The organism is Streptacidiphilus jeojiense (assembly GCF_000719095.1).
Lineage (GTDB): Bacteria > Actinomycetota > Actinomycetes > Streptomycetales > Streptomycetaceae > Streptacidiphilus > Streptacidiphilus jeojiensis.
Genome location: NZ_JOEH01000012.1, coordinates 112,181 through 166,587 on the forward strand (window position 1 = coordinate 112,181; position 54,407 = coordinate 166,587).

Annotated in this window: 60 protein-coding genes (2 of these 60 running past the window's edge); 32 read left to right on the forward strand and 28 right to left on the reverse strand. The window is 71.7% G+C overall.

The window, feature by feature from the left end; all coding sequences use genetic code 11:
• Positions 1-721, forward strand: the 3' portion of a protein-coding gene (locus IF29_RS0117965; RefSeq protein ID WP_051725456.1) for a GNAT family N-acetyltransferase. 566 nt of this gene lie to the left of the window's left edge; only the last 721 of its 1,287 coding nucleotides appear in the window; its start codon lies off the left edge, out of view; it ends in the stop codon at positions 719-721.
• Here the strand turns inward: IF29_RS0117965 and IF29_RS42110 are convergent.
• Genes IF29_RS42110 through IF29_RS0117980 form a run of 3 tightly spaced genes read right to left on the reverse strand, consistent with a single transcriptional unit; the run spans position 693 to position 2,536 of the window.
• A complete protein-coding gene (locus IF29_RS42110) occupies positions 693-1,535 on the reverse strand; it encodes a TetR/AcrR family transcriptional regulator (RefSeq protein WP_051725457.1) in 843 nt (280 codons plus the stop codon). The genes IF29_RS0117965 and IF29_RS42110 overlap by 29 nt on opposite strands.
• 10 nt (positions 1,536-1,545) lie before the next feature.
• Complete coding sequence (locus IF29_RS0117975; RefSeq protein WP_030255734.1) at positions 1,546-2,106, reverse strand: thiol-disulfide oxidoreductase DCC family protein; 561 nt, start codon at positions 2,104-2,106, stop codon at positions 1,546-1,548.
• A 13-nt stretch (positions 2,107-2,119) separates the two neighbouring features.
• Positions 2,120-2,536 (reverse strand): hypothetical protein, encoded by a 417-nt coding sequence (locus tag IF29_RS0117980; RefSeq protein ID WP_030255737.1) that lies wholly within the window; start codon positions 2,534-2,536, stop codon positions 2,120-2,122.
• A gap of 182 nt (positions 2,537-2,718) precedes the next feature.
• On the opposite strand from IF29_RS0117980, the gene IF29_RS0117985 reads away from it, so the two are divergent.
• Complete coding sequence (locus IF29_RS0117985; protein ID WP_051725458.1) at positions 2,719-4,089, forward strand: MFS transporter; 1,371 nt, start codon at positions 2,719-2,721, stop codon at positions 4,087-4,089.
• Between the two features lie 49 nt (positions 4,090-4,138).
• On the opposite strand, the gene IF29_RS0117990 is transcribed toward IF29_RS0117985, so the two are convergent.
• The 3 genes from IF29_RS0117990 to IF29_RS0118000 form a co-directional block, all read right to left on the reverse strand.
• Entirely contained in the window at positions 4,139-5,104 is a 966-nt protein-coding gene (locus tag IF29_RS0117990) for a sigma-70 family RNA polymerase sigma factor (protein WP_030255743.1), read from the reverse strand.
• Between the two features lie 204 nt (positions 5,105-5,308).
• Entirely contained in the window at positions 5,309-6,223 is a 915-nt protein-coding gene (locus IF29_RS0117995) for an SAM-dependent methyltransferase (protein ID WP_084714465.1), read from the reverse strand.
• A 142-nt stretch (positions 6,224-6,365) separates the two neighbouring features.
• The gene (locus IF29_RS0118000; RefSeq protein ID WP_030255748.1) at positions 6,366-6,812 is read right to left on the reverse strand and encodes a MarR family winged helix-turn-helix transcriptional regulator; all 447 of its coding nucleotides are present in this window, start codon (positions 6,810-6,812) and stop codon (positions 6,366-6,368) included.
• Between the two features lie 148 nt (positions 6,813-6,960).
• On the opposite strand from IF29_RS0118000, the gene IF29_RS0118005 reads away from it, so the two are divergent.
• The 3 genes from IF29_RS0118005 to IF29_RS0118015 all read left to right on the forward strand — a co-directional run bounded on the left by IF29_RS0118005 (position 6,961) and on the right by IF29_RS0118015 (position 8,892).
• A complete protein-coding gene (locus IF29_RS0118005) occupies positions 6,961-7,824 on the forward strand; it encodes an NAD(P)H-binding protein (protein WP_030255751.1) in 864 nt (287 codons plus the stop codon).
• A 74-nt stretch (positions 7,825-7,898) separates the two neighbouring features.
• Complete coding sequence (locus IF29_RS0118010) at positions 7,899-8,294, forward strand: hypothetical protein (RefSeq protein ID WP_157623803.1); 396 nt, start codon at positions 7,899-7,901, stop codon at positions 8,292-8,294.
• Between the two features lie 10 nt (positions 8,295-8,304).
• On the forward strand, positions 8,305-8,892 hold the full coding sequence (locus tag IF29_RS0118015; protein WP_030255756.1) for a YdeI/OmpD-associated family protein: 588 nt from the start codon (positions 8,305-8,307) through the stop codon (positions 8,890-8,892).
• On the opposite strand, the gene IF29_RS0118020 is transcribed toward IF29_RS0118015, so the two are convergent.
• Complete coding sequence (locus tag IF29_RS0118020; protein ID WP_051725460.1) at positions 8,836-9,447, reverse strand: PadR family transcriptional regulator; 612 nt, start codon at positions 9,445-9,447, stop codon at positions 8,836-8,838. The two genes, IF29_RS0118015 and IF29_RS0118020, sit on opposite strands and share 57 nt — an antisense overlap.
• A gap of 96 nt (positions 9,448-9,543) precedes the next feature.
• Here IF29_RS0118020 and IF29_RS0118025 point away from each other — a divergent pair, with 96 nt between their 5' ends.
• Positions 9,544-9,987, forward strand: coding sequence for a nuclear transport factor 2 family protein (locus tag IF29_RS0118025; protein ID WP_030255760.1), 444 nt, complete (start codon positions 9,544-9,546; stop codon positions 9,985-9,987).
• A 62-nt stretch (positions 9,988-10,049) separates the two neighbouring features.
• Here IF29_RS0118025 and IF29_RS0118030 read toward each other — a convergent pair whose 3' ends face one another.
• Complete coding sequence (locus tag IF29_RS0118030) at positions 10,050-10,388, reverse strand: hypothetical protein (RefSeq protein ID WP_332262547.1); 339 nt, start codon at positions 10,386-10,388, stop codon at positions 10,050-10,052.
• 183 nt (positions 10,389-10,571) lie between these two features.
• Entirely contained in the window at positions 10,572-11,684 is a 1,113-nt protein-coding gene (locus IF29_RS0118035) for an ROK family transcriptional regulator (RefSeq protein WP_084714468.1), read from the reverse strand.
• A 71-nt stretch (positions 11,685-11,755) separates the two neighbouring features.
• Here IF29_RS0118035 and IF29_RS0118040 point away from each other — a divergent pair, with 71 nt between their 5' ends.
• Entirely contained in the window at positions 11,756-12,979 is a 1,224-nt protein-coding gene (locus IF29_RS0118040) for an MFS transporter (protein WP_030255768.1), read from the forward strand.
• Between the two features lie 45 nt (positions 12,980-13,024).
• On the opposite strand, the gene IF29_RS43675 is transcribed toward IF29_RS0118040, so the two are convergent.
• Positions 13,025-14,917, reverse strand: a complete 1,893-nt coding sequence (locus IF29_RS43675; RefSeq protein ID WP_084714471.1) for an FG-GAP-like repeat-containing protein — start codon at positions 14,915-14,917, stop codon at positions 13,025-13,027.
• Positions 14,918-15,090: 173 nt separating this feature from the next.
• Here IF29_RS43675 and IF29_RS0118050 point away from each other — a divergent pair, with 173 nt between their 5' ends.
• The 3 genes from IF29_RS0118050 to IF29_RS0118060 all read left to right on the forward strand — a co-directional run bounded on the left by IF29_RS0118050 (position 15,091) and on the right by IF29_RS0118060 (position 16,637).
• The gene (locus IF29_RS0118050; protein ID WP_051725462.1) at positions 15,091-15,528 is read left to right on the forward strand and encodes a helix-turn-helix domain-containing protein; all 438 of its coding nucleotides are present in this window, start codon (positions 15,091-15,093) and stop codon (positions 15,526-15,528) included.
• Positions 15,515-16,090 (forward strand): hypothetical protein, encoded by a 576-nt coding sequence (locus IF29_RS0118055; protein WP_030255778.1) that lies wholly within the window; start codon positions 15,515-15,517, stop codon positions 16,088-16,090. Before IF29_RS0118050 ends, IF29_RS0118055 begins: the two co-directional genes overlap by 14 nt.
• A 193-nt stretch (positions 16,091-16,283) precedes the next feature.
• Positions 16,284-16,637, forward strand: coding sequence for a DUF2516 family protein (locus IF29_RS0118060; protein ID WP_030255780.1), 354 nt, complete (start codon positions 16,284-16,286; stop codon positions 16,635-16,637).
• Between the two features lie 42 nt (positions 16,638-16,679).
• On the opposite strand, the gene IF29_RS0118065 is transcribed toward IF29_RS0118060, so the two are convergent.
• Positions 16,680-17,993 carry a PP2C family protein-serine/threonine phosphatase gene (locus IF29_RS0118065; RefSeq protein WP_084714475.1) on the reverse strand — a complete coding sequence of 438 codons (1,314 nt, stop codon included), beginning with the start codon at positions 17,991-17,993 and terminating at the stop codon, positions 16,680-16,682.
• Between the two features lie 248 nt (positions 17,994-18,241).
• Here IF29_RS0118065 and IF29_RS0118070 point away from each other — a divergent pair, with 248 nt between their 5' ends.
• Positions 18,242-18,778 carry an O-acetyl-ADP-ribose deacetylase gene (locus IF29_RS0118070; protein ID WP_030255785.1) on the forward strand — a complete coding sequence of 179 codons (537 nt, stop codon included), beginning with the start codon at positions 18,242-18,244 and terminating at the stop codon, positions 18,776-18,778.
• 162 nt (positions 18,779-18,940) lie between these two features.
• Here IF29_RS0118070 and IF29_RS0118075 read toward each other — a convergent pair whose 3' ends face one another.
• On the reverse strand, positions 18,941-19,807 hold the full coding sequence (locus IF29_RS0118075; RefSeq protein WP_030255902.1) for a hypothetical protein: 867 nt from the start codon (positions 19,805-19,807) through the stop codon (positions 18,941-18,943).
• Positions 19,808-19,984: 177 nt separating this feature from the next.
• On the opposite strand from IF29_RS0118075, the gene IF29_RS0118080 reads away from it, so the two are divergent.
• Both IF29_RS0118080 and IF29_RS0118085 read left to right on the forward strand, forming a co-directional pair.
• Entirely contained in the window at positions 19,985-21,274 is a 1,290-nt protein-coding gene (locus IF29_RS0118080; RefSeq protein WP_084714478.1) for a glycosyltransferase, read from the forward strand.
• Positions 21,275-21,283: 9 nt separating this feature from the next.
• Complete coding sequence (locus IF29_RS0118085) at positions 21,284-21,808, forward strand: type III secretion system chaperone family protein (RefSeq protein ID WP_051725463.1); 525 nt, start codon at positions 21,284-21,286, stop codon at positions 21,806-21,808.
• Positions 21,809-21,948: 140 nt separating this feature from the next.
• Here IF29_RS0118085 and IF29_RS0118090 read toward each other — a convergent pair whose 3' ends face one another.
• On the reverse strand, positions 21,949-22,938 hold the full coding sequence (locus tag IF29_RS0118090) for an asparaginase (protein ID WP_030255793.1): 990 nt from the start codon (positions 22,936-22,938) through the stop codon (positions 21,949-21,951).
• A gap of 6 nt (positions 22,939-22,944) precedes the next feature.
• The gene (locus IF29_RS0118095) at positions 22,945-23,538 is read right to left on the reverse strand and encodes an RsiG family protein (protein WP_232242193.1); all 594 of its coding nucleotides are present in this window, start codon (positions 23,536-23,538) and stop codon (positions 22,945-22,947) included.
• Positions 23,539-23,819: 281 nt separating this feature from the next.
• Here IF29_RS0118095 and dtd point away from each other — a divergent pair, with 281 nt between their 5' ends.
• Positions 23,820-24,245 carry a D-aminoacyl-tRNA deacylase gene (gene dtd, locus IF29_RS0118100; RefSeq protein WP_030255799.1) on the forward strand — a complete coding sequence of 142 codons (426 nt, stop codon included), beginning with the start codon at positions 23,820-23,822 and terminating at the stop codon, positions 24,243-24,245.
• Between the two features lie 19 nt (positions 24,246-24,264).
• On the opposite strand, the gene ygfZ is transcribed toward dtd, so the two are convergent.
• The 3 genes from ygfZ to IF29_RS0118115 all read right to left on the reverse strand — a co-directional run bounded on the left by ygfZ (position 24,265) and on the right by IF29_RS0118115 (position 26,384).
• Positions 24,265-25,254 carry a CAF17-like 4Fe-4S cluster assembly/insertion protein YgfZ gene (gene ygfZ / locus IF29_RS0118105; RefSeq protein WP_037595655.1) on the reverse strand — a complete coding sequence of 330 codons (990 nt, stop codon included), beginning with the start codon at positions 25,252-25,254 and terminating at the stop codon, positions 24,265-24,267.
• Positions 25,251-25,697, reverse strand: coding sequence for a Fur family transcriptional regulator (locus IF29_RS0118110; RefSeq protein ID WP_030255803.1), 447 nt, complete (start codon positions 25,695-25,697; stop codon positions 25,251-25,253). Before IF29_RS0118110 ends, ygfZ begins: the two co-directional genes overlap by 4 nt.
• Before the next feature lie 93 nt (positions 25,698-25,790).
• A complete protein-coding gene (locus tag IF29_RS0118115) occupies positions 25,791-26,384 on the reverse strand; it encodes a heme-binding beta-barrel domain-containing protein (RefSeq protein ID WP_030255805.1) in 594 nt (197 codons plus the stop codon).
• 213 nt (positions 26,385-26,597) lie between these two features.
• Here IF29_RS0118115 and IF29_RS0118125 point away from each other — a divergent pair, with 213 nt between their 5' ends.
• A complete protein-coding gene (locus tag IF29_RS0118125; RefSeq protein ID WP_030255807.1) occupies positions 26,598-26,960 on the forward strand; it encodes a DsrE family protein in 363 nt (120 codons plus the stop codon).
• A gap of 120 nt (positions 26,961-27,080) precedes the next feature.
• Here IF29_RS0118125 and IF29_RS0118130 read toward each other — a convergent pair whose 3' ends face one another.
• The 7 genes from IF29_RS0118130 to IF29_RS0118155 form a co-directional block, all read right to left on the reverse strand.
• Entirely contained in the window at positions 27,081-27,371 is a 291-nt protein-coding gene (locus tag IF29_RS0118130) for a DUF1416 domain-containing protein (protein ID WP_030255809.1), read from the reverse strand.
• A gap of 19 nt (positions 27,372-27,390) precedes the next feature.
• The gene (locus IF29_RS0118135; protein ID WP_030255812.1) at positions 27,391-28,233 is read right to left on the reverse strand and encodes a sulfurtransferase; all 843 of its coding nucleotides are present in this window, start codon (positions 28,231-28,233) and stop codon (positions 27,391-27,393) included.
• 180 nt (positions 28,234-28,413) lie between these two features.
• Positions 28,414-28,530: an Ms5788A family Cys-rich leader peptide gene (locus IF29_RS49010; RefSeq protein WP_380566943.1), complete on the reverse strand. Its 117-nt coding sequence runs from the start codon at positions 28,528-28,530 to the stop codon at positions 28,414-28,416.
• Positions 28,531-28,693: 163 nt separating this feature from the next.
• Complete coding sequence (locus IF29_RS0118140; RefSeq protein ID WP_030255814.1) at positions 28,694-29,395, reverse strand: LmeA family phospholipid-binding protein; 702 nt, start codon at positions 29,393-29,395, stop codon at positions 28,694-28,696.
• An 87-nt stretch (positions 29,396-29,482) separates the two neighbouring features.
• Positions 29,483-31,375, reverse strand: a complete 1,893-nt coding sequence (locus IF29_RS43680; RefSeq protein ID WP_051725464.1) for a hypothetical protein — start codon at positions 31,373-31,375, stop codon at positions 29,483-29,485.
• Positions 31,376-31,383: 8 nt separating this feature from the next.
• The gene (locus IF29_RS0118150; protein ID WP_030255818.1) at positions 31,384-31,629 is read right to left on the reverse strand and encodes a MoaD/ThiS family protein; all 246 of its coding nucleotides are present in this window, start codon (positions 31,627-31,629) and stop codon (positions 31,384-31,386) included.
• A 152-nt stretch (positions 31,630-31,781) separates the two neighbouring features.
• A complete protein-coding gene (locus tag IF29_RS0118155) occupies positions 31,782-32,606 on the reverse strand; it encodes an alpha/beta hydrolase (RefSeq protein WP_084714481.1) in 825 nt (274 codons plus the stop codon).
• A gap of 185 nt (positions 32,607-32,791) precedes the next feature.
• Between IF29_RS0118155 and IF29_RS0118160 the strand changes: the two genes are divergently transcribed.
• The 14 genes from IF29_RS0118160 (at position 32,792) to pstB (ending at position 49,327) form a co-directional block, all read left to right on the forward strand.
• Positions 32,792-33,559 (forward strand): response regulator transcription factor, encoded by a 768-nt coding sequence (locus IF29_RS0118160; RefSeq protein ID WP_030255823.1) that lies wholly within the window; start codon positions 32,792-32,794, stop codon positions 33,557-33,559.
• A 140-nt stretch (positions 33,560-33,699) separates the two neighbouring features.
• Entirely contained in the window at positions 33,700-34,725 is a 1,026-nt protein-coding gene (locus IF29_RS0118165) for a LacI family DNA-binding transcriptional regulator (RefSeq protein ID WP_030255825.1), read from the forward strand.
• A 152-nt stretch (positions 34,726-34,877) separates the two neighbouring features.
• Positions 34,878-36,089, forward strand: a complete 1,212-nt coding sequence (locus IF29_RS0118170) for a S1C family serine protease (protein WP_030255827.1) — start codon at positions 34,878-34,880, stop codon at positions 36,087-36,089.
• 124 nt (positions 36,090-36,213) lie between these two features.
• Positions 36,214-36,981, forward strand: a complete 768-nt coding sequence (locus IF29_RS0118175; protein ID WP_030255828.1) for a response regulator transcription factor — start codon at positions 36,214-36,216, stop codon at positions 36,979-36,981.
• A 98-nt stretch (positions 36,982-37,079) separates the two neighbouring features.
• Entirely contained in the window at positions 37,080-38,555 is a 1,476-nt protein-coding gene (locus IF29_RS0118180; protein ID WP_051725478.1) for a sensor histidine kinase, read from the forward strand.
• Between the two features lie 75 nt (positions 38,556-38,630).
• Positions 38,631-39,857, forward strand: a complete 1,227-nt coding sequence (locus IF29_RS0118185) for an MFS transporter (RefSeq protein ID WP_030255832.1) — start codon at positions 38,631-38,633, stop codon at positions 39,855-39,857.
• 9 nt (positions 39,858-39,866) lie between these two features.
• Positions 39,867-40,736 (forward strand): mycothiol synthase, encoded by an 870-nt coding sequence (gene mshD, locus IF29_RS0118190; RefSeq protein WP_030255835.1) that lies wholly within the window; start codon positions 39,867-39,869, stop codon positions 40,734-40,736.
• A 145-nt stretch (positions 40,737-40,881) separates the two neighbouring features.
• Positions 40,882-43,098, forward strand: coding sequence for an RNA degradosome polyphosphate kinase (locus IF29_RS0118195; protein WP_380525310.1), 2,217 nt, complete (start codon positions 40,882-40,884; stop codon positions 43,096-43,098).
• 64 nt (positions 43,099-43,162) lie between these two features.
• Positions 43,163-44,290 carry a CHAD domain-containing protein gene (locus IF29_RS0118200; protein ID WP_051725467.1) on the forward strand — a complete coding sequence of 376 codons (1,128 nt, stop codon included), beginning with the start codon at positions 43,163-43,165 and terminating at the stop codon, positions 44,288-44,290.
• Positions 44,272-44,745 (forward strand): NUDIX hydrolase, encoded by a 474-nt coding sequence (locus IF29_RS0118205; RefSeq protein WP_051725468.1) that lies wholly within the window; start codon positions 44,272-44,274, stop codon positions 44,743-44,745. The genes IF29_RS0118200 and IF29_RS0118205 overlap by 19 nt, the downstream gene beginning before the upstream one ends.
• 252 nt (positions 44,746-44,997) lie before the next feature.
• Positions 44,998-46,146 carry a phosphate ABC transporter substrate-binding protein PstS gene (pstS, locus tag IF29_RS0118210; RefSeq protein ID WP_030255845.1) on the forward strand — a complete coding sequence of 383 codons (1,149 nt, stop codon included), beginning with the start codon at positions 44,998-45,000 and terminating at the stop codon, positions 46,144-46,146.
• A gap of 202 nt (positions 46,147-46,348) precedes the next feature.
• Positions 46,349-47,425 (forward strand): phosphate ABC transporter permease subunit PstC, encoded by a 1,077-nt coding sequence (gene pstC / locus IF29_RS0118215; RefSeq protein ID WP_084714484.1) that lies wholly within the window; start codon positions 46,349-46,351, stop codon positions 47,423-47,425.
• Positions 47,425-48,495, forward strand: a complete 1,071-nt coding sequence (gene pstA / locus IF29_RS0118220) for a phosphate ABC transporter permease PstA (RefSeq protein WP_030255851.1) — start codon at positions 47,425-47,427, stop codon at positions 48,493-48,495. Before pstC ends, pstA begins: the two co-directional genes overlap by 1 nt.
• Before the next feature lie 55 nt (positions 48,496-48,550).
• Positions 48,551-49,327 (forward strand): phosphate ABC transporter ATP-binding protein PstB, encoded by a 777-nt coding sequence (gene pstB / locus IF29_RS0118225; RefSeq protein ID WP_030255854.1) that lies wholly within the window; start codon positions 48,551-48,553, stop codon positions 49,325-49,327.
• A gap of 205 nt (positions 49,328-49,532) precedes the next feature.
• Here the strand turns inward: pstB and IF29_RS0118230 are convergent, their stop codons facing one another.
• Positions 49,533-50,522 carry an inorganic phosphate transporter gene (locus IF29_RS0118230; RefSeq protein WP_380525323.1) on the reverse strand — a complete coding sequence of 330 codons (990 nt, stop codon included), beginning with the start codon at positions 50,520-50,522 and terminating at the stop codon, positions 49,533-49,535.
• Positions 50,523-50,533: 11 nt separating this feature from the next.
• A complete protein-coding gene (locus IF29_RS0118235; protein ID WP_030255858.1) occupies positions 50,534-51,154 on the reverse strand; it encodes a DUF47 domain-containing protein in 621 nt (206 codons plus the stop codon).
• 262 nt (positions 51,155-51,416) lie between these two features.
• Between IF29_RS0118235 and IF29_RS0118240 the strand changes: the two genes are divergently transcribed.
• On the forward strand, positions 51,417-51,773 hold the full coding sequence (locus IF29_RS0118240) for a metal-sensitive transcriptional regulator (RefSeq protein ID WP_030255860.1): 357 nt from the start codon (positions 51,417-51,419) through the stop codon (positions 51,771-51,773).
• Here IF29_RS0118240 and IF29_RS42115 read toward each other — a convergent pair whose 3' ends face one another.
• Positions 51,774-51,992, reverse strand: a complete 219-nt coding sequence (locus IF29_RS42115; RefSeq protein ID WP_037595657.1) for a hypothetical protein — start codon at positions 51,990-51,992, stop codon at positions 51,774-51,776.
• 161 nt (positions 51,993-52,153) lie between these two features.
• Positions 52,154-53,035, reverse strand: a complete 882-nt coding sequence (locus IF29_RS0118250; protein WP_030255862.1) for an SCO4651 family lipoprotein — start codon at positions 53,033-53,035, stop codon at positions 52,154-52,156.
• Between the two features lie 227 nt (positions 53,036-53,262).
• Between IF29_RS0118250 and IF29_RS48525 the strand changes: the two genes are divergently transcribed.
• Entirely contained in the window at positions 53,263-53,397 is a 135-nt protein-coding gene (locus tag IF29_RS48525) for a hypothetical protein (protein ID WP_269665010.1), read from the forward strand.
• An 89-nt stretch (positions 53,398-53,486) separates the two neighbouring features.
• On the forward strand, positions 53,487-54,407 hold the 5' portion of the coding sequence (locus IF29_RS0118260; RefSeq protein ID WP_030255865.1) for an FAD-binding oxidoreductase. 717 nt of this gene lie beyond the right edge of the window; only the first 921 of its 1,638 coding nucleotides appear in the window; its start codon is at positions 53,487-53,489; its stop codon lies off the right edge, out of view.

Sequence of the window (54,407 nt, forward strand, 5' to 3'; positions counted from 1 at the left end):
CCGGCGCACCCAGCCCGGGGCGATCGACCGCAAGGCGATCAACTGGCGGCTGCGCAGCGGGGATCTGCAGAACCCGGACAAGTCCTGGAAGGAACCGTTGGTGGTGATCTACCGCGATCCGTCCGGCCGTCCGGCCGGGCTGCTCGCGTACACGGTCACCGACGAGTGGCCCAACATGATCACCCGCTCGGCGCTCAAGGTCCGTGACCACTTCGCGGTGGACCGGGCCGCCGCTGCCGCGCTGTGGCGCTACGCGCTGCAGGTCGACTGGATCGAGCGGGTCGAGATCCCCAACATCGCCCCGGACGACCCGCTGCCGCTGCTCCTCGACGACCCCCGCGCGTGTGTGGACGGCGGCGACAGCAGCTCCGACTTCGTCTGGCTGCGGATCCTCGACGCCCCCACCGCCTTCGCCGCCCGCAGCTACGCCGCAGCCGGCCGCGTCGTCCTCCAGGTCACCGACCGTCTCGGCTACGTCGACGGCCGCTGGGCCCTGGAGGCGGCAGCGGACGGCACCGGGCGGTGCACCCGCGCCGACGACGGCGAGCAGGCCGATCTCGCCCTGGACGTCCGCGAGTTGGGCACCCTGTACACCGGCAACGACTCCACCGCCCGGCTGCACGCGGCCGGCCTGGTCGACGAGCTCCGCCCCGGCGGCGCAGCCCGGGCCGACGCACTGCTCCGAGTGGACTTCAGGCCGTGGTGCCCGGACGGGTTCTGACCCCTCGCCGCCCCTGGGCCGGGGCGGCTTTGCCGATGGTGGGGAGGACGAAGTCCTGGATCATGTCGACCGCGTCGCGGACCAGGGGGCGGAATACCCGGTAGCGGGACAGGGCGACCACCTTGGCGACGAAGGGGGCGCAGCGGGCCACGAAGGCTCGGGTGCGTTCGGTGTCCTCGGTGCGGTCGAAGACCCAGTAGAGGACGATGACCATGAGGTGCAGCCAGAGCAGGTCGGGGAGGAGTTCCTCCAGCTCGGGGTCGAGCTTGGGGCCGAGCTGGGAGCCGTCGATCACCTCGCGGAAGATGGCGACGGCGGTGGTGCGGGCCGGGTGGGACTCGTTGGAGAACGGGCTGAGAGCGCTGTTGGGGTCGGCCGCCGTACGGAAGAACTGGGCGGCGAACTCGTGGTACGGGGCGGCGCAGTCGACCCAGGACTCCAGGGCGATCTGCAGCCGCTCCGCGAAGTCCGTGGTGCCCGCGAGACGGGCCCGGGCGTCGACGGCGTGCTCGTGGGTCATCCGGTCGTAGAAGCCCTGGATCAGGAACTCCTTGCCGGCGTAGTAGTAGTACGCGTTGCCGACCGAGACTCCCGCTTCGGCGGCGATGGCCCGCATCGTCGTCTTGTCGTAGCCGCGCTCCTGGAAGAGCCGCATCGCGGTCTCCAGGATCAGGGCCCGGGTCTGCTCGCCCTTCGCCGAGACCGGGGCCGAGACCGGGGCCGGGGTCGAGCCCGGGGCTGGGGCCGGGGCCTGGCCCGGGGTGGCCGGAGCAGGATCGGGGGCGGGGGGCTCGGTCGGCACGGCGTCGTTCACGTTCCTGAGGCTAGCCGCCCGGCGGGGTACAGGTGTCGCCGCAGTCGGACGCGGCGGCAGCTGCCTCCCAGTGGCGACCGTTCCAGACCCATTCCCCTATCCGGACCGGCGCTGTTCCCGGCCGACCGGCTGTCCCCTGTGCAGTCGGTCGGCCGGAAGGCCTGCGCCGGGGCCGCTTGGACCGCGCGCGCCACTTGGCGGCGGCGAGGACCATGCCCTTGGCGAGCGGTGCCCCGGCCGGGGTGCTGAAGCGGTGTGACATGTCCCGGTAGCCGTGCAGCGCCCAGAGGCAGACCACCCAGGCCGCCGACCCCTCGTACACCTGTCCGGAGTCGCCGATCACGGTGATCTCGCGGAGGGTGCGGGCGTGGTCCAGGGCCGGGAAGCGCCCCCTCGCCTGCCGGGATCCGGCCGGGACGAAGTCCATCGGGACGAGCTTGCGCTGCCGCTCCAGCCAGCCCTTGACATGTCGGCAGAGCAGGCAGCCGGGGTCGTAGAGGACCGTCAACCGCAGGACCGGGGCGTCGCCGGAGCCCCGGTCCTGGTCCCGGTCCTGGTCGGCGGAGGTCATCAGCGGCACCGGCTCAGGCCTGCGGGAGCGGCGCGGCCGGGGTCCAGCCCTGCGGCGGGACCGGCGGGCGCTGCTCGCTGTCGATCATGCCGCGGCGGCGGATCCGATTGAGGACGTAGACGTTCAGCAGATGCAGCACGCCGAGGACCAGCAGCACCGTGCCGACCTTGTAGGACAGGGCGGTGAAGATGCCCCTGACGTTCTGCACGTCGGTGTCGCCGCCGCGCAGCCAGAGGGCCACGAACCCCAGGTTGACCAGGTAGAAGCCGACCACCAGGAGGTGGTTCACGGCGTCCGCGAGCTTCTCGCTCCCGTGGAAGACGTCGGCGAGGAAGACCCTGCCGCTGTGACTGAGAGTGCGGGCCACCCAGATGGTGAGCCCGATGCTGAGCGCCAGGTAGAGGACATAGGTGATGACTGTGCGGTCCATGGTGCACCTCGTGTGAGAGACGTGCCAGAGTTTTGAACGCGTTCAGTTTCTGCGTCGGTCAGGACTCTAGACGGATTTTTGAACATGTTCAAGCACGGAAAACCCCTTCGGTGTTGTCGGGCCCCGTTGGTAGGTTCGTGCTCATGGCAAGGGATCAGCAGGCATGCGACCGGTCGCCCGAAATGCCTGAACCGCCCCGAACGCCGGAGCCCGCTCCGCCCTCTCCCCCGGCTCCACTGGGCCCGCGCTTCGCCAGGCTGTGGGCGGCGGGTACGACATCCGCCCTGGGCAGCGGGCTCTCCACGATCGCGGCACCGCTGCTGGTGGCGTCCCGTACCAGCAACCCGGTGGTGGTGTCGGCCGCGGCGGGGGTCGCCTGGCTGCCGTGGCTGCTGTTCGCGCTGCCCGGCGGGGTGCTGGTGGACCGGGTGGACCGGCGGCGGCTGATGATCGTGGTGGACTGGGTCCGGGTGGCGGCGATGGCCGCGCTGGCGGCGGCGATCGCGACCGGCCACCCCAGCATCGCGCTGCTCTACGCGGTGCTGTTCGTCGTCAACACCGGTGAGGTGGTGTTCCGTTCGGCGAGCCAGGCGATGATCCCGGCGGTGGTGCCGCGGGAGCGGCTGGAGCGGGCGAACGGCTGGCTGGTCGGCGGGGTGACGCTGATGCAGCAGATGGTCGCGGGGCCCCTCGGCGGGTTCCTGTTCCTGCTGGCGGCGAGCATCCCCTTCTTCGTCAACGCCGGGACCTACGCGGCCAGCGCCGTCCTGATCGGGACCGTCGCCGGAAGGTACCGGGCCGAGCCACGGAAGGCCGCGGCCGGGGACGGGGCGGGAACCGGGGCCAGTGACGGGGCCGGGGCCGGGCCGGGGACCGGGCGCGCGCCGCGTTCTTCGGTCCTGGCCGACATCGGCGAGGGCTTCCGCTGGCTGATGCGGCAGCGGCTGCTGCGCACCATGGCGGTGCTGATCGGACTGCTGAACGTGACCCTCACCGCCGCCACCGCCGTACTGGTGCTGCTGGCCAGGGAGCGGCTCCACCTCGGCTCCGTCGGCTACGGCGCGCTCTTCACCTGCATGGCGGTCGGCGGCATCCTCGGGTCGGTCGTCGGCGACCGGCTCATCGGCCGGGTCGGCGCGACCTGGACGATCAGGGTCGGCCTGCTCGTCGAGGCCGGGCTGCACCTGGCGCTGGCCACCTCGCACAGCGCCTGGTTCATCGGCTTCGCGCTCTTCGCCTTCGGCCTGCACGGCTCGCTCTGGACCATCGTGGCCAGCTCGCTGCGGCAGCGGCTGACGCCCCCTCATATGCAGGGACGGGTCGGCAGCACCAACCTGTTCGTCGCGGCCGGCGGCAACTGCGTCGGCGCGGTACTCGGCGGCGTGGTCGCGGCACGCTTCGGGATCACCGCGCCCTACTGGGCCGGGTTCGTGGTCGCGGCCCTGGTCTCGGCCGCGACCTGGCGGGTGTTCGACCGTACGACGGTCTCCGCCGCGTACCGGACCCCGGCCTTCGCCGAGGCCACCGACGGGGCGGCGGCCACGGCCGGCTGACGGAGGGTCGGGTCAGGGTCAGCTGACGGAGGGTCGGGTCAGGGCCAGGTCACTTCTCCTCCGCCGCCGGGAAGGCTCCGAGGACGGTGAGGTCCAGACGGCCGAGCCGCTCGGGGTCGGCGAGCAGGTTCATCTCCAGGATCCTGCCGTTGACGACGGTGAACCCGGCCACCGAGACCGGCACCCCGCCGGGCGCGGTGACCAGCCCGTACGCCCCGTTGACCAGCGCCGGACGGGAGAACTCGGCGAGCTGGCGGAAGCCCATCACCTGCTCGGCCACCGCATGCGCACCGCGCACCAGACGGGAGGCGGCGGCGCCGGGCAGCACGCCGGCGTCGGCGCGCAGCACCGCGTTCGGGTCCAGGACGGTGAGCAGCGCCTCGAAGTCCCCGCCCCGGGCCGCGGCGAGGAAGGCGTCGACGACCCTGCGCTGCTGGGCGATGTCGGGGTCGGGGACCGGGGCCGTGCCCTGCACCCGGCGGCGGGCCCGGCTGGCCAGCTGCCGGGCGGCGGCCGGGGTGCGCTCCACGATCGGGGCGATCTCCTCGAACGGCACCGCGAACATGTCGTGCAGCACGAAGGCGAGCCGTTCGGCCGGGGTCAGCGTCTGCAGCACGACCAGCAGGGCCAGCCCGACCGAGTCGGCGAGCAGCGCCTGCTGCTCGGGATCGTCGGAGGCGCTGCCGCCCGTACCCGTACCACCCTCGATACGTTCGATGATCGGATCGGGGACGAAGAACTCCGCGTCCAGCGACTCCTCCCTGCGGATCCGGCGCGAGCGCAGCATGGAGAGCGACACCCGGGCGACGACCGTGGTCAGCCAGCCGCCCAGGTTCTCGATCTCCTCGGCCTCCGCCCGCTCCTCGGTGCGGCTGAGCCGCAGCCAGGCCTCCTGGACGGCGTCGTCGGCCTCGGTGAGCGAGCCGAGCATGCGGTAGGCCACCGAGCGCAGATGGCCGCGGTACTCCTCGAAGCGCCGGGCCAGGAACTCCTTGTCGTTCGTCTCGTCGTCCATCGATCCCATTCCTTCGTCGCGTCGGTCACTGCTCTGACCGACGGAACGCAGCCGTTGTGACGGCGCGGACGTCCTGGGAGCGGAACCTGGGGGCGGAACGTAGCGGGCGCGTGGGGGTTGACCCTGCTCACCTGCCATGATCGTCCGCTCCGTGGCGGAGGCCCGGCAGCCACCACGGCCGCGACGGTCAGGGCTTGACGACGGTCAGGGCTTGACGCCGACGCCGCCGAAGAAGCCTCGGGCGCCCAGCCACTCCTCGTGGGTCGCCCGGGCCCGCCAGTTGGAGACCGGCACCACGCCGGGCTCGATCACGTCCACCCCGGTGAAGAACCGGTCGATCTCGGCGCGGGAGCGCAGGTGCAGCTGCGCGCTGGCGCGGCTGTAGGGGGTCTTGATCTGCTCGGCGCGGTCGGAGAAGTCCTCGCCCTCGGCCTCCCAGGAGCCATGGCTGAGGATCAGCATGCTGCCGGCCGGCAGCGGCTTCAGCAGTTGCTCGACGATGTCGTGCGGACCGTCCTCGTCCGGGACGAAGTGCACGATCGCGGCCAGGACCAGGGCGACGGGTTCGCCGAAGTCGATGATCCGCCGTACCGTCGGATCGCCCAGGATCCGTGCGGGTTCCCGCAGATCGGCCTGGACCACGTGGGTCTCCCCGTGGCCCGGCCCCGCCATCAGCGCGCGGGCGTGGGTGAGCACGATCGGGTCGTTGTCGACATAGGCGACCCTGGCCCGCGGGTTGACCTGCTGGGCGACCTCATGGGTGTTGCCTGCCGTCGGAATGCCCGTCCCGACGTCCAGGAACTGGACGATGCCGGCGGCCGCCGCGTGGCGGACGGCGCGGCCCAGGAAGGCCCGGTTCATCCTGGCGGCCATCCGCATCTCCGGCACGATGCTCAGCACCTGCTCGGCGGCCTCGCGGTCGGCGGGGAAGTTGTCCTTGCCGCCGAGGTAGTAGTCGTACATCCGCGACGGATGCGGTATGTCCATGTTCAGGTCGGCGGACGGCGCGTGGTCCGTCCCGTACGTGCTGTCCGTCCTGTCCGTCCGGTACGTGCTGTCCGTTCCGCCCGCTCTGTCGGTCCTGCCCGTCCGATCCGGCTGCTCCGCCTCCTGTGCCACGGTGCCCCCGCCTCCCCCGTACCGCTCGGCTCCCCGGTGCTGTCAGCCGCCAGGGTAGGTCGATGGCATGCGATCCGTACTGACATTCACTCAGAAACCGTGGCGGAAACTGCGCCGGCGGGAAGAGCTGCGGGCGAGCGGCTCAGTGGCCCGTCGGCTCGACGGGACCGCCGAGCAGGTCGGTCGCGGTGCGGTGGACCTTCGCCAGCGCCTGCATCAGCTGCTCGCGCTCGGCCCCGCTGAGGTCCGCGGTGAGCTGCTGCTCCAGGCTCCGCCGCTCGGCCTCGACCGGGCCCTGCAGCGCGCGCCCCGCGTCGGTGAGCCAGAGTCGGACCAGGCGGTTGTCCCGCTCGTCACGACGCCGGGTGAGCAGACCGGCGGCGGTCATCCGGGTGGCCATCTTCACGACGGTGGGCGTGGTGACGTTGACCGCGGCGGCGATCTCGCCGGGGGTGCGGCCGTCCTGCCTCCAGAGCTCCGCGAGCAGCAGGTTCTGTCCCAGGTGCAGTCCATGACGCCGCATCCCGGCCTCGGCCAGGGCCCGGACCACCTTGTTGGTGCTGCCGTGCAGGTCCAGGAAGTCCGGCATCACAGCCTCCGGCAGGTCGGGAGAGAGCCGACCGCTCGGGTCGACAGGGGACGTCAGGTGTCGTCAGGGGTCGATTGACGGCTCATCGTATACCGGCTAACGTTCCCCTGAAATCGATAGTCGGCTAATGACTTGTCGGAGGGACACCATGCTGCTGATCACCGGAGCCACCGGAAACATCGGTCGCGAGCTGGTCCGTGAACTCGACTCGACCAGTGCCGCGTTCCGCGTCCTGGTGCGCGATCCGGCCCGGGCCTCGGGACTGCCCGCGCGGGCCGAACGGGCCGTCGGCGACCTGGACGACCCGGCCACTATCAAGGCCGCCTTCACCGGCACCGACGCGCTGTTCCTGCTCACCCAGGGCATCGACACCGCCGGCACCGACCATGCGGTGGCCGCCGCCCGGGCCGCCGGGGTGCGCCGCATCGTCCACCTGTCCTCCGCCAATGTGCTCGGCGATCCCATGCCCGCCATGGGCCGCTGGCACCACGAGCGCGAGGAGATCATCCGCTCATCCGGCATACCGGCCACCTTCCTGCGACCCGGCGGCTTCATGACCAACGCCCTGGACTGGACCGGCACCATCCGCGAGGGCGGCTACGTGTTGGACCCGGTCGGCCCCGGGCGCTACGCCCCGATCGATCCCGCGGACATCGCCGCGGTCGCCGCCGTCGCCCTCACCCAGGAGGGCCACGAGGGCGCCGAGTACGTCCTCACCGGGGACGAGACCTTCACCGTCGCCGAGCAGGTCCGGGTGATCGCCGAGACCGTCGGCCGCGCCATCGAGGTCCGCACGGCCGCGACCCCGGCCGAAGCGATACGGTTCCGCTTCCCCGCAGGGGCGCCGCCGGCCCTCGCCGAGGCGATCACCGAGGGATTCGCACTGATGCGCGCCGACACCGTGGGCCTGCGCACCGACACCGTCCAGCAACTCCTCGGCCGCCGACCACGCACCTTCGCCGAATGGTGCACCCGCAACGCCGACGCGTTCCGCCCACCCGCCGGCGCCTGACCCGCTCCGCGGGATCCGACCCGGTCGGGCTCCGCCCATGGCCATGACCGGGGCCGGCATGAGATCGTCCCCTGGTGACTGACGCCGCTGCAGCAGACGCGTCCTCCGGGCCGCCGGACGACCGGGTCGCCTCCGTCTTGCGCTTCGCGACGGAGCTTGTCGCGTGGGTGGCCACGCCCTGGGCGCTGTCCGGTCGTTCGTGGCTGCTGGCCGCGTTGTCCGTGCTGGTGCTGATCGGCCTGCCGACGGTGTTCTCCACGCCCGGGGACAAGGCCAGGGTGATCGTCGCGGTCCCGGGCTGGGCCACCGTCCTGCTGGTGCTGCTGCAGCTGGCGGCGGCCGTGGTCTCCTCCTGGGTGGCCTGGCCGGCCTGGGCGGCGGTCGTGGTGAGCCTGCTGGCCGCAGCCACTCTGGTCACCGAGAGACGGCGCTGGCGCTGGCTGCTCGCTGCGGACCACCCCGCCGCATAGGGCCTGGCCCATGGATGAACTCGACGGGGTGGAGATCATCGCTTTTCCGGACGCCGGGGCGTTCGAGAGCTGGCTGACCGATCATCACCTGCGCCACGAGGGCGTATGGATCAAGGTGGCCAAGAAGAGTTCCGGCATCCCGACGGTCACCGACGACGAGCTGGTCGACGTCGGGCTCTGCTACGGCTGGGTCTCCGGGCAACGGCGGTCGTTCGACGGGCAGTACTACCTCCAGAAGTACGTGCCGCGTCGAGCGAAGAGCCTGTGGTCGCAGGTGAATGTCGACAAGGTGGCAGAGCTGGTGGCCGCAGGACGGATGCGGGAACCCGGGCTGGCCGAGGTCCGCAGGGCGCAGCAGGACGGGCGGTGGGCGGCGGCCTACGCATCGCAGAAGGCGGCGACGACACCGCCCGACCTGACGGCGGCGCTCGATGCGGATCCTGAGGCCAGGAGGGCATTCGAGGCGCTCGACAGGACCGGTCGCTACCAGCTGATCCTGCCGTTGCTCCAGGCGCTCACGCCGGAGACCAGGCAGGCGCGGCTACTCAGGGCCGTCCGGCTGCTGAGTGGCGACGGTGGTGCGGACGGCCGGGCGTGAGCCGGATCGCCGTTCCCGCAGGACCGTCACGGCACGCTCGCACCAGTCCCGGTTGCCCTGCTCGAAGGCCAGGCCGCGCAGGCAGGTGAGGTAGGGGCCGATCCGTTCGCCGTGGCGCAGGTACTCCTGCTCGCTGCGGTCACCGCGCATCTTCCGCAGCAGTTCGTCGAAGAGCCCGATCTTGGCCTCGGCGAACGCCGCCCGCTCGGTGAGCTGGGCGATCAGCGCCCCGGTGTCGACATGGTCGGCGCTCTGCACCTTCACCAGCAGGTCGTCGCGGATGAAGGAGGGCTTGGTGGCGGTCGCGGCGAACCGCTCCAGCTCGGCCAGTCCGGCCGCGGTCACCTGGAAGAGACGCTTGTTGGGCCGCGCCTCCTGGACCACCTCCCGGCCCGCGATCAGCCCGTCCTGCTCCAGCTTGGCCAACTCGGCGTAGAGCTGCTGCGGCAGCGCGTGCCAGAAGTTGGCCACGCCCATGTCGAACGCCTTGGTCAGCTGGTAACCGCTCAACTCCTCGTCCAGCAGTGCCGCCAGCACGGCGTGACGCAGCGCCATGGAACCACCTCTCCTGCATCGCCCCTGTTCACCGGTCCGTTCCCCATGGTAGTCATGAACAGGAATAGTCATATCCATGAGTATCTAGGAGGGCCCATGGCCACCACCGCCGCCACCGCGGACCGCTTCCGCAGCGCCGTCGACAGCCACGACCTGACCGCTCTCGAGGACCTGTTCACCGAGGACGTCCGGCTCTACAGCCCGGTCAAGTTCACGCCGTTCGAGGGCAGGCCGATGGTGCTGGGCCTGTTCCGGGTCCTGCTGCGCACCTTCGAGGACTTCCACTACGTCGGACGGTTCGACGGCGTCTCGGAGACCAGCAGCGACGGCGCCGAGGCCGCGTCGGCGATCCTGCTGTTCCGCGCCACCGTGAACGGCAAGCAGATCCACGGCATCGACCTGCTGCACTTCGACGAGCAGAACAGGATCAAGGAGATCACCGTGATGGTCCGCCCGCAGTCCGCCGTCCAGACCCTGGGCGAAGCAGTCCTCACCGGCCTGATCGCCGACGGCCTGGCACCCGCCCCGTCAGCCCGCTGACCGGCTGGTTCCTCCCCCCTGTCCGGGCACGCCCGGCTCGCAGAGCTCGACCCGGTTGGCGCTCAGGCCGAAGGGCTGGCCGCTTCCCACGGCACGACAACGATCTGGTCGTCATCCTCGTAGATGACTCTTCCGGGGGCCGAGGATTCGAGCCGCTCACAGGAGACTCCGTGCGCGGCCAGGAGTTCGAGATAACCGTTCACCCGGTCGATGACCTCCCCGGCCATCGCCTTGAACCAGGCTTCGGCCCCGGGGTTCAGGACGCGGTCATAGACCGTCGGGTCGACGGTGGAGGGGTTGGTGAAGTTGGCCTCGTACCAGTCGTTGCCCGACCGCCAGAACCGGTGTTCCTCCTCGCTCAACGCACCGGCTCGGCCAAGGCCGTTGGCCAGGGCGAACACACCGGGGAAGCGCCCCTTCGCATTGGGCTTCGTCCCCTGGAACCTCACGAAAAGCGTCTCTCCCACAGGACCCCCACTCGTCGCTTTGCCGCAGCGACGAAGGTTGGCAGACCCGAAGCGGCCGATGCAATGCGACGGGACGTCGGAAGAAGGACGACAGGAAGGGGGCTCGACGCGGCAGGGTCAGGTGGCCGGGCTGAAGACGCGGTCGCGGGTGAGGTCGAGGGCTGTCAGTACGGCGCCCTGGAGGACGGCGTTGTCCTCGACGGCGGTCGCGCGGACCTCGGTGGGTACGGGGGTGAGCCTGGAGAGGTGGTCCGCGACCCGGGCGGCCAGGGCTTCGCCGCCTGCACGGCCGACGTGGCCGCCGAGTACCACCAGGCCCGGATCCAGGACCCGGACCACGTCGGCCGCCCCGGCGGCGATCCGCTCGGCCAGCACCGCGTCCCCCAGGTCGGCCGCGGTCCGCGGGTTCACCGCGTAGCAGAAGTCGCCGCCGACGACCTGCAGCGTTCCGAACTCCCCGGCGCCGCCGGAGACCCCGCGCCGGACCCGCCCGCCGAGGACGACCGCTCCGCCGACCCCCTCGTCCAGCCAGAAGAGGACGAAGTCCTCCCGTCCCACGGCCGATCCGGTCCGAAGCTCGGCGACGGCGGCGAGATTGGTCTCGTTCTCCAGCAGCACCTCGGGGCGGACGCCGTCGACCGCGAGCCGCTCCGGGAGCCGGGGCAGCAGGTCGTCGCTCCATCCCGCGATCCCCGCGCAACTGCGCAGGTCGCTGGTGTGCGGGTGCACCAGCCCGGGAGCCCCCAGCACCACCGCGTGCAGCGGGCGGCCCCCGGCCGCCTCCGTCACCGTCCGGGCGATGTCCGCCGTCAGGTCGGGTCCTGACGGTCCCTCCGCCCGGCCGACCGTACGTCCGGTCAGGTCGGCGACGGTGACCTCGACCCCGCGGCGCCGGACGTCCACCCCGGCGACATGGGCCCGCCCGGCGACCAGCGCGTACAGCCGGGCGTTGGGACCGCGCCGCTCCTCGCCGGACTCACCGCCTGCTTCGACCAGGCCGGCCTCGCGCAGCCGTTCCACCAGGTCGGCGACGGTGGGGCGGGACAGTCCGGTGAGGTCGCGCAGTTGGGGGGCGGAGAGCGGTCCGTGCTCCAGCAGCAGGTCCAGGGCCAACCGGTCGTTGATCGCGCGGGCCATGGCCGGAGTCGCGGTCTTCGCCCCAGTCACAGTCTTCGCCGCGGTCACGGTCTTCGCGGAGGCAGGGGTGCGGCTGCTGGTGGGAACGCTCATGCGGCCATATTAGTCAGGGAACCTGCCTGTTGGCTCTTTTCATCAGGAAGCCTGCCTGATAATTTATCCCCGTGACCCGACACCTGACGCACCACCGCGCCATCGCCCTGGTCTTCGCCGTGCACGGGGCCGTGGCCGGAACCCTGACCACCTGCATCCCCTGGCTCAGCTCCCACTACCACCTCAGCCCCGGACTCCTGGGCATGGTGCTCTTCTGCCCGCCCGTCGGCGCCTTCGTGGCGATGCCGATGGCCAGCCGGCTCGCGCACCGCCTGGGCGGGCGGCGCACCGTCCGGCTGCTGATCGCCCTGTGGTGCGTGCTGCTGCCGCTGCCGGTACTGGCCCCCTCGCCGCCCTTCCTGTTCGGGGCGTTCCTGCTGTTCGGCGCCGGGGCCGGGATCAGCGACGTGGTGATGAACGCCCACGCCGTCTCAGTGGAACACCGGTTGGGACGCTCGATCATCAGCGGGCTGCACGGGCTCTGGTGCGTCGGCAGCCTGCTGGCGGGCGGCCTGGGCATCCTGGCGGCGCACTACCGCATCGGGGCACGGCCCCACCTGCTCGCCACCGCGGCCCTGCTGCTGGCCGTCGCGCTGGTCGCCGGACGGGGCCTGGCACCCGACGGCACGTCAGCGGCCGGCGCCCCGGCCCCGCGCCGCTTCTCACTGCCGACCAGGGCGATCCTGGGCATCGGCGTGGTGGGCTTCTTCGGCACCTTCACCGAGGGGGCCAGCACCAACTGGGCCGGGGTCTACGTCACCAAGGTGGCCGGCGCCGGCCCGGGGGGTGCCGCGCTGGCCTTCACCCTGTTCGCCTCCTGCATGGCCGCCACCCGTCTGCTCGGCGACCGCTTCGTCCGCCGGTTCGGCGCGGTGGCGGTGGTCCGCGCCGGCGGCGGCCTCGCCGCGGCCGGCGGCGCGGTGATGGTGTCGGCCCGCACCCCCTGGCTGTGCATGGTGGGGTTGGCAATGATCGGCATCGGCATCGCCGTGGTCGTCCCGCTGGTCTTCGCCGCGGCGGGCCGGACCGGCGCGTCGGCGGGCGAGGGGGTGGCCGGCGTCGCCACCATCACCTACCTGTCCGGCCTGATCGCACCGGCCGCGACCGGCTGGACCGCGGGCGCCTTCTCCTACCCGGCGGCGTTCGGACTGGTCACGGTGATGGCGGCGCTGATGGCCCTGCTCGCCGGCGCGCTGCGGCCACGCAGCGGCGCGGAGGCAGGCACGGGCGCGGGCGGCACCGTGGCGGCGAGGTCTGCGAACAGTGAGGCCCCGCCGGTCGCGGCCTGCCCCTGACGCAGCAGCAGCCATCGACGGCTGCTGCGTCAGGGGACCGAACGGCTAGAGCAGCGCGCACTGTTCGGTTCGCGGGCCGGTCACCGTGTTGGGCTTCCCCTCGTTGCCGGGCGGGGGCGTGTTGGCGGCGCAGTCCAAGGTGCCGCCGATCCGGTTTCCGACCAGGTCCACGCCGCCCTGGTCGGCCCGCAGCTCCACCGAGCCGGCGATCCGGTCGGCCGCGCAGCCGCTGCCGTCGGGGCCGCCGATCTGGACGAAGCCGCTGGAGCCGACGATCTGCAGCGAGCCGGCGACCGTGCTCGCGCAGACCGCGATCGGGCCGGCGTTCAGGGCGTTGACACTGCCGTTGACGGTCGAGTCGCCGACGAACAGGCCCGCACCGGGCTGGATCTGCACCGACCCGACGGTCGCGTCGACGAGGCAGGTGCTCGGGTCGGTGACCACCAGGGAGCCGGCCGAGCCGGTGATCGTGCGCGTGCAGTCGACGCGCTGCGTGAGGGTCTCCAGCGGACCTGGCAGGTAGCTGTCGTCGCCCGAGTACGCGGCGGTGACCGCGTGCGATCCGGGCAGCGGGCGCGGCCAGCCGAGCACCGCGCGGGCGCAGCCGGTGCCGCCGTCCGGGGCCAGAGCGGCGGTGCCGAGCACGGTGGCGCCGTCGGCGAAGGTCACCGTACCGGTCGGCGTGCGCCCGGCGCCGACCGGGCAGACCGTGTCGGTGAGGGTGAGCGGCCGGCCGAAGAGCGCGGGGTCGGCCGAGGAGGAGAGGGCGGTGGTCACCGACTTCTTCAGGGCGTTCAGCAGCACCGACACCACCCTGTCCGTCTGACCCACCACCGCGAGGTCGGGCCTGCCGTCCCCGTTGAGGTCGCCCGCCACCAGCTGCCACGAGTCCCGGTCGATCGGATAGGTCTGCCGGGGCCGGAAGGTGCCGTCGCCGTTGCCGAGCAGCACCGACACCGTGTCGTCCTTGTAGTCGGTCGCGGCCACGTCGGCCCGGCCGTCGCCGTCGAAGTCGGCCACCGCCACCGCCACCGGCTCGGTTCCGGTGGGGTGGGCGTGCTGCGGCTGGAAGGTCCCGTCGGCATTGCCGAGCAGCACCGACACCGAGTCGCCGTTGACGTCGGAGGTCACCAGGTCGGGCCGTCCGTCGCCGTTGAAGTCGGCCAGCGCGAGATCCGTCGGGTGCGAGTCCTGCCCGGCGAAGGAGTCGGTGGAGTAGCTGCGCTCGGGCTGGAAGGTGCCGTCGCCGTTGCCGAGCTGCACCAGCACCACGTTGGCGCCCTCGACGGTGAAGGCCAGGTCGGGGTGACCGTCCCCGTTGAAGTCGCCGACCACGATCCCGAACGTGTTGTCGTGGGTCGTGGAGACCTGGCCGGCCCGGAAGGTACCGTCGCCGTTGCCCAGCAGCACCGTGACGGTGTCGTCGTAGAAGGAGACCACTGCCAGATCGGTCCTGCCGTCCCCGTTGAAGTCGCCCACCCCGAGCCTGGTCGGCTCGGGGCTGCCCGCGGGGTCCCTGAACTGCGGCTGGAAGGTGCCGTCGCCGTTGCCCAGCAGGACCGAGAGCGTCCCGTCGCCGGAGTTGGTGACGGCCAGGTCGAGCCTGCCGTCACCGTTGAGGTCGACCGCCGTGACCGATTGCGGGTGGTTCCCGGTGGCGTACACCACCCGGGGCCGGAAGCTGCCGTCGGCATTGGCGAGCAGCACCGAGACGTTGTCCTCCGCCTGGTCGACGACCGCCAGGTCACCGCGGCCGTTCCCGGCGAGATCGGCTCTGGCGATCGCCGTGGGCTGCTTGCCGAGCCGGATGTCGACCTTCGGCGCGAAGAGGTCGGCGGCAGCGGCCGACCCGGGGAGCCCGACCACCGTGGCCACCGCGAGCAGCACGGCGGCCAGCACCCCGGCCCCGCTGCGCACTCCGGCTCTGCTTCTCGGCATCCGGACTCTCCTCTTCAAAGACGTGTCCGTCGCCCTGATGATCGGTCAGCGAACGGCAGGACCCGCGGAAGGACACCCTGAGTCACTGGATCGAGTGATGCGGTGGGCGACATGGGTCACAGTTGCAAGCGATGTGCTTGCAATAGTTAGCACCAGAGGTGCATGGTGGAGGCATGGCCTCACTGAACGTCGGCTCGCTCGGCGAGTACATCCGTGAGCAGCGGCGGCATGCGCAGTACTCACTGCGTCAGCTCGCCGACGCCGCCGGGGTGTCCAATCCGTATCTCAGCCAGATCGAGCGCGGGTTGAGGAAGCCGAGTGCGGAGATCCTGCAGCAGATCGCCAAGGCGCTGCGGATCTCGGCGGAGACGCTGTACGTGCAGGCGGGGATCCTCGACGAGCGCGAGGAGGCCGGCCTGGAACTCCGGGCGGCGATCTTCGCGGACTCACTGATCAACGAGCGGCAGAAGCAGGTGCTGCTCGCCGTCTACGACTCCTTCCTCAAGGAGAACGCCCACGAGGGCGAGACCGGCGAGGCGGAGGCGGGGACACCTGCCGGCAGGACCCACGAAGATCCCGACCAGGGGAGGAACTCCCATGCCCATCACTGACGATCTGCGCAAGACCCTTTCGGACCCCACGCCGCTGTACGCGCTCGCGGGCGCCGGCGACCTCGCGGTGGAGAAGCTGCGCGAGGTGCCCGAGAAGGCGGCCACCCTCGCCGCCACCGACCGCAAGGTCGTGCAGGAGCAGGCCGCGACCCGGCTGAAGGAGGCCCAGGCGCGGCTGACCGAGGCCCAGGCCAAGGTGAGCGAGACGGTGTCCAGCCTGCCCGGTGACTTCAAGTCGCTGCAGGAGAAGGCCCAGGACCTGGCGCTGCAGTCGGTCGGCCGGGCCGCCGAGCTGGCCGTCAAGGCCCGCGAGGTCTACGACGAGCTGGCCGAGCGCGGCAAGGTCGTGGTGGACCGCCAGCGCAAGGAGACCGCGGACGAGCTCGTCGGCATCGCCGGCAAGGCCGAGTCCAAGGCCGACGCCTTCGCGGCCGAGGTCGACCAGGTCGCCGCGACCGCCGCCGACAAGGCCACCGATGTCGCCGCTGCGGTCGAGCCGGAGGCCCCGGCCAAGCCGGCCGCCAAGCGCACCACGCCGCGGAAGAGCACGCCCAAGTCCTGATCGGGACCAGGACCGGGCCTGATCGAGGCCTGAACAGGCGGTCAGCAGGGAAGGAAGGGACGCGTCGGGCACCTCCGGCGCGTTCCTTTCGTTCAATCCAGCGGGGGCAGCCCCGTGGGACGATGTGCCGCAGAATCCGGCAGGACTGTGCGGGGCCTAAGGAGATGTGATGGTCGAGCAGCTGGCTGGCGGCATCCTGGTTGACTGGTTCAGCAATGTGCTGGGGTGGCTGATGCTCGCCCTGCTCGCGTTCAAGGTGTTCGTCTTCATCGACGCCGCGTTCCGGCGCGAGGACGCCTACCGGGCCGTGGACAAGCAGACCAAGCCGTTCTGGCTGATCGTGCTGGGCCTGGCGGTGGCGGTGAGCATCTTCTCGGTGCCCGGCCTGGGTCAGATGCTGAGCCTGATCGGCCTGGTGGCGGCGATCGTCTACATGGTGGACGTGCGCCCCCGGATCCGGGCGATCTCGCCACAGCGGCGCGGCAAGGGCCGCCTGGGCGGCAAGAAGGACGACCGGAGCAACATGGGGCCGTACGGACCCTGGTGACCCCCGCGGTCCCCTGCCGGCGCCGGGGGCCGGGCGTAGGACTTACACGTAGGTGACCGGCGCGCTGCCGCTGCGGGTGAGCAGCAGCACGGCGACGTCGTCGGCGAGCGCGCCGCCGTTGAGGTCCTCGACCTCGGACATGGCCGTGTCGATCAGCAGTTCGTCGCGCAGACCGCTCTCCTGATGGTCGCCGATCATGGCGATCAGCCCCTCCTGGCCGAGTCGGCGCGTGCCCGCCCCTATCCGGCCCTCGATCAGGCCGTCGGTGTAGAGCATCAGCCCCCACTCCGCGCCCAGCCTGACCTTGCGCGGCGGCCACTGCTCCTCCCCGGTGTCGCCGAGCATCGGCAGCAGGCCCAGGGCCGGGCCGCCGAAGTCGTAGGGCAGCAGCTCGGGATCGCGGTCCTCGCGCAGCAGCAGCGGCGCGGGGTGGCCGGCGAGGTGCAGTTCGGCGTACTCGCTCTCGGGCTCGATGGCGAGCATGCAGAGGGTCGCGAAGATCTCCTCGCTGCGGCGCTCGTGCTCCAGCACCCGCTGCAGCGTGCCGAGCAGGGCCTCGCCCTGGAGCCCGGCGAAGACCAGGGTGCGCCAGGCGATCCGCAGCGCCACGCCGAGCGCGGCCTCGTCCGGACCGTGGCCGCAGACGTCGCCGATGACGACATGGACGGTGCCGTCGGCGGTGCGCACGGCGTCGTAGAAGTCGCCGCCGAGCAGCGCGCGGCGGCGGCCGGGGCGGTAGCGGGCGTGGAAGGCCAGGCCCGAGCCCTCCAGCAGCGGGGTGGGCAGCAGGTGCCGCTGCAGGCGGGCGTTCTCCTGTCCGCGCAGCTCGGCCTCGACCAGCCTGCGCTGGGACTCGTCGGCCCGCTTGCGTTCCACGGCGTAGCGGACCGCGCGGGTCAGCAGCCGGCCGTCGATCTCCTGCTTGACCAGGAAGTCCTGGGCGCCGGCCGCGACCGCGGCGGCGCCGAGGTGCACGTCGGCGGTGCTGGTGACGGCGAGCACGGCGGTGCGGGGCGCGCGGCGCAGCAGTCGGCGCAGGCCGTCCAGACCGCCGCTGTCCGGGAGTTCCAGGTCGAGCAGGACGCAGGCGGTGTCGGCGTTGAGCATGGCCGTGCCGGCGTCCAGGGTTCGGGCCCAGCGCAGCTCCACCTCCGGGCCGACCTCGGCGAGCAGGTTGTGGAACGCCTCGGCGTCCTGCGGGCTGTCGTCGATGAGCAGCACGGAGAGGGCGCCACCGGCCGGGGTGACCGCGGGAGGGGCCGGCGCGGCGGAGACCGTGGCAGGGCGCGGGCGCGGTATCGGCCGCGGACTGGCCATGCTCGACTGCGGGTCGTGCGCGCGTTCGATCGCGGGCATCAGCGATACCTCCCTCTCCCTGGCTGTGCAACGGTTGACCGGCGGACGCAGTGCCCATAAGACACCACGAACCTGCTCTGTTCCCGTGACCCTAACGTGATCTCCACAGGCCCTCCGCACACCGGGCCGCACAGCTGCCGAAGTGACCTGCGGTACCCGTGGCCTGCGACGGGACGCCCGGGGCGACGAATAACCCGCTGCCCGCACCGGAACTGGAGCGATAGCGTGCGACCGATCGAAGGGAGTGCGTGATGGAGATCACGTCGGTTCAGGGTGATATCACCGAGCAGGCGGTGGACGCGGTGGTGAACGCCGCCAACAGCTCGCTGCTGGGTGGCGGTGGGGTCGACGGCGCCATTCACCGGAAGGGCGGGCCTGAGATTCTGGCTGCCTGTCGGGCGCTGCGGGCCTCGCACTACGGCAAGGGGCTGGCGACCGGCAGGGCGGTGGCGACGACGGCCGGGCGGCTGCCTGCGCGCTGGGTGATCCACACGGTCGGCCCCCGGTATGCGGCGGGCGAACCCGGCCGGGCCGAACTGCTGGCCTCCTGCTACCGCGAATCGCTGCGCGTCGCGGACGAGTTGGGGGCACGGACGGTGGCCGTGCCGGCCGTGTCGACCGGCATCTACGGCTGGCCGGTACGCGATGCCGCGAGGATCGCGCTGCGGACGGTGCAGGAGGTGGCACTGGGGACGGAGAGTCAGGTGGTCGAGGTGCGGTTCGTGCTGTTCGGGGGCGAGGCGTTCGAGGTGTTCGAGTCCGTGCGCCGGGAGTTGGGCCTGTGATGCACGGGACCGGGCTTGGGGCATGGGTCCATGGTGGACTGAGGGGGCGTCAACACGCCATAAGTATTCGATAACTCGTTCGAGTGAAAGTGGTTCGTATCGCCTGCTAGTCCGGCCGGACCACCCCCAGAATGGTCATCGAACCGGCCGCCGCCCGCACGGTCAGGCCGGAGCCGGTGCGACCGCGTCCCAACGGACCGTCAACTCCCCCAGCCGCCACCGGCGCCGGCCGCCGACCAGCGGCCAGTCGGCGGACACCGTGCGGGCGGTCGCGATCCAGCGCTGCCGGGCGCCGAAGTCCGCGTACGGCGCCGCCGCGGCCCAGGCCCGGTCCAGGTCGCGGAGGAAGGCGTGCACCGGCTCGCCCGGGACATTGCGGTGGATCAGCGCCTTGGGCAGCCGTTCGGCCAGGTCGGACGGGCGCTCCAGGCCGCCGAGGCGGGCCGCGAGGGTCAGCGTCCGGGGGCCCTCGCGGTCCAGGGCCACCCAGACGTGGCGGCGGCCGATCTCGTCGCAGGTGCCCTCGACCAGCAGTCCGCCCGGCGCCAGCCGGGCCCGGAGCAGCGCCCAAGCCTCCGCCACCTGGGCCTCCTCGTACTGGCGCAGCACGTTCGCGGCCCGGATCAGCAGCGCGCCCCCGGCCCCCGGAGCCCGGCCCGGGCCGCCCGCACCCTCCTGGCCGTCCAGGCCGTCCAGCGGGACCTCGAAGCCGCCGCGCCGGAAGGTCAGCTCCGGAGGCCTCGCATAGCGCTGGGCGACGGCGACCCGCTCCGGTTCGATCTCGATGCCGACCACCCGCACGTCCGCCCGGACCGCCGCCAGGCGGCTGCGCAGTTCCACGGCTGTCCACGGAGCCGCGCCGTAGCCGAGGTCGACCGCGACCGGGGGCGGGTCCGCGGCCCGGAGCGCCGGGGTGAGTTCCGCCACGATCCAGCGGTCCATACGACGCAGCCGATTGGGATTGGTGGTACCTCGTGTCACCGCCCCCACCGGACGCGCGGCCCGGCCGCCCGCTGTACGTACACGCATGTCAGGCAGCCTACGCGGCCCCGCTCCGGCGATACCACGGCTGTTCAGGGCAGATGGCCCCGGAAAAGGGGGAATCACCGGGCGCGGGATTCTGTTCCCCCACTGTTGACGGGTCGCGGTGCGGCCGGAGCCGGAGCGAAAGGACGAGCGGTGACCCTGCGCCCTGCCCGCGTGGCAATGCTGAGCGTGCACACCTCCCCGCTGCACCAGCCGGGAACGGGTGACGCGGGGGGTATGAACGTCTACATCGTCGAGCTCTCCAAGCGGCTGGCCGCCCTGGGCGTCGAGGTGGAGATCTTCACCCGGGCCACCGCGTCCGACCTGCCGCCCACCGTGGAGCTGGCCCCGGGCGTGCTGGTCCGGCACGTCACCGCGGGCCCCTTCGAGGGGCTGCTGAAGGAGGACCTGCCCGCGCAGCTCTGCGCCTTCACCCACGGCGTGCTCCGCGCCGAGGCGGGCTTCCGGCCCGGCTACTACGACCTGGTGCACTCCCACTACTGGCTCTCCGGCCAGGTCGGCTGGCTGGCGGCGGAGCGCTGGGGCGTGCCGCTGGTGCACACCATGCACACCATGGCCAAGGTCAAGAACGCCGCTCTCGCCGTCGGCGACACCCCCGAGCCCACCGCCAGGATCATCGGCGAGAGCCAGGTCGTGGAGGCCGCCGACCGCCTCATCGCCAACACCACCGAGGAGGCGCACGAGCTGGCCGAGCACTACGGTGCCCGGGCCGACCAGCTCTCCGTGGTGCACCCCGGGGTGAACCTGGAGGTCTTCCGGCCGGCCACGGCCACACCGGTCGGCACGGTCGGCGACGCGGTGGACCATAGCGGGCCCCGCGCGATGACGGCCGCCCGCGCGGAGATCCGGGCCCGGCTGGGCCTGCCGGTGGACGCGACGGTGCTGCTCTTCGCCGGTCGGATACAGCCGCTCAAGGCCCCCGACGTGCTGCTGAGGGCGGTCGCCGAACTGCTGGAGCGGGATCCCTCACTGCGTGACCGGCTGGTGGTCCCGGTCGTCGGCGGACCCAGCGGCAGCGGGCTGGCCCGTCCCGAGAGCCTGCACAAGCTAGCCGCCCAGCTGGGCATATCCGATGTGGTCCGGTTCCACCCCCCGGTCTGCCAGTCCGAGCTCGCCGACTGGTACCGCGCCGCCAGCGCCCTGGTGATGCCCTCCTACAGCGAGTCCTTCGGACTGGTCGCCCTGGAGGCCCAGGCCTGCGGCACTCCCGTGGTCGCCGCCTCGGTCGGCGGCCTGCCGGTGGCCGTCCGCGACGGCGAGACCGGCTTCCTGGTGCAGGGGCACGACCCCCGCGAATGGGCCCACACGCTGCACCATCTGGTCGACGCCCCGGACCTGGGCCTGCGGATGGGCGCGGCCGCGGCCTGCCACGCCGGCAACTTCGGCTGGACCGGCGCGGCGGCGGAGACCATCGAGGTGTACCGCGAGGCGCTGGGTACCGCGCGGTAACGTCAGGGCATGGACGTCGAGGACGAGGACAGTGCCCGCGCGCGGGCACTGTCGGTACTGCGGTCGGCACTGGACGACGCCGGGGTGGCCTGGGAACAGCCCTCCGGCGATCCGTACACCTGCGTGGCGACCCTGCCGGGCACCCGCAAGCTCTCCACCACCTGCTCGCTGCGGGTCGGCGAGCACACCCTCAGCATCAACGCCTTCGTGGTCCGCCACCCCGACGAGAACCACGAGGCGTTCTACCGCTGGCTGCTGGAGCGCAACACCCGGCTGTACGGGATCGCCTACGCGATCGACCGACTCGGCGACGTCTACCTGGCCGGCCGGCTGCCGCTGGCGGCGGTGACGCCGGAGGAGGTGGACCGGCTCCTGGGCGCGGTGCTGAGCAGCGCGGACGAGCCCTTCAACACCCTGCTGGAGCTGGGGTTCGCCACGGCGATCCGGCGCGAGTGGGAGTGGCGCACGAAGCGGGGGGAGTCCACCCGCAATCTGGAGGCGTTCACCCGGCTGACCGGCGGCGACGGGGCCTGACGGGCTTTCGGGTGCGAGATGTGCATGGCTTGTCGCGCAGTTCCCCGCGCCCCTGAGGTGCTGCAACTGAGCCAGTTGCAATCGTCAGGGGCGCGGGGAACTGCGCGATCAACCAGGCACCTCCCGCAGCCGAAGAACCCTCAGAACGCCGCGCGCACCTCGCCGACCGGGTGGCCGCCGCCGTAGAGCGGGGCGGAGGCGATGCGGCCGAGGGCGTCGCCGGCGGCGGTGACGCCCATCCGGCGGAGCGCCGCGGCCAGGACCGGTCCGACGGCCCGGTAGCCGCCGTCCTCGATCTTGAAGGCCAATGCGCGGCCGTCGTCCAGGGCCACCGCCTGGACCGCCTCGGCGCCCATCTTGGCCACCGCCCCGGGGATCCCGCGCATCAGCCAGGTGTCGATCCGGCGGGTGCCCGCCACGTACTCCGGGTGGGCCCGCATCGCGTCGGCGACCCGCCGCTCGGGGGTGCCCGGGTCGGCCAGGGCGATGGCCCGGAACGCGCGGGCCAGACCGGTGAGGCTGACCGCCATCAGCGGCGCACCGCAGCCGTCGGTGCCTATCGCGGAGACCTGCTCACCGCTCAGCTGCTGCACCGTGGCCAGCGCCTGCTGCTGCACCGGGTGCTCCAGCTCCAGGTAGGAGCCGGTGTCCCAGCCGTTGGCCACGCAGGTCGCCAGCATCGCGGCGTGCTTGCCCGAGCAGTCCATCAGGATCGGCTCGGGGTGGCCGCCGCAGCGGATCCAGGCCTCCGACTCGACCGGGTCCAGCGGCAGCGAGGGCGGGGTCTGCAGTGCCTGCTCGGTCAGCCCGGCCCCGGCCAGGATCTTGCGGACACCGTCCAGGTGAAACGTTTCTGCGGAGTGGCTGGCCGCCGCCAGGGCCAGCAGTTCACCGTCGAGGTGGAGTCCGGTGTGCAGGATCGCCGCCGCCTGCATCGGCTTGTTGCTGGAGCGCGGGAAGACCGGCAGCTCCGGAACGCCCAGGACGAAGTCGACCGAGCCGTCGGCGGCCAGGACCACCAGGGAGCCGCGGTGCCGGCCCTCGATGAATCCCGAGCGGACCACCTCGGCGAGCACCGCCGAGTCGGGGACGGGGGGCTGCGGTACGACCGGGGTGGCCTGGGTGTTCATGGTGGTTCAGCCTCCGGAGAGCAGATCGTCGACGCGCGCTTCCCCCTCACGGTACCTGCGGGTGATCTCCGCGCTGCAACCGTCCACCGTCCGCTGCAGCCCCTGCCTGCGCCCCGAGAGCATCCGCTCATGGGCGGTGAGCCTGATGCAGGCCGCCTGGAGCGCCACGTCCGACTGGGACTCCAGGTCGGCGAGGGCCACGTCGTCCATCAGTTCGTCGGCGAGGGCCTGGAACTCCTCGCTGCGCGGGGTGTTCAGGGTGAGGTGCCGGGCCGAGTTGCGGACCTGGGAGGGCACGTCGGTGAGGATCGCGGCCAGTTGCTCCAGAAGGGTGTTCGCGGCCGCGGTCCGCCCGCTGCGGCGGGTGAGCTCGGCGCGCAGGATGTCCACTCGGCCGTGCAGCAGCCGGCGGAGGTAGGAGAGGTCGGCCTCGTCCTCCTGGGCCTGGCGCCGCAGCGTCCGCAGTTCCTCGATGCCGAGGCGGCCGAGCGCGTCCGCTCCCACGGGTACGGCCGGTGCCCCGGGTACGGCGGTCCCCCGCCCCCGCGCCGGGATGCGATCCGTCCCCGTGTCGTACCTGTCGCCCACCACACTCGCCATCCCGAAATCGTCCGTCCCGCGCCGCACACTCAGTCGTCGCACACTCAGCCGCCGCACCATCAGCCCGTACGTTCAGTTCGCATGCTCCCACTCCCTACCTGCCCAGCGCAGGCGAGCTGCACCCAATCGGCCGCAACGGACCCCCTGGCGAATTCGGGTGGCTCATACGACCGGTGCATATTCCCTGCGCAACGCCCTGCGGGCGGTCGGCGAGGGGGCGTGCGGACGATCCGTGCAAGCCCCCTGGTCGGAGCAGCCGGGGACTGCACCAGAATGGGGCCATGCGTGCTGTGGCTCAGGTCGTGACCGAAGCGAAGGTGACCGTCGAGGGGGAGGTGGTGGGCTCCATCCTCGGCCCGGGGCTCTGCGTCCTGGTCGGGGTCACCCATGAGGACACCGCAGAGCAGGCGGCGCTGCTCGCCCGCAAGCTCTGGTCCCTTCGGGTGTTGGAGGGCGAGAAGTCCTGCTCCGACCTGGACGCACCGCTGCTGGTGATCAGTCAGTTCACCCTCTACGGCGACGCCCGCAAGGGCCGCCGCCCCACCTGGAACGCCGCCGCGCCGGGGCCGGTCGCCGAGCCGCTGGTGGACGAGGTCGTCGCGCAGTTGCGGGCGCTGGGCGCGACCGTGGAGACCGGCCGCTTCGGCGCGGACATGAAGGTCTCGCTGGTGAACGACGGCCCGTTCACGGTGCTGCTGGAGTTCTGAGCCGCCGTCGGAGGCCGAGCTACTGCGGGACCACGGTCTCCTGTGCCGCCGGCACGGTGCCGGCCAGCAGCGGGGCGTCCGGCGCGGTGTTCCGCTTCACCAGCGCCAGCGCCACCGGGCCCAGCTCGTGGTGCCGGGCCGAGGAGGTGACGAAGCCGACCGAACGGCCATCGGCGCCGTCCGCGGCGAGGCGGACCTCTGTGCCGTGCGGCGGCAGCACCTCCATGCTGCCGTCCAGGTGCAGGAAGACCAGGCGGCGCGGCGGCCGGCCCAGGTTGTGCACCCGGGCCACCGTCTCCTGGCCCCGGTAGCAGCCCTTCTGCAGGTGGACCGCGGTCTCCAGCCAGCCCAGCTCGTGCGGGATGGTGCGGTGGTCGGTCTCGAAGCCCAGCCGCGGCCGGTGCGCCTCGATCCGCAGCGCCTCGTAGGCCCACAGCCCGGACGGAGCGCCGAAGCCCGCCGTCAGCTCGGCAAGCCCGGCGCGCGGCAGGAACAGGTCGCGGCCGTAGGGAAGCTCGCGGACGGCGGCGGCGCCCTCGGCCGAGGCCGTGGAGCCGGCCGGGAGGAAGACCACCGCGTAGTCGGCGGTGGCGTCGGCGATCTCGACCTGGTTGAAGAACTTCATCTTCTCCAGGTAGGCCACCAGCTCGCCCTGGGTCCCCGGCTCGACGTGCATCCAGGTGGTGGCGCCGTCGTCGACCAGGTAGAGGGCGTGCTCGATGTGGCCGTGCGGGGAGAGGATCAGCGCCTCGGTCGCCTGCTGCGGCGGCAGCTCGCTGACGTGCTGGGTCAGCAGCAGGTGCAGCCAGCTCAGCCGGTCCGGGCCGCTGACGGTGACCACACCGCGGTGCGACAGGTCGACGAAGCCCCTCCCGGCGACCAGTTCGCGCTGCTCGCGGGAGAGTTCGCCGTAGTGCGCGGCGACCGGAGCGTCCACGCCGTCGGCGGCGACGGCGCCGCGGACGGAGGTCAGCAGCGGGCTGGCGGGGGTGGTCTGCGTGGTCGTCACTGGTCAGCGTCCTCGGTCGGGCCGGTCTTGCGGCAGCAGTCGGCACAACGGCCGAAGATGGCGAAGTGCTTCACGTCAGTCGCGAAACCATGGCTGGCCCTCAGTGATTCCACCAGCGGCGCCGCGAGCGAGACATCGGTCTCGGTGACCTTCTCGCAGTCCCGGCAGACCAGGTGCATGTGCTGGTGCCGGTCGGCCAGGTGATAGGTGGGCGCGCCGTGGCCCAGGTGGGCGTGCGAGACCAGTCCGAGCTCCTCCAGCAGGTCCAGCGTGCGGTAGACCGTGGAGATGTTGACGCCGGTGGCGGTGCGGCGGACCTCGGTGAGGACGTCGTCGGGCGTGGCGTGGCCCAGGCTGTCCACGGCCTGCAGCACCAGCTGGCGCTGCGGGGTGAGCCGGTACCCACGCGCTCTCAGATCCGTCTGCCAGTCGATGCCGCTCACCACGTCGCCCCTCTGCACGCCGGACTGCGCGCCCCAAAAAGCCCGCACCCCGAGTCTATGGGGGTGCGGGAGCGGGCGGCCCTGCTGTGTTGTTCAGCGGAAGAAGGCGATGCCGTCGTCCGGGAGGTCGGAGACGTCCTGGACCAGCTGCGCCGGGTTCAGCACCTTCTTGAGCTGGCCCGACATGTAGGGGCGCAGCGGCACCTCGGGGGCGGACTTCTCACCCACCCACATCAGCTCGCCGTTGACCAGCCCGTACAGGCGCTTGCCGCCGCTGTACGGAGCCGCGCCCTCGATCCGGGCGACCGCGTCGGTGGCCAGCTCGATCTGCGGCTTGCCGTCGGCCAGCTCGCCGTACCAGATCTCCACGGTGCCGTCGTCGCGGACCGAGGAGAACTGCACCTCGCGGGCGCCGCTGGTGCCGTGCTGGTTGCTGGTGACCCGCCAGAAACCGGTCTCGCTCTCCAGCGGACGCACCTTGTTGCCCTCGGCGTCCAGCACCCAGCTGCGGGAGCGGTACTCCAGGAACGCCCGGCCGTCGTGGCGGAACACGATCTCCTGGCCGAAGTTGCACTTCTCCGCGCCGGGGAAGTCGTGGACGCCGGCCCCTTCCCAGGTGCCGAGCAGGAAGGCCAACGAGACGACGTCCTTGTGCAGGCCGGACGGGACCTCGATCTTGGCGACCATGTCAGCGCTGGCCCTGGTAGAGCTTCTTCACCGAGAACACGGCGAACCAGACGACGGCGAGTGCGATGACGATCAGCAGGCCGTCGAAGAAGTACTCAAGGCTGGACACGCGCGTGCTCCTCGGGGGAGGGAAAGGGTCTTCCGCCGATTCTAGTCGCCGGAGGGCGGGCACTCGCGGTGAGCCCCGCCACGTCGGGCTTCTAGGGTGGCGGTATGTCGAAGAAGCTGGTCATCAAGGTCACCGCGGGAGCGGACGCGCCGGAGCGGTGCTCGCAGGCGTTCACGGTGGCGGCGGTCGCCGTCGCCAGCGGGGTGGAGGTGTCGCTGTGGCTCACCGGCGAGTCCGCGTGGTTCGCCCTGCCGGGGCGGGCAGCGGAGTTCGAGCTCCCTGAGGCGGCGCCGCTGCCGGAGCTGCTGGACGCGGTGCTGGGTGCGGGGCGGGTGACGTTGTGTACGCAGTGTGCGGCGCGGCGGGGGATCGTTGCCGCCGACGTTTTGAAGGGGGTTCGGATTGCCGGCGCGCAGGTTTTTGTGAGCGAGGTTATGGGGGACGGGGTGCAGGCACTGGTTTACTGACGGTCGATTTTGGCTGAGCGCGCAGTTCCTCGCGCCCCTAAAAGCAAAAGACGCGCCCGCCGACGCTGCACAACGAAGCCCCGCCAGGTTTCCCGGGCGGGGCCTTGTTGCTGGTGCCGGTCAGACGGCGATGGCGACCTCGGCCACCGCGCCCTGCTGGGCCGCGACCACGCGGTCGACGGTCGCACCGGGCACCAGGGCGCGGAGCGTCCAGGTGCCGGGGGCCGCGAAGAAGCGGAACTGTCCGGTCGCGGAGGTCGGCACCTCGGCGGTGAACTCGCCGCCCTCGTCGAGCAGACGGACATAGCCGTTGACCGGCTCGCCGTCCCGGGTCACCGAACCCTGGATGATGGTCTCGCTCGCCACGTCAACTCCTGCCAGATCGGGGCCGCCGGCCTTCGCTCCACACATGGTGTTCTCCTTCAGGGGGTCAGTTGGAGCCGAGCTCGATCGGAACGCCGACGAGGCTGCCGTACTCGGTCCAGGAACCGTCGTAGTTCTTGACGTTGGTCTGGCCGAGCAGCTGGTGCAGCACGAACCAGGTGAGCGCGGAGCGCTCGCCGATGCGGCAGTACGCGATGGTGTCCTTCGAGAGGTCGACGTTCTCCTCCTCGTAGAGGGCCTTCAGCTCCTCGTCCGACTTGAAGGTGCCGTCGTCGTTGGCGTTCTTGGACCACGGGATGTTGCGGGCGCTCGGGACGTGGCCGGGGCGCTGCGACTGCTCCTGCGGGAGGTGCGCGGGGGCGAGCAGACGGCCGGAGAACTCGTCGGGCGAGCGGACGTCGACCAGGTTCTTGGCACCGATCGCGGCGACCACGTCGTCACGGAAGGCGCGGATCGAGGTGTCCTGGGCCTGCGCCTTGTACTCGGTGGCGGCGCGCTCGGGGACAGCCGAGCCGTCGACCAGGTCGCGGGAGTCGAGCTCCCACTTCTTGCGGCCGCCGTCCAGCAGGCGGACGTCGCCGTGGCCGTACAGCTTGAAGTACCAGAAGGCGTAGGAGGCGAACCAGTTGTTGTTGCCGCCGTAGAGGACGACGGTGTCGTCGTTGGCGATGCCCTTGGCGGACAGCAGCGCCTCGAAGCCGGCCTGGTCCACGAAGTCGCGGCGGACCGGGTCCTGGAGGTCCTTCTTCCAGTCGATCCGGACGGCGTTGCGGATGTGGTTCTTGTCGTACGCGGCGGTGTCCTCGTCAACCTCGACGACGACGACCTTCGGGTCGTCCAGGTGGTCCTGGACCCAGTCGGCGCTTACCAGGACGTCACTGCGGCTCATGGGGATTCTCCATCCGGGGCAGTTGCGGAAGAGCGGCGCCGCGCGGACGTGCGTCCGGAGGGGAGTCCGGATCGTGGGACAGCGCGGCGGTGGTCTGCGAGATGTACGCGGTGTTGCGGGCTCAGCGAGCCCGCGGCCTGCGGGCGGAACCGTCCTGGAAACGGACGGAGCGACGCCCTGTCAGCGCATTCGACAGAGGCAGGCAGCCACGCGGCACAGGTCTACCGCCCGCCGCTTCGTGAGATCCGCCTGTCGCTTCATGGCTCCGATGCTAGGGAACGGAGCGCGTGCTGTCATCGGTGTCTTGAACTCTGAGATGAAACGGTCCGTATGTTGATATCAACGGCAGCAGCCGCGGATCCGGCCGGGTGCGGACGGGGGCGCGGGGGGACCGGGGAGGGGTGTTCCACCGATCCGCGAGACGGCGGTGGACACCCCGTCTCGCGGATCGGGACACCCGTTAGTTGCTGAGCGAGACGTTGGTGCCGGAGACCCTGATGTCGATGCCGTCCGGGCCCGGCTGCACCGAGTCCAGCCTGAGGCCGCTGGGCAGACCGGCGAGCTGCAGCTTGGGCTGGAGGAAGGACGCGACCAGGCTCGCCACGGTCGGGTCGACCCCGGTGATCCCGCTGAGGTTGGTCAGGCTGATGCCGTTGCCGTCCACCACGCTGATGTCGGCGGTGCCGGAGACCTGCTGCGACCCCAGCACCGGCAGGTCGACCTTGCCGGAGACCTTCACCTTGCCCGGGGTGCCGCCGTAGGCGACGGTGACCTGGTTCGGCAGCGCGGCGGAGAGGTCCCCGTAGGAGATCCGGGCGGTCCCGGTGCCGCTGCCGGCGACGATCCCGCTGTAGTTGCCGGTGACCTTCACGTTCTTGGCGTCGATGCGGAAGTTCTGCAGCTGGATGTTGGGCCCGCCCTTGCCGTCGTTCACGGTCAGGTCGGAGGCGCTCATCTTCACCTCGTCGAACTTCTTCGAGGCGAGCTGGGTCAGGAAGGGGAAGCCCCCGATGCTGACGCTCGGTTTCTGCGAGAGGTTCCGCTCGGACTGGATCTTGCTCGCGGCCTCGCTCTCGGCGAAGTGCAGGGTGATCCTGTCGGCCGCGACGAACAGGGCGGCGAGGACGATCAGGACGATCAGCAGTCGGCGCGCGGCGCGCATGGAGTCCTCCTTGGACGGACGTGCCGGAGAAGACAGCGGCCGGGCGGTCCGCGGTTCCGCGGACCGCCCGGGGTACTGCTGCCACGTCTACCCCGCGAGCAGGTGACCCACCAGGAAGACCGCCGGTGCCGCGCAGGCCAGCGGCACCGCGACACCCGCCGTCAGATGGACGAAGCGGGACGGGAAGTCGTACCCGGCGACCCGGCGCCCGACCAGGGCGCAGGCGCCCGCGGCCAGGCCGAGCAGCAGGCCCCCGCCCGCGCCGAGTCCGGTCGCGGCCCCCAGCAGGGCCCCGACCAGCAGGCCGGCCGCCGCACCGGCGCCGAAGCCGGCCTTGGCCGGGAGCATCGGCAGTGCGGAGACCGCGGTGGCGACGGCCGCGGACAGGGCGCCCGCGGTGACCGCGGCGCCGGTCGACCAGCCGTGGTGGGTGACCGACCCGGCGGCCAGGAAGCAGCCCGCGAGGACGGTCATCACCGTCGCCGAGGCGCTCACCGTCAGGGCGTAGAAGCGCTCGTCGGGGTTGCTGGGCCGGAAGATCTGCAGGATCAGCACCAGCAGGAAGAACCCGCCGAGGGTGCCCGCCAGCACGGCCGGCGCGGTGCCGCCGGAGGCGGCGAGCATCGCCGCGTCCGCGGTGACGCCGCCGAGCGCGGCCAGGGCGATGCCCTGCCGGGCGGGCCACATGCCGTTCAGTCGGAACCATCCGGCGGAGGTCACCGCCTGCAGCAGCAGCGTCGGGACGACCAGGGCGGGACGGCCGAGCAGCGCGGCCAGGGTCAGCAGCACCGCGATCGCCGCGGTCGCGGCGGCGGGCTGGATGCCCGGGTCGACGATCGGCGAGCCCTTGCGGGCGGCCTGGGCGGGAACGGCCGGTGCGGCCGGGCCCTGGGGGTGGGCCGCGGCCTCCGGGGCGGTCGGACCGGTGGGCTGCGCCGCCGCGAAGGCCTCGCGCAGCGAGCCGCCCGGCTGCGCCTCCAGCGGTTGCGGTGGCGGCGGGGCGAACTCCCCGGCCGGTCCGGTGGGCTGCGCGGCGGCGAAGGTCTCCCGGAGCGAGGTCGGTGCCCCGTAGGCGAGCGGCTGGGACTGCGGCTGGGAGCCCAGGGCGTCGAAGTACTCGGGCGCGGGGGCCTCCGCCCCCCGGGCCGCCTGGACCGGGTACGGCGGGGCGGCCGCGCCGGCCGGCGGCACCGGCGGCAGGTAGGCGGTGGCCTCCGCGTCGCCGCCCGGGGTGCCCAACTGCTGCCAGCCGGGGGTGCCCGGCTGCGGCTGCGGCGGAACCGGCGGGAGGAACGCGGTGGCCTCGGCGTCGCCACCCGAAGCCGGCTGCTGCCAGCCGGGGGCGCCGGGCTGTGGCTGCGGCGGAACCGGCGGGAGGAAGGCAGTGGCCTCGGCGTCCGGGGTGCCCCAGGGCTGGGCCTGCGGCGGGACGCCGGGCTGTTGCCACTGCTGGGCACCGGGTTGGGCCTGCGGCGGGAGGAAGGCGTCGGCGCCCTGAGCCGGCTGCTGCCAGCCGGGGGCGCCGGGCTGCGGCGGAACCGGCGGGAGGAAGGCGGTGGCCTCGGCGTCCGGGGCCGGCCAGGACTGGGCCTGCGGCGGGACGCCCGGCTGCTGCTGCCACTGCTGGGCGCCCGGCTGCTGCTGGGGCTGCCAGCCGGTCGGCGGCGCCGGCGCGGCGGCCGGGGCCGCCCCGCGCTCCCACTCGGACGGCCAGCCAGGACCGGTCTGTCCCTGCCCCTGTCCCTGGCCCTGTTCCTGGGACGGGAACTGAGGCTGGATCAGCTCCTGCGGCAGCGGCACCTCGGTGGTCGCGTAGCGCTCGTGGATCTGGCCGAAGCGCGAGGTCGGCGGAGGCGCCGCGGCGGCGTCCGGCGGACCCTGCGGATAGGGCGGCAGCAGCGAGGTCTGCTCGGCCTCGTTCCACTCGGACGGCTGACGGCCCTCGGCGGGGAAGATGGGGGAACCCGAATATCCGGACATGCTCTGCGTCACCCTCCCGCGAACGGCGGCAGGACCTCGACGGTGCCGCCCTGCGCCAGCTCGACGTCGGCGTGGTCGCGGCTGCCGACCGGGTCGCCGTCCACCAGGAACGAGCACAGGCCGAGGACCTGTGCGAACCGCGGCCGGTCGGCGTGCAGCGCACGCGCGGCCTCCAGCGCCTCGGCGAGCGTCGCCGCGCGGTAGGGCTCCTCGCCCGTGCCCGCCTCGGCCTTGGCCGCCGCCCAGTAGCGGATCACTCCGGTCGGTACCGGGGGTCGCCCCCCGGAGGAATGGTGCACACCCTCCTGTACGCCTGCTGCCTCGGCGGATGCCGGACCAGCGGTCATCTCACCCTCCTCAGTGGAACCTCGCATCGGGCCATCATGGACTCCTGGACCCGCTTCCGTCACCGCTCGCTGGTCAGCCACTCGCCCACACGTTCGAGCAACGCCTCGTCCGCCGCGTTCTCGGCGTGGCCGAAGCCGGGCTCGATCCAGAGCTGCGAGCTGCCCTTCGCGGCGGCGGCCCGATGCAGCGAGCGCGGGTGGTCCAGCGGGAAGTAGGGGTCGCTGTCCCCGTGCACCACCAGCAGCGGGATGCCCCGTTCGGCCAGCAGCGCCGCCGCCTCCACCGGCGGCACCGGGATCTCCTGCCACTCCTTGGGGTCGATCCGGGTCCGCAGCCCGAGCCGGCCCACCACCCGGCCCAGCGGGCGCATCACCACCCAGTGCAGCCGCCGCATCGGGACGGTGCCCCGGTAGTACCAGCGGGCCGGCGCGCTGACCGTGGCCACCGCCGCCACTCCCCCGTACAGCGCGGCGTGGCGGACCACCACCGCGCCGCCCATGGAGAAGCCGGCGGTGACGATCCGGCGGTAACCCAGCGAGCGGGCCCAGTCGACGGCGGCCTGGAGGTCGTCCACCTCCCGGTCGCCGACCGTGGACAGCCCGCCGGACCTGCCGTGGCCGCGGAAGGAGAAGGTCACCACGCCCGCATACTGGGACAGCACCCCGGCGGCGCGTTGCAGCGCGGGCCGTTCCACCGCGCCGGTGAAGCCGTGCGCGACGACCACCGCGAGGTCCCTCCCAGCGGACTCCCCGGAACCGCTCAGCGGGCGGTGAGCTGCATGGATACGTACGCCGTCGACAGTCAGCAGCAGTGCTTCGGCGGGGGCGTTCCATGGCCGCACATCCGTACCAGTCCTGGTCAGACCCTTCGCGACAGCGTCCATGTGGGCTATTCTCCTTCTCCAAGGGATCCGGGCAGAGTCGCCCCCGGGTCCTTTTGTGGTTACAGATCCTGAACGCGTGACCTGCGAGAGGCTTCTCCGGACGGAACGCACAACGCCGTGTGCCCGGCCGGAACCCACGGAGCCGCCACCCTCACCGTCCCACCCGGAAAGGGGACTAACCGGGTATGAGTTCTCTGCTGCTGCTCACCAACGCCCTGCAGCCGTCCGCCGAGGTACTGCCCGCACTCGGCCTGCTGCTGCACAACGTACGCGTGGCCCCCGCCGAGGGCTCCGCCCTCGTGGACACCCCCAGTGCCGATGTGGTCCTCGTCGACGGCCGCCGCGACCTGCCGCACATCCGCAGCCTGTGCCAGCTGATCCGCTCCACCGGACCCGGTGCGCCGGTGGTCCTGATCGTGACCGAGGGCGGCCTGGCCGCCGTCACCGCCGAGTGGGGCATCGACGACGTGCTGCTGGACACGGCCGGCCCGGCCGAGGTCGAGGCGCGGCTGCGGCTGGCCACCGGCCGGATGCAGGTGGTCCAGGACGACAGCCCGATGGAGATCCGCAACGGCGACCTGTCCGTGGACGAGGCGACCTACAGCGCCAAGCTCAAGGGCCGGGTGCTGGACCTGACCTTCAAGGAGTTCGAGCTCATCAAGTACCTGGCGCAGCACCCCGGCCGGGTCTTCACCCGGGCGCAGCTGCTGCAGGAGGTCTGGGGCTACGACTACTTCGGCGGCACCCGCACCGTGGACGTGCACGTCCGCCGGCTGCGGGCGAAGCTCGGCCCGGAGCACGAGCAGCTGATCGGCACGGTGCGCAACGTCGGCTACCGCTTCGTGGTGCCGGAGAAGGGCGACAAGGGGAGCATCCCCCGCCCCGACGGAGACGCTGCGTTCCCGCCGGCCGTCGGTGCCGTCGAGCCGATCGAGGCGGACGCGGAGGTCTGAGCCGCCGCTCCGTTCCAGCGGGCGTGCGGAAGGTGTCCGGGGGCTTCCGGACACCTTCCGCACGCCCGCTCGGTCACCGACCGGAGTGCTCGGTTCTGGACAGGTCCACCACAGTTCGGTGAGGCGCGTAGACTGCCGCCGTGCCCAAGGTGACCCGCGACGACGTGGCCAGGCTGGCAGGGACCTCGACCGCGGTCGTCAGCTACGTCATCAACAATGGCCCCCGCCCGGTCGCCCCGGCGACCCGCGAACGCGTGCTCGCGGCGATAGCGCAACTCGGCTACCGCCCCAACAGCGTCGCCCAGGCGATGGCGAGCCGCCGTACCAACCTCATCGGCATGGTCGTGCCCGACGCCCGCCAGCCGTTCTTCGCCGAGCTCTCGCACGCGGTGGAACGGGTGGCCTCGGAGCGCGGCAAGATCGTGCTGATAGGGAACTCCGACTACGTCGGCGACCGTGAGATGCACTACGTCCGGGCCTTCCTGGGCATGCGCGTCTCCGGGCTGATCCTGATCAGCCAGGGACCCTCGCAGCAGGCCGCGACCGAGTTCGCGGCCCAGGACGACTCCCGGGTAGTGCTGCTGCACCGCCGCCCGGAGAGCGCCGAGGACGTCGCCGTGGTCACCGACGACGTGGGCGGCGCCCAACTGGCCGTCGAGCACCTGCTCGGGCACGGGCACCCCTATGTGGCCTGCTTCGGCGGCCCGGTCGCCTCGCCCGCCCCGGGCGACCCGGTGATCGACCACATCGAGGGCTGGCGCCGGGCCATGAGCGCGGCGGGCCTGGGCACCGAGGGCCGGCTCATCGACGCGCCCTTCGACCGCTACGGGGCCAGGGCCGTCGCCGTGGAGCTGCTGCGCTCCCCCGACCGCCCCCCGGCGATCTTCTGCTCCACCGACGACCAGGCCATCGGCGTGGCCAGGGCGGCGCGCGAGGTCGGCGTCAGGATCCCCGAGGACCTGGCCCTGGCCGGCTTCGACGACATCCCCGAAGCGGCGTTCTGCGACCCGCCGCTGACCACCATCGCCTCGGACCGGGACGCCATGGCCAAGGCCGCGGTGGACCTGGTGCTGGACGACTCGCTGCTGGTGCCGGGATCGGACACGCCGCGGGTGCGGCGCTTCCCCAGCAGGCTGGTGACCAGGCGCTCCTGCGGCTGCGGATAGGCCGGGCGGAACGTACCGTCGGAGGGCCGGAGCGCAGCTCTGACCCGGCGTGGAGCCGACACTCATCTGAGCGGAGCATGGGCCTTGATTCTTTCGTGGGGCTATGAGCTTGCTCTCAGTGGGCTCTCATGTTGCGGGCGGAAATTGAAGCCATGAGCGAGACGCACCGGAATTCTGAAGGCGCCCCCGAGCCGGGCGTGTACCCCTACACCAGTGGTGACGGCGCGGGCGTCGACCCGACGGTGCCGCTGCCCCCCATGCCGGAGCACGCGCCGGCGGCCCACTACGGCGAGGCGCCCATCGAGGGCACCGTCTTCCCCGGCAACCCCGCACCGCTCCCCGGCCCCCCGATGCCCGCCCCCGCGCCGTACGCGGGCGGCAGTGGCTGGGGCGGCACCGGTGACGGCGGCCCCGGCGAGCTCGCCCACCACGCGGCCGAGCCCGCCCCGAAGAAGCGCAGCCTGCTGCGCCGTCCGATCGCCCTGGTGGCGGCCGTGGCACTGGTCTCCGCGCTGGCCGGCGGGGTCGCCGGCGGTGTGATCAGCGCCCAGCGCAGCACCACCGCCAACTACAGCACCGGCGCGGTGGTCACCTCCGACTCCAAGACCACCAGCAACACCGCCGCGATAGCGTCCGCCGTCACGCCCAGCACCGTGCAGATCACGGTGGACTCGGGCAACAGCGAGGACATCGGCACCGGCATCATCCTGACCTCCACCGGCCAGATCCTGACCAACTACCACGTGATCTCCGCGGCGGCGAGCGACAGCAGCGCCACCATCAAGATCACCTTCAGTGACGGCAAGACCGCCACCGGCAGCATCGTGGGCACCGACGCCGGCCTGGACGTCGCCGTGATCAAGGCGGAGAACGTCAGCGGCCTCAAGCCCGCCTCGCTCGGCGACTCCAGCTCGGTCGCGATCGGCGACTCCGTGGTCGCCATCGGCAACCCGGACGGCCTCACCGGCACCGTCACCTCCGGCATCGTCAGCGCGCTGAACCGCAAGGTCACCGTGGACGTCAGCGAGAGCACCACCCAGTCCAACGGCGGCTTCGGCTTCCCGAGCTGGTCCGGTGAGCAGGGCGGCAGCGGTTCCTCCGGCTCCGGCAGCTCCTCCAGCAGCCAGACCGCGACCTACAGCGCGATCCAGACCGACGCCTCGCTCAACCCCGGCAACTCCGGCGGCCCGCTGCTCAACAGCTCCGGGGAGGTCATCGGGATCAACGCCTCGATGTACAGCTCGTCCTCCAGCAGCAGCTCCAGCAGCGAGGCCGGCAGCGTCGGCCTGGGCTTCGCCATCCCGATCAACGCGGTGAAGGCGGTCCTGCCGCAGCTCCAGGCCGGGCAGAACATCACCTCCTGACGCCCGCGGCGCGAAGTCGCGGAGTCACGACACGACGTCGTCCTGACGCGGGGCCTGCCCGTGACGGACAATCGCGGACAGATGCCATCGTGTCCGTACCCGAGGAATCCGAGGAAACAGCCAGATGAGTGCCTCCGCCGCGCAGCCCGCAGCCAACGACCCGTCGTCGACCGAGGACGCGCTCGCCCGTGTCCTGGTCGTCGACGACGAGCCCGCGCTGCGCGACGCCCTGGAGAGCAGCCTCGCCTTCGAGGGCTACGAGGTGACCACCGCCTCGGACGGCTTGGAGGCGTTGGACGCCATCGCCGAGAAGTCGCCCGACCTGGTGCTGCTGGACATCATGATGCCGCGGATGGACGGTCTGACCACCGTCCGCCGGCTGCGGTCCCGCGGGGACACCGTCCCGGTGCTGATGCTGACGGCCCGGGACGCGGTGGGCGACCGGGTCACCGGTCTGGACGTGGGCGCCGACGACTACCTGGCCAAGCCGTTCGAACTGGACGAGCTGCTGGCCAGGGTCAGGGCGCTGCTGCGGCGCAACTCCATCGCCCAGGCGGCCGGGGTCGGCGGCGCGGCCGAGGACGAGGTGCTCGCCTTCGAGGACCTGCGGATGAACACCACCACCCGCGAGGTGACCCGGGCGGGCCAGCCGGTGGAGCTGACCCGCACCGAGTACATGCTGCTGGAGATGTTCCTGGCGCACCCGCGCCAGGTGCTGACCCGCGAGCAGATCCTCAAGGCCGTCTGGGGCTTCGACTTCGAACCGTCGTCGAACTCGCTGGACGTGTACGTGATGTACCTGCGCCGCAAGACCGAGGCCGGCGGGATGCCCCGGCTGGTGCACACGGTCCGCGGCGTGGGGTACGCGCTCCGCGCAGGTAGCGGGACGTGAGCGCGGACACGGCTGTCGCCGCGGAGGAACCCGCCGCCGAGGAGCCCGCCGCCGAGGAACCCGCCAAGCGGTCCCGCAGCGGCGGCTGGCTCAACCGGATGACGCTGCGGGGCCGGCTGGCACTGATGTCCGCCGTGGCCGTGGCCGTGGCCGTACTGCTCTGTGCCGCCGTGAGCTGGTTCTTCGCGAAGGACCAGATGATCAGTCAGGTGGACGCGACCCTGCAGTCGTCGGTCAACCCGAACCCGGTCGGGACGCTGAACTACGTGGCCAGGGCCTGCTCCAAGGTGGACCAGGAGCCGGTGCAGAACAGCACGACGCTGATCATGTCGACCGGGACGTCCTGTCCGACCAACTCCGACAGCACGATCAAGCCCACCGCGTCGGACTACGCCATCGCCTCCAGCGGCACCTCGGGTCCGAACGCGCGGAGCAGCCTGCGGAACGGCACCACCGTGGGCGGTGCCTCGGTGCGCATCTACACGGTGAGCGTCGGCAGCTACAACGTCAACGGCACCGACATGAACCTCGCCATCGCCGTCGCCCAGCCGCTGGCGCCGGTCCAGGACGCCCTGGACAAGCTCGCCCTGATCATGGCCGGGGTGTCGCTGCTGGTGATCATCGGATCCGCAGCCGCGGCGCTGTGGGTGGCCCGCACCGCGCTGCGACCGGTGGACCGGCTGACCGAGGCCGTGGAGCACATCGCCCGCACCGAGGAGCTGGGAACCACGATCGCAGTGTCCGGTAAGGACGAGATCGCCCGGCTGAGCGAGTCCTTCAACTCCATGAGCACCGCACTGGCCAGTTCCCGGGACCGGCAGTCGCAGCTGATCGCGGACGCCGGGCACGAGCTGCGCACCCCGCTGACCTCGCTGCGGACCAATGTCGACCTGCTGGTGCGCAGCGAGGAGACCGGGCGGGCGCTGCCGGAGGCGACCCGCAACCGGATGCTCGGCAATATGAAGGCTCAGATGGTGGAGCTGTCCACGCTGATCGTGGACCTGCTGGAGCTGTCCCGGCCGTCCCGGCCGAAGGGCTCCAAGCCGCTGGAGGTGCTGCCGCTGCACGACATCGCCGCCCGCGCGCTGGACCGGGCCCGTCTGCGCGGTCCCGGGCTGGTCTTCAACGTCGAGCTGCGGCCCTGGTACGTACGGGCCGACGCGCACTCGATGGAGCGTGCGGTGATCAACCTGCTGGACAACGCGGTGAAGTTCAGCCCGCCCGGCGGCAGCATCGACGTCACGCTCCGCTTCGGCACCCTGACGGTGCGGGACCACGGTCCGGGTATCCCGACCGAGGACCTGCCGCACGTCTTCGACCGCTTCTGGCGCTCCCCCTCCGCCCGGCAGATGCCGGGGTCGGGCCTGGGCCTGGCCATCGTCGCGCAGACCATCCGCGACGCCGGCGGCGAGGTCTCGCTGGCCGCGGCGGCGCCCGGGCCGGACGGCTCGACCGGCGGCGCGCTGGCGACGGTGCAGCTGCCCGGGGCTCCCACGCCCCCGCCGCCGACCCCGCCGACCGTGCAGAACACCCCGCAGATCACCGCGGACGAGGAGCTGAAGTCCGGGATCTGAGACGATCTGTCCCAACAACTGGATGGTCCGCCATGATGGCCCCGCAGGCAGAAGCGACTGCGGGGAGGCACAGCCATGGGGATCACCGACACGAAGGCCGGTACCGGGACGGCCGCGACGGCCGGGGGCGGCAGCCGGCGCTGGCTGATGCTGGCGCTCGGCACCGCCGCGCAGACCAGCTCGTTCGCCTTCGTCTACGGGCTTCCCTATCTGATTCCGGTGCTCCGCGGCAGCGAGCGGTTGAGCCTCTCGCAGGCCGGACTGCTGGTGGCCTGCCCGACCGTCGGACTGCTGCTGGCCCTGTACGCGTGGGGCGCCGCCGCCGACCGCTACGGCGAGCGGGTGGTGCTGGCGTCCGGCCTGGGGCTGGCGACGCTGGCGCTGACCGCCGCCCTGCTGGTCCACGGCCTGGTGCTGCTGGGCCTGATGTTCGCGCTGGCGGGCGCGGCCGGGGCCTCGGTGTCGGCGGCCAGCGGACGGGTCGTGCTGGGCTGGTTCCCGCCGGAGCAGCGCGGACTGGCGATGGGCATCAGGCAGACCTCCACCCCGCTGGGGATGCTGGTGGCGGCGGTGTCGATGCCCCCGCTGGCGGCGGCGTACGGGCTGCGCGGCGCGCTGCTGTTCGTGACCCTGCTGAGCGCGGTGATGACCGTGCTGGTGGCGCTGCTGGTGGTGGACCCTCCCCGGCCGCCGCGGACCGCCCCCGGCGGCGCCCGTCCGGCCTCGCCGTACCGGGGCTCGCGGACGCTGTGGCGGATCCACGGGGCCAGCGCGCTGATGGTGTGGCCGCAGTTCACCGTGGGCGCCTTCGGGCTGGTCTTCCTGACCGACGTCCGGCACTGGTCGCCGGTCGCGGCCGGCCAGCTGATGGCCTGCGGGCAGGCCCTGGCCGCCTGCTGCCGGATCGGCGCCGGCCGCTGGTCCGACGCGGTCGGCAGCCGGCTGCGGCCGATGCGGGCGCTGGCAGGCGCGGTGGGCGCCGCCTCGCTGCTGCTGGCCGCCTGCGCGCAGTGGTGGCCCTCGGCGGCGTCGGTGGTGCTGCTGGTCCTGCTCTGCGGGCTCTCCGCCAGCACCAACGGGCTGTCGTTCACCTCGGTGGCCGAGCTGGCCGGGCCCCGCTGGGCCGGCCGGGCCCTGGGCGTGCAGAACATCGGCCAGAACCTGACCGCCTCGCTGGCCCCGCCGGTGGTCGGCGCGCTGATCAGCGCCTCCGGCTACGGCACCGCCTTCGCCTGCGCGGCCGTCTGCGGAGTGGCCGCCATCGCGGTGGTGCCGGTGCGGGCGGTGGACGGAGCGGCCTAGAGTCGCAGGATGGACGCGGTTCAGGTGGTCGAGACGGTGGACGGGTCGGAGCTGGCGGCGATACAGCTGCTGCTGGCGACGGCGGAGCGGAGCGACGGCCGGACGGCCGTCTCGGAGCAGGGGCGGCTGGCGCTGCGGAACCCCAGGCCCGGGGTGCGGCACCTGCTGCAGCGGGACGACGACGGCGAGCTGGTCGGCTACGCCCAGGTGGACGGCTCCGGCACGGCCGAGCTGGCGGTGGCCCCGGCCCGGCGCCGCCGGGGCCACGGACGGGCGCTGGCGCAGGCCGCCGTCGCGGCCGGTGCCACCACGGCCTGGGCGCACGGCGGCCACCCCGGGGCCCGGCGGCTGGCCGAGGAGCTGGGCTTCGAGCTGGTGCGGGAGCTGCGGCAGATGCGCCGCCCGCTCCCGGTGGAGGACCTGGAGATCACCCTCCCCGAGGGCGTCGAACTGCGCAGCTTCCGTCCGGGCCAGGACGACGGGGCCTGGCTGGCGCTCAACGCCGCCGCCTTCGCCCACCACCCCGAGCAGGGCGGCTGGACCGAGCAGGACCTGGCCGAACGGCTCGCCGAGCCCTGGTTCGACCCGGCCGGGTTCTTCCTGGCCACCCGCGGCGACGAGCTGGTCGGCTTCCACTGGACCAAGGTGGAGGGGGACATGGGAGAGGTCTATGTCGTCGGGGTCAGTCCTTCCGAGCAGGGCAACGGCCTCGGCAGGGCGCTGACCTCGGTCGGGCTGCGCTACCTGGGCCGGGACCGGGGCCTCGACACGGTGCTGCTCTACGTGGACGCCGATAACCCGGCCGCCGTGCGGGTATACGAGAAACTGGGCTTCACGGTGTACGAGGTGGACCTGATGTACCGGCTGAGCAGCGACTGAGTGGCCCGCGCTGAGGCGTCCGCGTCAGCTTTCCTGTAGGCCACCCGCTATTCACTTCCAGTTCAGACGCCGTTGCAAAGATCACGAAATGCAAGCCGCAGGGGCAACGACGATGCCGGACACCCTGCAGGAGGAGCTGCCCACCATGACCGCCGCCCGACCTGCCGCCACACCGGCCACCACCCCTGCGACCACCGCCGTGTCCGCCAACGGCGTCCCGACGCTGCTCCCGGACAGCCGGGAGCTCGCCGAGTTCGCCGAGTTCGAGGAGGAACTGCCCGCCAACCGCTTCCTGGACCGGGAGCGCAGCTGGCTGGCGTTCAACGAGCGGGTGCTGGAGCTCGCCGAAGACCCGGAGACCCCGCTGCTGGAACGGGTCAAGTTCCTGGCGATCTTCGGCAGCAACCTGGACGAGTTCTTCATGGTCCGCGTGGCCGGCCTGAAGCGCCGGATCGCCACCGGCGTCGCCACCCGTTCGGCCGCAGGGCTCCAGCCGCGCGAGGTGCTGGAGAAGATATGGGGCCGGTCCCGGGAGCTGATGGCCCGGCACGCCGCCTGCTTCCAGCAGGACCTGCTGCCCGAGCTGGCCGCCGAGGGCATCGAACTGGTGCGCTGGAGCGATCTGACCGACAAGGAGCAGGGCCGGCTGCTGGTCCTGTTCCGGCAGCAGATCTTCCCGGTGCTCACCCCGCTCGCGGTCGACCCGGCGCACCCGTTCCCCTACATCTCCGGCCTGTCGCTCAACCTGGCCGTGGTGGTGCGCAACCCGATCAGCGGCCACAAGCACTTCGCCAGGGTCAAGGTCCCGCAGTCGCTGCACCGCTTCCTGGAGGCCTCGCCGCAGCGCTACGTCCCGCTGGAGGACGTGATGGGCGCCTACCTGGAGGAGCTCTTCCCGGGCATGGAGGTGCTGGAGCACCACGCCTTCCGGGTGACCCGCAACGAGGACCTCGAGGTCGAGGAGGACGACACCGAGAACATCCTCAAGGCCCTGGAGAAGGAGCTGATGCGGCGCCGCTTCGGGCCGCCGGTGCGGCTGGAGGTCGAGGAGTCCATCGACCCCTACGTCCTCGACCTGCTGGTCCGCGAGCTGAACATCTCCGAGTCCGAGGTGTACCCGCTGCCCGGGCCGCTGGACCTGACCGGGCTGTTCGCCATCGCCGGGCTGGACCGGCCCGAGCTGAAGTACCCGGCGTTCATCGCGAGCACCGCGCGCGGCCTGTCCGACGTCGAATCGGCCTCCCAGCCGGACATCTTCGCCGCCGTACGCGAGCGCGACGTGCTGCTGCACCACCCGTACGACAGCTTCTCCACCTCGGTGCAGGCCTTCCTGGAGCAGGCCGCCAACGACCCCGACGTGCTGGCCATCAAGCAGACCCTGTACCGGACCTCCGGCGACTCCCCGATCGTGGACGCCCTGATCGACGCCGCCGAGTCCGGCAAGCAGGTGCTGGTCCTGGTCGAGATCAAGGCCCGCTTCGACGAGCAGGCCAACATCAAGTGGGCCCGCAAGCTGGAGGAGGCCGGCTGCCACGTGGTCTACGGCCTGATCGGGCTGAAGACGCACAGCAAGCTGTCGCTGGTGGTCCGCCAGGAGGGCGACACGCTGCGCCGCTACGCGCACGTCGGCACCGGGAACTACCACCCCAAGACCGCCCGCATGTACGAGGACCTGGGCGTGCTCACCGCCGACCAGCAGGTCGGCGCGGACCTCTCGGACCTGTTCAACCGGCTCTCCGGCTACTCCCGCCGGGAGTCCTACCGGCGGCTGCTGGTCGCCCCGCGCTCGCTGCGGCAGGGCCTGGTCCAGCGGATCCACGACGAGATCACCCACCACCGGGCCGGCCGTCCTGCCCGGATCCAGATCAAGGTCAACTCCATCGTGGACGAGGCCGTCATCGACGCCCTCTACCGCGCCTCGCAGGCCGGCGTACCAGTCGACGTGTGGGTGCGCGGGATCTGCGCGATCCGGCCCGGAGTGCCCGGACTCTCGGACAACATCCGGGTCCGCAGCATCCTCGGCCGGTTCCTGGAGCACTCCCGGGTGTTCGTCTTCGGCAACGGCGGCGACCCCGAGGTGTGGATCGGCAGCGCCGACATGATGCACCGCAACCTGGACCGCCGGATCGAGGCGCTGCTGCGGGTCACCGACCCGGGCCACCGCAGCGAGCTCGCCGGGCTGCTGGACCTGGGCACCGCCGACGACACCTCGTCCTGGCACCTGGGCGCCGACGGCACCTGGACCAGGCACTCCCACGACGCCGAGGGCAGACCCCTGCGCAACGTCCAGGAGCTGCTGATCGACTCGCGGCGGCGCAAGCGCAGTACCGGTGGCTGGGGCCAGAGTGGCTCGACCGCCTGACACACCGGGGCGCCCCGAAGGGCCGCCCGGGGACCGCAACGACGACGACGGGGACTTACGCACCATGACCGACGCAACCCCGGCCGCAGAGGCCCCGTCGGCTGCCAAGAGGGTGACGCACCAGAGTCGGCCGCACCCGGGCAGCCCACCGGGCCGGGTCTCGGCGCTGCTGGACGACGGCTCCGCCGCCGAGCTCCTCTCGGTGCACCTCGCGACGCAGGCCGGGGACTTCCTGCGCGGTCTGCCCTCGGTGGACCTGCACACGCTGCGCCGGGTCGGCGCGGCGCTGCACACCTTCGAGTCGCTGCTGGACCCGGCCTGGGCCCGGGAGATGCGCGAGGAGCTGTCCCGGCTCGGGGCCGTCCTCGGCCAGGAACGGGCCTACGGCCGCAGGCTGAGCCGGCTGCTGGCCGGCCTGGACTCGCTCACCAGCACGGACCCCGCCGCGAACGCCGCTCAGCTGCCCGCCGGTCAGCTCCCGTCCGGTCAGCTGCCGGCCGCCACCGCCGGGCCGGTCCCGCGTCCGCGCGAGGCCGAGGGCCTGCTGGCCCGGCACCCGGGCGCGCCCAAGGCCCGGGCGCTGCTGGAGCGCCAGCTCACCCTGGGCCGCTCCCGGGCCCACACCGCCGCCCTGCAGGAGCTGGGCTCGGCGCGCTTCCACGCGCTGGCCGACCGGATGACGCTGCTGGTCTCCGACCTGCCGCTGCGGGCCGGCGGCAGCGACGCCCCGGCCGGTGAACTGCTCTCCTGCGCCGCCGCCGAGGCCGCCGCGCTGACCGCGGCCGCCGAGGCGCTGCCGCTGGAACGCGCGGCCGTCGCCTACAACGGGGACTGCCTGCACGAACCCGGCGACGACCAGCCCTGGCGCCAGGTGCACGGCATGGTGCAGCGCACCCGCTACGCGCTGGAGCTGTGCGCACCGCTGCTCGGCCGGCAGGCCGGCCCCCCGCTGGCGGCCCTCACCGAGCTGGGCCGGATCCTCGGCCGGCACCGCGACGCGGCCGAGGCCGCCGAGGCCGCCGCCCTGGCCGCGCTGACGCCCCGGATAACCCCCGCCACCGGCTACGTCCTCGGCGTGGTCCATGCTGATCAACGCCTGGAGGTGGAAGCCACGCGCCACGCCTTCGGCACGACCTGGCCCGACCTCTACCGCTCCGGATGGCTGACCGACGCATGGCTGACCACTCGCTGAACTCCGACCGCTCGCCCGACCGGGTCCTTCTCGTCAAGCAGCAGCCGATCCGGGCCGCCGGAGTGGTGCTGTGGCAGCCGGGGAAGGGGTCGGCCGAGGAGCCGGAACTGGCGCTGGTGCACCGGCCGAAGCGGTTCGACTGGACCTTCCCCAAGGGCAAGCTGGAGCCCGGGGAGCGCTCCAAGGACGCGGCCCGGCGGGAGGCGCTGGAGGAGACCGGCCTCCGGGTGCGGCTGTGCTTCCGGCTGCCGACCCGGCACTACACCGTCAGGGGCCGGCCCAAGCGGGTGCGCTACTGGGCCGCGGTCCGGGTCAGCGGGGCCTTCGCGCCCAACCGCGAGGTGGACCGGCTGGTCTGGCTGCCGGCCGCCGAGGCGCGCAAGCGGCTGAGCTACGAGCACGACCGCGAGCTGGTCGACGCGCTGCTGGAGGAGCTGCTCGGCGAGCAGTTCTGACGCCGTCCCTGAAAAACCGTCAGGTTTATCCGGTCGTGCTGTCACCGTGGCGAAACCGTTACTACCGCACTGCGTATCCCGGCGTCCGTCCGAGGTTCACCTTCCGTTCATTTGGGCTGGCCTGGCGCTTCACCTCACCGGCTTAACGTCCTGGTTATCGGAGGTCGTCAGGCCCCGGACATCAGCGAAGCCCCAGGTCAGAGCCAACCGAAACGGTGGTCCCGGCCTGCGGCCCCCAGAAAGGGACACCAAGTGAAGCTCCAGCGGAACGGCCGCACCAAGGCCCTCGCCATCGGCGCCGTGGCGGTCGTCAGCTCGCTGACGCTCGCGGCGTGCGGCTCCGACAACAACAACGCCAGCAGCAGCAACACCAGCGCCGCTGCCACCACCGCCGCCGCGGGCTCCAGCAGCGCGGCCGCCTCCGACTGCGGCAGCGGCCAGCTGCTGGGCGCCGGTTCCACCGCCCAGGCCAACGCCGTGACCCAGTGGGTCAAGGACTTCCAGGCCAAGTGCCCCGGCGTGACCGTCAACTACAACGCCAACGGCTCCGGCGCCGGCATCACCAGCTTCGAGTCCGGCAAGGTCGCCTTCGCCGGCTCCGACGCCGCCCTGAAGCCGGCCGACGTCGCCGCCGCCGCGAGCGCCTGCCCCGGCGGCACCGCGATCGACCTGCCCATGGTCGGTGGCCCCATCGCGATCGGCTACAACGTCCCCGGCGTGACCGGCCTGATCCTGGACGCCCCCACCCTGGCGAAGATCTTCAACGGCAAGATCACCAACTGGAACGACGCGGCCATCAAGGCGCTCAACCCCACCGCCACGCTGCCGAACCTGGCGATCCAGACCTTCCACCGCTCGGACGGCTCGGGCACCACCGCCAACTTCACCGCCTACCTGGCGGCCACCGCGGCCTCCGACTTCCCCTACACGGCCAACAAGCTGTGGCCGGCCAAGTCGGGCCAGTCCGCCACCGGTTCCTCGGGCCTCGCCGCCCAGGTGAAGTCGGTCAAGGGCGCGATCTCGTACTTCGAGCTCTCCTACGCCACCGCGGGCAACATCAGCACCGCGAAGATCGCGACCGGCGCCTCCGCCCCGGTCGAGGCCACCGCCGCCAACGCCTCCGCGGCGGTCGCGGACGCCACCACCGTCGGCACCGGCGCGGACCTGGCGCAGAAGCTCAACTACGCCACCAAGGCCGAGGGTGCCTACCCGATCACCCTGCTGACCTACGAGATCGTCTGCGACAAGGGCAACAAGGCCGCCACCCTGCCGGCCCTGAAGGCCTTCCTGAACTACACCGTCAGCGCCGCCGGCCAGAGCTCGATCGGCTCGCTCGGCTACTTCCCGCTGCCGGCCGCGCTCCAGGCCAAGGTCGCCGCCGAGATCGCCGCGCTCTCCTAGTCCCACCCGGTAGGACGCAGCACCACAGCCGGTGCCGGCCGGTCCTGTCCCTGGGGGGGAGACAGGACCGGCCGGCGCCACCGGGCACCACCCGAATCTGCACCACCCGTTCCACCGCATCCGCAGTTCCGACCGACCGTCAGTCCGGTGCACCGCCGCCAGGCGACGTCCCCACGACGCCGCCACCCAGACCGGAGAAGTCATGGACACACCCGACACGGCACCTCCGCAGGACGTGCCACCCTCCAAGGACGACCTCCTCGTCGACAGCCCCAAGGGGCCGCGGCGGGGTTCCGGCACGTCCGCAACCGTTCCCGCCCTGGCCGGCCCCCAGCGGGGCAGGGGCAAGGTCCGCATAGGCGACCGGCTCTTCGCCGGCTCCTCGCGCGGCTCCGGCATCGTGCTGCTGGTGGTGATGGCCGCCATCGCGGTCTTCCTCACCATCCGCTCCGTCAACGCGATCAGCCACGACCAGGGCAACTTCCTCACCACCTTCGAGTGGAACACCCAGGAAGGGGCCCCGCTCTCCTTCGGGATCGCGGTACTGGCCTTCGGCACCGTCGTCAGCGCCGTCATCGCCATGATCATCGCCGTGCCGGTGGCGATCGGGGTGGCCCTGTTCATCTCGCACTACGCACCGCGCCGGATGGCACAGGCCCTCGGCTACGTGATCGACCTGCTCGCCGCCGTCCCCAGCATCGTCTACGGCCTCTGGGGCGCGTTGTTCCTGGTGCCGCACATGCTCGGGGTCAACGCCTGGCTGAACCAGTACTTCGGCTGGACCTACATCTTCGGCCAGTCCCAGCCCGGCGCCCAGCCGCGCAGCCTGTTCAGCGTGGGCGTGCTGCTGGCCATCATGATCCTGCCGATCATCACCGCGGTCAGCCGCGAGATCTTCCTGCAGGTGCCCCGGATGTACGAGGAGGCGGCACTGGCGCTCGGCGCCACCCGCTGGGAGGTCATCCGCACCTCGGTGCTCCCGTTCGCCCGCTCCGGGATCATCAGCGCCTCGATGCTGGGCCTCGGCCGCGCCCTCGGCGAGACCATGGCCGTGGCCACCGTGCTCTCCCCGAGCCTGCTGCTCAGCTTCCACCTCACCGACCCGGGCGGCAGCACCATCGCCCAGAACATCGCCACCCAGTTCGGCGAGTCGCAGGGTGTCGGCCGTGACGCGCTGATCGCCTCCGGCCTGGTCCTGTTCCTCATCACGCTGCTGGTCAACGGTGGTGCTCGCCTGATCATCGCCCGTCGCAAGGAATACTCGGGGGCGAACGCCTGATGAGCACCATCACCACCTCCCCGCGCCGCTCCCCGCTGAACGGTTCGCTGAAGGAGCGCCGGCTCCCCCGCTGGGCCCCGGCCGCGACCATCGTGGTCGCCGTCGCCCTGGCGGTCGGCCTGGGCCTGGGCCTCGACATCACCAGCAAGCTCCAGTGGGGCCTGATGGCCGCGATCTTCTTCGTGGTCGGCCAGTACCTGCTGGCCCGTCAGGTCGAGGGTCCGCGCCAGGCGAAGAACGGCCTGGTCAGCAGTCTGGTCTGGGTGGCCTTCCTGCTCGCCCTGCTGCCGCTGTTCGGCCTGCTGTACTACACCATCTCCAAGGGCGCCGGGGTCATCAACGGCACCTTCCTGACCCACTCGATGAACCTGATCTCGCCCAACCAGGTCGGCGGCGGGCTCTACCACGCGCTCATCGCCACCCTGGAGCAGGTCGGCATCGCCACCCTGGTCGCCGCCCCGCTCGGCATCCTGACCGCGGTCTACCTGGTCGAGTACGGCACCGGCGGCCCGCTGGCCAAGGCCGTGAGCTTCTTCGTCGACGTGATGACCGGTGTCCCCTCGATCGTCGCGGGCCTGTTCATCCTGACCTTCTGGATCGTGATCCTCGACCAGCAGTACACCGGCTTCGCCGGCAGCCTGGCGCTGATGATCCTGATGCTGCCGGTCGTGGTCCGCTCCACCGAGGAGATGCTCAAGCTCGTCCCCAACGAGCTGCGCGAGGCCAGTCTCGCGCTGGGCGTGCCCAAGTGGCTGACCATCCTCCGGGTCGTGCTCCCCACCGCCATCGGCGGGATCACCACCGGCGTGATGCTGGCCATCGCCCGCATCATCGGCGAGACCGCACCCATCCTGATGCTGGTCTTCGGCACTGATGTGATCAACACCAATCCCTTCAAGGACCCGCAGTCCTCACTGCCGCTGTATGTGTACCAGCAGTACTCCGCCGGGACCGACGCCTCCGAGGCGCGGGCCTGGGGCGGTGCGCTGGTGCTGATCGCGCTGGTCATGCTGCTCAACCTGGTCGCCCGCGGGATCGCCCGCTGGAAGGCCCCGAAGGCTTCGCGCTGACGCGCGTCGGCTGGTCACGTCACACCCCAGACTCATCGAACGGACACCACACATCATGGCCAAGCGCATCGACGTCAGCGGGCTGAACGCCTACTACGGCAACTTCCGAGCGGTCGAGGACATCTCCATGACCGTCGAACCCCGCTCCGTGACGGCCTTCATCGGCCCGTCCGGCTGCGGCAAGTCCACCTTCCTGCGGACCCTGAACCGGATGCACGAGGTCGTGCCCGGGGCCAGGGTCGAGGGCAAGGTCATGCTCGACAACGAGGACCTGTACGGCAACGGGATCGACCCGGTCGCCGTGCGCCGCACCGTCGGCATGGTCTTCCAGCGCCCCAACCCCTTCCCCACCATGTCCATCAAGGAGAACGTGGCGGCGGGCCTCAAGCTCAACGGGGTGCGCAACAAGAAGATGGTCGACGAGGCGGTGGAGCGCTCGCTCAAGGGCGCCAACCTCTGGAACGAGGTCAAGGACCGCCTCGACCGCCCCGGCGCCGGCCTCTCCGGCGGCCAGCAGCAGCGCCTCTGCATCGCCCGCGCCATCGCGGTCGAGCCCCAGGTCCTGCTGATGGACGAGCCCTGCTCCGCCCTGGACCCGATCTCCACCCTCGCCATCGAGGACCTGATCGGGGAGCTCAAGGAGCAGTTCACCATCGTCATCGTGACCCACAACATGCAGCAGGCCGCGCGGGTGAGCGACCGCACCGCGTTCTTCAACCTCTCGGCGGTGGGTCAGCCGGGTCGGCTGATCGAGATCGATGCGACGGAGAAGATCTTCTCCAACCCGTCGGTCCAGGCCACCGAGGACTACATCTCGGGGCGGTTCGGCTGACCCGTCGTTCGGGGTTGCTGTTCGCGCAGTTCCCCGCGCCCCTAAAAGAGGTGCCTGGCGGATCTCTGCGCGCGTGTACTACTCCGTGGCGCTGCTAGGCGGTGCCGCCACGGAGTACTGGAAGGGCCCGCTCACCTGTGAGCGGGCCCTTCACCATTGGCCTTTCAGGGGCGCGGGGAACTGCGCGAGAACCCCGAACGGCGGGTCAGCCGATGATCGCCCAGCTGATCCAGAACACCACCGCGGCAACGATCCCCGCAGCGGGCATCGTCAGGAACCACCCGATCACGATGTTCTTCGCCACGCCCCAGCGAACGGCCCGCACCCGCTTGGTCGCGCCGACACCCATGATCGCCGAGGTGATGATGTGGGTCGTGGAGACCGGCACCTTGTAGGCGTAGGCCGTGACGTACAGGATCGTCGCGCCGACCGACTCCGCGGCGAACCCCTGCGGGGGGTCCAGCTCGATGATCTTCCGGCCCAGCGTGCGCATGATGCGCCAGCCGCCGGCCCAGGTTCCCAGCGACAGCGCCAGCGCGGTGCTGGCCTTCACCCAGATCGGGATGTCGGTGCCGGAGTAGTGGTTGGAGATGGTCAGCGCCATCACCACGATGCCCATGGTCTTCTGCGAGTCCTGGAGCCCGTGGCCCAGCGCCATCGCCGCCGCCGAGACGGTCTGCGCCATCCGGAAGTTGCGCTTGGCCCGGTGCGGGTTGGCCCGACGGAAGATCCACATGATGGCGAGCATCACCAGGAAGCCGAGGATCAGGCCGACCACCGGTGAGGTGATCATCGGGATGATCACCTTCTCCCACACCCCGGACCAGTAGACGTCGGTGCCACCGACGATCGCCGCGCCCACCATCCCGCCGAACAGCGCATGGGTGGAGGAGGACGGCAGGCCGAAGTACCAGGTGATCAGGTTCCAGGTGATGGCACCGATCAGCGCCGCCCAGAGGATCACCATCCCCTTGGTGCCGTGCGGCGTCTCGATGATCCCCTTGCTGACGGTCTGTGCGACACCGACCCCGAGGAAGGCGCCGGCCAGGTTCATCACCGCGGCCATCATCAGCGCGACCCGGGGCGTCAGTGCCCTGGTCGACACCGAGGTCGCGATCGCATTGGCGGAGTCGTGGAATCCGTTGGTGTAGGCGAAGCCGAACGCCACGCCCACGACAAGGATCAGTCCGAGCATGTTCAACGGGCTCAGGACTCCTTGACGGCGATGGTCTCCACCGTGTTCGCCACATGTTCGAACGCGTCGGCGGCCTCTTCGAGGACGTCCACGATCTGCTTCAGCTTCAGCACCTCGATGGCCTCGTAGCTGCCGCCGAAGAGATGGGCGAGCAGCTTGCGGTGGATCTGGTCGGCCTGGTTCTCCAGCCGGTTGACCTCGATCCAGTACTCCGCGAGGTTGTCCATGGTGCGCAGGTTGGGCATGGCCGCGGCCGTCAGGTCGGCGGCCCGGGCCAGCACCTCGATCTGCTGCTCGACGCCCTTGGGCAGGGCCTCGATCTCATAGAGGACGACCAGGTCGACCGCCTCCTCCATGAAGTCCATGATGTCGTCCAGCGACGACGCCAGGTTGTAGATGTCCTCCCGGTCGAACGGGGTGATGAAGGAGGAGTTCAACTGGTGGAAGATCGCATGCGTGGTGTCGTCGCCCGCGTGTTCTGCGGCGCGCATCCGTTCGGCGAGTTCCGGCCGCGCTGAGACGTCCGCGCCGAGCAGTTCCAGCAGGAGCTTCGAGCCCGTGACAAGGTTGTCCGCCGATGCGGCGAACATGTCATAGAAGCTCGTCTCCCGGGGGGTCAGACGAATACGCACAGAGGTCTCCGAAGTACAGGGTGCGGTCGATGCGATGCTAGGCGCTGCGTGGGCTCCGCCTTTCCACTGGGGTCCACTGGGGTGGCAGCGCCGGCACCCGTGCCTGGATTCATCCTCGCCTACAGAACAGCAGGATGCCGCGCAGGGGCTGTGCACCATCAGTGTGACGGATGGTCGGCCGGAAAGCTTCCCCCCGATGCCGCCGCGTTCACAGCGTCTTCACGAATGCCCCGTCCCCACCCGCACGCCATACGATGGAGGGGTGGCGGAAAACACAGCGGCAGCAGTAGCGGAGGCGGTCGGCGAAGCGGCGCCGTCCCCGGAGTCCCCGCACGGTCCGCACGGATACAGTCCCAAACGGGACGCGCACATCAAGCGGCTGCGCCGGATCGAGGGTCAGATCCGGGGGCTTCAGCGCATGGTGGAGGAGGACGTCTACTGCATCGACATCCTGACCCAGGTGTCGGCCAGTACCAAGGCGCTCCAGTCCTTCGCGCTGAGCCTGCTGGAGGACCACCTGCGGCACTGTGTCGCAGAAGCGGTCGACAGCGGTGAGCCCGAGGGCGACGACAAGGTCGCCGAGGCCACGGCGGCCATCGCCCGCCTGCTGCGGAGCTGACTAGGCGAGGCCCTCGCGCTGGGCGGGAACCCTCGGAAGCTGTCGCTCCGGCTCGTCGTCGGCATGATCGTTCGGACGGTTCGCGGCCACTCGGAGAACCTGGTCGATGCGGTCCGGCGAGAGGCGGTCGAACGGGGTGGCCGCAGCGGCGATGATCAACTCGCCGTACAGCTCAATCTCCGCGAGGGCCACCGGGTCGTGCGCAGCCACACGAACCACCTCCTCGTCAGGGAACGGAGTAGTCGACCCTCCGACCAGAGTAGGGAGCGCACTGGGGGCGCGCATGGCACATCTGGGTCATTTCCCTGCCCCCCGTTTGGGACAACCGCACTACCGGAGCCGCCAGGCCCACAGCAGCCCACTGCGTCACTTCGGGGACGTCACTTCGAGGACTGGGCCCCGTAGATGTCCTTGGACGCGGGCAGCGACACCTTCACCGGGACGCCGAAGTCCGAGAAGACCGAGTCCGACACCACCTGGACCTGGTCCTTGGCCGCGGTCGAGCCGGCGACCTGGCTGAAGGTGAAGTCCTCGGTGATCCGGTGGATCCGGCCGTGCGCGTCCAGCCAGACCTCGTAGGGAACCTGCTTGACCGTGAACGTCCTGGCCCCGAGGGCGAGGCCGGCCCCGGCGCCGCCACCGGTCGCGGCCGACGCCTTGGCCAGGTCCAGGGTGCCCTTGTAGTGCTTGAGCAGGACGCCGCCGACCGTACTGGAGTCCACCAGCTTCGCGGTCAGCACCCCGCGCAGGGCGTTGGCGGCACTGGCGGGATCCGTCGCCCCGCTGCTCACCAGGTTCCCGTCGGCCAGCTGCTGGACGTTGACCTCCACCCACTTGCCCGCCGGGACCTTGGCCCCGCTGTTCTGCATGTAGACGATGCCGGGGCTGACCACCTCAACGAGCTTGCCGGTGGTGCTGCCGCCGGGCGGGACGGTGACCTCCATCCGGCCGAGACGGGTGCTGTAGTCGTACACGCCGGTCCCGTGCAGGGTGACCTTCTTGCTGGGCGAGGAGGTCTGCAGGGTGGTGGTGTCCTGCACCGAACCGGTGCGGCCGGTGATGTCGGCGGCGTTCCGGACCGCGGTCAGCGGATCCGCGGCGAGGGTGTCCGAGGAACCCGCCTTCGCCGCAGCCGCGGCCGCGTCGGAGCTGCTGCCGCTCCCCGCACTGGAGCAGCCCGACAGCAGCCCGGCCAGCAGGCCGGTCATGGCGGCGGCGACCGATACGGCGCCTGCGGCGCGAAGGCCCTGTCGGTTGACCACGGAGCACACCCATCCCTCGTACAGCACCTGCACCAACTCCAACACCCGAATCCGGGCTCCCCAGCACCAACGAGGGAAGGTGCCGGAGGTTACGGCCCACCGGGGGACGTGGTTCCGGATCGGGCCGGGTTACCGTGGCTGGTGTGCACAGCGACCAGTCGGACTCCCCGTCCCCGATACCCGGGCCGCCGGGGGCACCCGGAATCCCCGGGACCGCTCCAACGGCCGTGACCCACAGCACGACCGTCAAGGAGAAGGGCTCCTTCGCGACGGCACGCTGCAGCTGCGGCTGGGTGTCCGCGGCCCGGCGCTCACGGGACAAGGCCCGCAAGGACGCCGCGAAACACGAGGCGGAGCAGTAGGTACCGCAGTGCGGGGCGAACCGGCGGGTACGGTTCCGACGTCACAGCGATCGAGATGGTGCGGCTGCTGCTCCGAGAAGAGGTCCGGCATGGACGAAACGATCACCTCCAGGCGGACCGTGCTGCGGGCCGGGGCCGCCGGCGCGGTCGCGGTGGCGGGTCTGACGGCCTGTTCGAAGGGCGGCGGCACCGGCACGACCGCGGCCGGCTCGGGGACGACCGCGGTCGCGACCGCTTCGACCACCTCCTCGTCCGCTTCCAGCGCCCCCTCCGCCTCGACCGCCGCCACCACCCCGGCCAGGGCCGCGGACTGGACCGCGCTCGCCAAGGACCTCGACGGGCTGCTGATCCGGCCCGGCGACAGCCGCTACGACTCGGCCCGGCACCTCTTCCAACCGCAGTACGACTCGCTGCAGCCGAGCGGCGTCGCCTATGTCGCCGGGGCGCACGACGTGGCGACCTGCCTGGCCTTCGCCCGCAGGCACGGGGTCCCGGTGGCCGCGCGCAGCGGCGGGCACAGCTACGGCGGCTGGTCCTCGGGGAGCGGCCTGGTGCTGGACGTCGGCAAACTGGGCTCGGTCTCCGCCTCCGGCGGCAGCGCCACGGTGGGGGCGGGAGCGCGACTGATCGACGTCTACACCGGCCTGGCCGGACGGGGCGTCACCATCCCGGCGGGCTCCTGCCCGACGGTCGGCGTGACCGGTCTCACCCTCGGCGGCGGCGTCGGCGTCACCGGTCGCGCCTACGGCCTGACCTGCGACAACCTCAGCAGCGCCGAGGTGGTGACCGCCGACGGGCAGATCCGCACGGCCAGCGCATCGAGCAATCCCGACCTCTTCTGGGCCCTGCGCGGCGGGGGCGGGGGCAACTTCGGCGTGGTCACCTCGCTGTCGTTCCGCACCCGTCCGGCGGCGCAGTGCGCCTACGGCTTCCTCAGCTGGCCGTGGTCCAAGGCGGCCGCGGTGATCCGGGCCTGGCAGGCCTGGGCGCCCAGCGCGCCTGACGCACTC

What these genes read in the sequence shown, in the direction of transcription:
- IF29_RS0118050 (WP_051725462.1), top strand. Translation starts at nt 15,091, where the DNA reads ATGGCCTCACTGAACGTCGGCTCGCTCGGCGAGTACATCCGTGAGCAG.
- IF29_RS0118155 (WP_084714481.1), bottom strand. Translation starts at nt 32,606, where the DNA reads ATGGACGCTGTCGCGAAGGGTCTGACCAGGACTGGTACGGATGTGCGG.
- pstA (WP_030255851.1), top strand. Translation starts at nt 47,425, where the DNA reads ATGAGCACCATCACCACCTCCCCGCGCCGCTCCCCGCTGAACGGTTCG.
- IF29_RS0118065 (WP_084714475.1), bottom strand. Translation starts at nt 17,993, where the DNA reads ATGCCCGCGATCGAACGCGCGCACGACCCGCAGTCGAGCATGGCCAGT.
- IF29_RS0117975 (WP_030255734.1), bottom strand. Translation starts at nt 2,106, where the DNA reads ATGACCTCCGCCGACCAGGACCGGGACCAGGACCGGGGCTCCGGCGAC.
- IF29_RS0118205 (WP_051725468.1), top strand. Translation starts at nt 44,272, where the DNA reads ATGGCTGACCACTCGCTGAACTCCGACCGCTCGCCCGACCGGGTCCTT.
- IF29_RS0118130 (WP_030255809.1), bottom strand. Translation starts at nt 27,371, where the DNA reads ATGTGTGGAGCGAAGGCCGGCGGCCCCGATCTGGCAGGAGTTGACGTG.
- IF29_RS0118230 (WP_380525323.1), bottom strand. Translation starts at nt 50,522, where the DNA reads ATGCTCGGACTGATCCTTGTCGTGGGCGTGGCGTTCGGCTTCGCCTAC.
- IF29_RS0118135 (WP_030255812.1), bottom strand. Translation starts at nt 28,233, where the DNA reads ATGAGCCGCAGTGACGTCCTGGTAAGCGCCGACTGGGTCCAGGACCAC.
- pstC (WP_084714484.1), top strand. Translation starts at nt 46,349, where the DNA reads ATGGACACACCCGACACGGCACCTCCGCAGGACGTGCCACCCTCCAAG.
- IF29_RS0118095 (WP_232242193.1), bottom strand. Translation starts at nt 23,538, where the DNA reads ATGGCGAGTGTGGTGGGCGACAGGTACGACACGGGGACGGATCGCATC.
- IF29_RS43675 (WP_084714471.1), bottom strand. Translation starts at nt 14,917, where the DNA reads ATGCCGAGAAGCAGAGCCGGAGTGCGCAGCGGGGCCGGGGTGCTGGCC.
- IF29_RS0118015 (WP_030255756.1), top strand. Translation starts at nt 8,305, where the DNA reads ATGGATGAACTCGACGGGGTGGAGATCATCGCTTTTCCGGACGCCGGG.
- IF29_RS0118180 (WP_051725478.1), top strand. Translation starts at nt 37,080, where the DNA reads ATGACGCTGCGGGGCCGGCTGGCACTGATGTCCGCCGTGGCCGTGGCC.
- IF29_RS0118075 (WP_030255902.1), bottom strand. Translation starts at nt 19,807, where the DNA reads ATGCGTGTACGTACAGCGGGCGGCCGGGCCGCGCGTCCGGTGGGGGCG.
- IF29_RS0118185 (WP_030255832.1), top strand. Translation starts at nt 38,631, where the DNA reads ATGGGGATCACCGACACGAAGGCCGGTACCGGGACGGCCGCGACGGCC.
- IF29_RS0118115 (WP_030255805.1), bottom strand. Translation starts at nt 26,384, where the DNA reads ATGGTCGCCAAGATCGAGGTCCCGTCCGGCCTGCACAAGGACGTCGTC.
- IF29_RS0118000 (WP_030255748.1), bottom strand. Translation starts at nt 6,812, where the DNA reads ATGCCGGACTTCCTGGACCTGCACGGCAGCACCAACAAGGTGGTCCGG.
- pstB (WP_030255854.1), top strand. Translation starts at nt 48,551, where the DNA reads ATGGCCAAGCGCATCGACGTCAGCGGGCTGAACGCCTACTACGGCAAC.
- IF29_RS0118170 (WP_030255827.1), top strand. Translation starts at nt 34,878, where the DNA reads ATGAGCGAGACGCACCGGAATTCTGAAGGCGCCCCCGAGCCGGGCGTG.
- IF29_RS0118175 (WP_030255828.1), top strand. Translation starts at nt 36,214, where the DNA reads ATGAGTGCCTCCGCCGCGCAGCCCGCAGCCAACGACCCGTCGTCGACC.
- IF29_RS43680 (WP_051725464.1), bottom strand. Translation starts at nt 31,375, where the DNA reads ATGTCCGGATATTCGGGTTCCCCCATCTTCCCCGCCGAGGGCCGTCAG.
- IF29_RS0118090 (WP_030255793.1), bottom strand. Translation starts at nt 22,938, where the DNA reads ATGAACACCCAGGCCACCCCGGTCGTACCGCAGCCCCCCGTCCCCGAC.
- IF29_RS0118140 (WP_030255814.1), bottom strand. Translation starts at nt 29,395, where the DNA reads ATGCGCGCCGCGCGCCGACTGCTGATCGTCCTGATCGTCCTCGCCGCC.
- IF29_RS0118055 (WP_030255778.1), top strand. Translation starts at nt 15,515, where the DNA reads ATGCCCATCACTGACGATCTGCGCAAGACCCTTTCGGACCCCACGCCG.
- IF29_RS0118125 (WP_030255807.1), top strand. Translation starts at nt 26,598, where the DNA reads ATGTCGAAGAAGCTGGTCATCAAGGTCACCGCGGGAGCGGACGCGCCG.
- IF29_RS0118200 (WP_051725467.1), top strand. Translation starts at nt 43,163, where the DNA reads ATGACCGACGCAACCCCGGCCGCAGAGGCCCCGTCGGCTGCCAAGAGG.
- IF29_RS0117980 (WP_030255737.1), bottom strand. Translation starts at nt 2,536, where the DNA reads ATGGACCGCACAGTCATCACCTATGTCCTCTACCTGGCGCTCAGCATC.
- IF29_RS0118195 (WP_380525310.1), top strand. Translation starts at nt 40,882, where the DNA reads ATGACCGCCGCCCGACCTGCCGCCACACCGGCCACCACCCCTGCGACC.
- IF29_RS49010 (WP_380566943.1), bottom strand. Translation starts at nt 28,530, where the DNA reads ATGACAGCACGCGCTCCGTTCCCTAGCATCGGAGCCATGAAGCGACAG.
- IF29_RS0118080 (WP_084714478.1), top strand. Translation starts at nt 19,985, where the DNA reads ATGCTGAGCGTGCACACCTCCCCGCTGCACCAGCCGGGAACGGGTGAC.
- mshD (WP_030255835.1), top strand. Translation starts at nt 39,867, where the DNA reads ATGGACGCGGTTCAGGTGGTCGAGACGGTGGACGGGTCGGAGCTGGCG.
- IF29_RS0118005 (WP_030255751.1), top strand. Translation starts at nt 6,961, where the DNA reads ATGCTGCTGATCACCGGAGCCACCGGAAACATCGGTCGCGAGCTGGTC.
- IF29_RS0118025 (WP_030255760.1), top strand. Translation starts at nt 9,544, where the DNA reads ATGGCCACCACCGCCGCCACCGCGGACCGCTTCCGCAGCGCCGTCGAC.
- IF29_RS0117990 (WP_030255743.1), bottom strand. Translation starts at nt 5,104, where the DNA reads ATGGACGACGAGACGAACGACAAGGAGTTCCTGGCCCGGCGCTTCGAG.
- dtd (WP_030255799.1), top strand. Translation starts at nt 23,820, where the DNA reads ATGCGTGCTGTGGCTCAGGTCGTGACCGAAGCGAAGGTGACCGTCGAG.
- IF29_RS0118085 (WP_051725463.1), top strand. Translation starts at nt 21,284, where the DNA reads ATGGACGTCGAGGACGAGGACAGTGCCCGCGCGCGGGCACTGTCGGTA.
- IF29_RS0117985 (WP_051725458.1), top strand. Translation starts at nt 2,719, where the DNA reads ATGCCTGAACCGCCCCGAACGCCGGAGCCCGCTCCGCCCTCTCCCCCG.
- IF29_RS0118035 (WP_084714468.1), bottom strand. Translation starts at nt 11,684, where the DNA reads ATGAGCGTTCCCACCAGCAGCCGCACCCCTGCCTCCGCGAAGACCGTG.
- IF29_RS0118020 (WP_051725460.1), bottom strand. Translation starts at nt 9,447, where the DNA reads ATGGCGCTGCGTCACGCCGTGCTGGCGGCACTGCTGGACGAGGAGTTG.
- IF29_RS0118160 (WP_030255823.1), top strand. Translation starts at nt 32,792, where the DNA reads ATGAGTTCTCTGCTGCTGCTCACCAACGCCCTGCAGCCGTCCGCCGAG.